Origin of the sequence: Alloacidobacterium sp., from assembly GCF_035631355.1 — a bacterium.
In the GTDB taxonomy this organism is placed as follows: Bacteria; Acidobacteriota; Terriglobia; order Terriglobales; family Acidobacteriaceae; genus Alloacidobacterium.
The window spans coordinates 57,672-105,441 of record NZ_DASQIX010000071.1 but is presented as its reverse complement, the minus strand read 5'-3'; the positions used below and the strand labels follow the sequence as shown (position 1 = coordinate 105,441).

The window sequence follows — 47,770 nt, the reverse complement described above, 5'->3', positions numbered from 1 at the left end:
CTGCTTAAGTTGCAGCGAGTCAAAGCTTCCGGACATTCACGTAGTACAGGTCTGTAGCCACATCGAACTGTTTACTGTCGAGCGAAGTACTCATGGTTTGCCAGCGAGTGGTGACTGGTGTGATCAGCTGCCAATGTTTCTTGTCTCCCACCCTAATTGGCATGGCAAATGCCGGTTCGTCGGCCTGCCAGCGATACGCGACGGTGTGAGCCTGCCGATCAAAGCGCAGCTCCAGTGTTGGAATGGCAGCATAACGGAGATACTCGTTGAAGATGGGGGTCAGATCGCGCCCACTGTGCTTGCTGAAGTAGGCTGCGACGTCCGTCGTCATGATGGTCTGGTATTTGAAGTGCTGATAGTAGTCATGCAGCAGGGCAAACCATTCATGGTCATTATCGATAACGCTGCGGACGGTGTTAAGGAATAGACCGCCTTTCTTGTACTGGTCAGCTGGCGGGGTGCAGGCTGTGCCTTCTTCACAAATCACCGGCTCGACGTTCTTCACATTTTCCTTGCCTGTATTGATGTAAGTGATGGCGTCGCCCTTGCCCCACATATATTCGACAAATACGGATTCGCAGTAATTCGCCCAGCCTTCATGAATCCACATGTCGGACCGGTCGCGTGCTGTGATGCTGTTGCCGAACCACTCGTGCGCGCTTTCGTGCACGATGATGAAATCAAACCATGTGCCAATACCGGTTTTAGGCCGGCCGAGATATCCGTTCTCGAAATGATTCCCGTAGGTGATTGCCGTCTGGTTCTCAACGCCTGAATAAAGTGCTTCGATGAGCTTATAGCCATCTCTGTAGAAGGGATACTCGCCGAATGCATGCTCGAAAGCCTTAAGCATGTTCTTGACCTGAAGAAACTGCCGCTTTGCTTTGTCCAGATCTTCAGGAAAGACATAGTAGTCAAGGGTTAGCGATCCATACTGGTCGCTGTACACATCGCTGAAGTGCTCATATTTGCCGATGTTCAGCGAAACGTCGTAGTTGTTAATCGGATAGCTGACGGCCCAGTCCCAACGCGTGAAGCCGTCTCCGAGATCGGTCTTATGCTGAAGGCGTCCATTGGAGACTTCAACAAGGTCGCTGGGCGCCTCGACGCTGATGTCCATGTTCTCAACTTCGTCTCGCCACTGGTCCTTATTGGGCCACCACACACTGGCGCCCTCCTCCTCGCATGCGGTATTCACAAGGGGACGCCCTATTGGGTCGGTGCGGAAAACGAAACCTCCGAAACGTCCCATCTCGACAGGATGGCAGGAGTAGTAGAACTCAATGGTGTACGTGTTGCCCTTTTTCAGCGTCTCCGGAAAGTCGACATAAACAGTTCTGCCAGCCGCTCGTTCATACTTAAGCGCACGTGTTGTGCCGCCTGCTTCATCGAGGACAATTAGGTGAAGAGGGGCTGGAGTTTCGGCTCCTCTTTTATTTGCGGGAAGCTTCATTTACTCTGTTCACAGCCCACCCAAGGCCGGGATGGCGGAACTGGCAGACGCAGCGGACTAAAAATCGGCTCATTTCAAATCGACTCCCTAATAAGCAAATGAAAGTAAATGACTTGTGCTGATGCTGTTCGCGGCGCAGCACTTGCGCAACTCTTGCACACTTTTGTGATTCTTATAGAGAAGCAGGATGTGCAGCCGCATGGCAGACATCACGCCATTCTCGGTGGCAAAGTTCACGTCTACAAGCGTCCGAATAGTTCCAGCGGCAATGCGCGGCCTATCTGGCAGGAAAGAACCGGCGCACCATCACCAAAGAAGACAGCCTCTCGAAAGCAAAGGAATTCGCGGAAGACTGGTATTTGCAATTGCGCGGCAAGCTCCGAGACGGTCAGTTGAAGAGTGGCAAGCTGTTCCGCGAAGCTGCGAAGTTGTACCTGCGCGAGTTTGACATCATGACGCAGGGACAGCGCAGCGCGAAATATGCGAGCGGACAGCACGCGCGTGCCTGGCTATCTGATCCCGTTCTTCGGCAGCATGGTGTTACCTGAGATCACGGCGGGTAAGGTCAACGAATATCGCGTCCATCGTCTTGAAGAGTGCAAGGGTTTGCGCGGCAAGCCCCCAGCGCGTAACACTATGCACCAAGAAATCGTGACGCTACGGCAGATTTTCAAAACGGCTTTACGGTACGGATGGATCGATCATCTCCCGGATTTTTCAGTGCCATGCAGCGCGTCTGCCAAGATTTCCCATCGAGCATGGTTCTCACCGGAAGAGTACAGACAGCTTATGAGGCAACGCGGAAACGCGCCCAGGATCCAAAGCAGCCTCGTTTTCGTTGGGAAGCGGAACAACTTCACGATTATGTTCTGTTCTCTGCCAACACTGGACTCCGCCCCGACGAGGCGAGGCGTCTTCAGTTCCGCGACGTTACGGTGACAGAAGACGAGGGGAGCGGCCAAACCATCCTTGAGATCGAAGTACGTGGAAAGCGCGGAGTTGGTTATTGCAAGAGCACAACAGGTGCCGTGCATCCGTTTGAGCGGCTCAAAGCCCGCCCACGTCCAGAGGGAAGGCCGGGAAGATCGGGGAGCCGTTCCGCATCGATGGCCAATGGTGAGTGGCACGCTCCTGGACCCACTGATCTTCTATTCCCGAAATGGCCGCGCGAGTTGTTCAACGCAATTCTTGAGGAAGAAAAGCTTCGCACCATCCGTGATGGCAGGCCGCGAACGGCGTATAGCCTGCGCCACACCTACATCTGTCTGCGCCTGCTTGAAGGTGCCGACATCTATCAGATCGCCAAGAACTGCCGGACAAGCGTGGAGATGATTGAGAAATACTATGCGGCGCATTTGAAGACGCAGCTCGATGCTTCCGCTATCAACATCATGAGGCCACGTCGAAGAAAAGGACGGGCTCCGAGGAAAGGCCCCGGACGAACCGAGGCTATCCGTTTGATTGAGGAAGGGTAGACTGGCACTGCTTACTTTCTGATTACCTTCCAGCGAACCAGGATGGAACCATCTTGGCATGTTTTGGGCCGGAACCGGCCCAATCTAGCCCGGCACCGGGTGAGGCACCGCGATGCTTATCTTGCTCTCAGATACCTCCGAGGGTGTGACAATGCGCGTTCCCTTGTACGTGCCGAGAGTCAGTAAGTCCTTGTCCTCTGCAACCAGCAAATCCGCTTTCGTTAGGATCACGGCATACCTTTACTGTGCCTCGAATCTTCACACGGATACCAGGCGCCAAAATCGCTTGCAGCGCCGACGTTGCCCGGTGTTGTTCCCAGGAGAACTTTTCCGTCAGGACGCGCACGATCTCCGCGTCAATCTCATCACAAGTAGCAATCACCTCTTCGCTCATCGCTTTTTCGAGCGCCAGAGCCGACGTGCCGCGACGTTTTCGCAAACTGAAGCGCAGAAATCCAGACGTTGCGTCTATGATGACAATCACCCGTTAGACTAGACTTGGCGACGGCGCAGCTTCTCTGCACGCATCTGTTGGATGAGGGGCACATTGGCGTCGGTGTAGCCTTTTGGGTTGCGTCCTGCGACATATTCGCCCAGTTCATCCAGTGTCCTTCGCACCTGCTGTACAGAGTGCCTGCGGAAGGCTTCGCGGAATAATGCGCTCATGGGTGCGGCTGTTTCTCTGAGCCAGCGCCTCGGCTCTTTGTGCGAGTTCGGACGGCAGGCTAATCGTGTAGGCATTAAATTTTCCTTGCAGTAGCAGTACCCATACCAGATTATTACACTGTAATTGATTCCATTACTCCCAATAGGGAGGCGCTGCGTCCAGTTACCCCTTTCGACGCTGGTAGTTACTCCGGATGTTCTCAAGCTCATCGCCGGTAGTTCTCGAGAGCAAGGGTATGTACAAAGAACTCCTTCCAACTGACGAAACGGTTCCCCACGCAGGTGGGCATCCGGTGGTCACGGATGCTTGGGTGTTCTTCACTCGTCCGACTGCAATGAACTATCTCTTTGAGAATCTCGAGCACTTCGAGACAAGCTCAATGAGGGCTGCGCCTTTCCAGGAGGCCCACTGGTTTTGTATCGCATCTAATGAACCGCTGACATTCCAGGCGGTCCAGTTTTCGCGGTCTCTCCAGCCGTGGCGATTCCAGTCGCGCTCATAGATCTTGTCCAAGGCAAATAGCTGATATGCTAACAATCACGGCACTCTTCGCGTCCCACAGTCCGATTCGTGGAATAGAGTCGGCCTAATTACTCAATCGAGGCGCTTACGCATGCCCATTAATTCCGGCCTTCATTTCCCCGTTACCGAATTCGTTCCCGGAAAGAAGGGGTGATTTCTTGAATGCAAATAATCACTAGTATCAGGCGCCGCCTAAAGCACAATCTCTCGCCTGCTCAACGACGTAAGCTACTGCGACTTATCAATACGCTACGAACGTTCGGTAGGACGGCAACCCGAGTTTCCTGGCTCGCGTCTACGGCACAGACAAGTGGGGAGCCCATTTTTATACAGAGCATTATCAGCGGTATTTCGAGAAGTGGCGGAGAAAGCCGCTCAAAATTCTAGAGATTGGAGTAGGCGGATATTCCGATCTCTCCAATGGCGCGGCTTCCCTGCGCATGTGGAAACGCTATTTTCCAAATTCGCGAGTTGTTGGAATCGATCTATATGACAAATCCGCTCTCTCGGAACACAACATGCAAATTCTGCAATGCGATCAAACAGATGCCGAGAAGATAGGTGAGATTTCGATGCGCTATGATCCTTTCGATATCGTGATTGACGATGGGAGCACCTGAACGAACACGTTATGAAAACTTTTCAGATAATGTTTCCGCTACTGAACACTCCGGGGTATTATGCAATTGAAGATCTACAGGCCGCTTATTGGCCCTCTTGGGGCGGGGTTAAAGGCAGGTCGAGCATGGACTATCTGAAATCGCTCATCGATGGCCTCAATCGTGTTGAGAACCCAATGTCTGGAGAACCAATCTACCTCGATACCCATATTACTGAGATCGCGTTCTTTTATAACCTTTGCGTTATCCGCAAAGGCATCAATAATGAAGCCTCAAACGTCCCGGGCTTGATAGACAAAGAGCGTTCAGAGCTTGACTCTGCCCGTACACATTGACGCATATTAGACAGCGGTCAATCGCATTCACCATCATTCATCAGCTAACTCCATGTTTTTCCGTTGAGTCCCCAACATCCGATGAGCGTCAAACGTAATACTATCTACAACCTCCTGGGCTCGATCGCGCCTTCGCTCGTAAGCCTGGTCACGGTTCCTGCATACCTGCATCTGATAGGGTACCCACGATATGGTGTCCTTGCAATCGTCTGGTTATTCCTCGGGTACTTCGGATTGTTTGATCCAGGTATTACCCGGGCTGCGGCATTCCATATTGCACGCTTGCATGAGCCGAAACAGGCGAAGGAGAGAGAGGGTGTTTTTTGGACAGCGCTGGTTGTAAATCTGGCGTTTGGAATGATCGGCGCAGTTGTGCTCTATTTCGCTGCGCGACCAGTCTTTATGTCAACTTTCAAAATGCCCGAGTCGATGCGCGGTGAAGTCATTGCTAGCCTGCCATGGTTGGCAGCATCCATTCCTCTGTCAACTGTAACGGGCGTGCTCGGTGGAGCGCTGCAGGCCCGGGAATGGTTTGGTGTCTCCAACTCACTCAACGTGGCGAATGCCGCCATTTCACAACTGATCCCCCTCGCCGTCGCATTCTGGATGGGCCCGCAGCTCAATTGGCTAATCCCCGCAACCATCATTGCTCGGAGCTTGGGAGCGGTCCCTAGCTTCGTCGTTATCGCCCGCGCGCTGCCGCTGGGGAAAGGCGGTCGTTTTGATCGGTTGCGCTTGAAGTCGCTTTTTTCTTATGGCGGCTGGATTACGCTCACGAATGTGTTGAATCCTGTGCTGAGTACGATGGACCGTATTTTGATTGGTAGCTTGCTCAGTGCTGAGGCGGTCGCCTTCTACACAGTGCCTTTTAATCTGGTGAGCCGTGCATCGGCTGTTCCGGGGGCACTCACAACCACTCTGTTCCCCAAATTTTCCAGAGGGAATCAGGAAGACAGCGCCCGATTGGCGTCCGATGGGCTGGCGGCCCTGGCTTCAGTCATGACACCAATGGTCGTTCTCGGCATAGCTGCTTTTCCAATCTTCATGCGTTACTGGGTCGGCCTCAGCTTTGCACAGCACGCCGCGCCCGTGGGAATTGTGCTCTTGGTCGGTATTTGGATCAATGGACTTTCCTATATACCTTATAGCCACTTGCAGGCCAGTGGTCGTCCCGACTTGGTTGCGAAATTTCACGCGATAGAATTGTTGCCATTCCTGGGCTTTCTCTGGCTGGGCGTGCACTACTTTGGGCTTCTGGGGGCAGCCTATGCTTGGACCTTTCGCGTTGGAATTGACGGTATCCTGCTGTTTGCGGCGGCGGGAAGAGTACCTCATTGGCGGAGGCTTTTCCCCGGTGGCCTTCTGGTTCTGGCGGCTGCGCTTTTGGCGCCCTCTGCGATCTTGTCGGGCAGAATGGGTTTAGAACTGCTTGTGCTGGCACCGACGATAATCTGGTCATGGAAGCTCAGTCCGAACGTCCGCGCCGCTCTTCGGATCCGCGCTGGCAAGATTCATCTTCGAGCCGCTGTGTAATGAGAACGACTCCTCGACATGACCCTCATATTTCGGTCGCAATGGCTACCTACAACGGGGAAAAGCACATTCGCGAACAGTTGGACAGTATCGCTCGCCAGACGTTGCTGCCCTGCGAACTGGTCATTACTGACGATGGTTCGGCTGACGCCACTCTGCAGATCGTTGAGGAATTCGCCCGACACGCTCCGTTTCCCATAGCAGTGATTCGAAATGAATCAAGGCTAGGTTATGCCGATAACTTTATGAAGGCGGCGTCTCTCTGCACAGGAGACTTGATTGCATTTTGCGATCAGGACGATATCTGGATGGAGCAAAAGCTTCAAGTTTGTTCAGGCTATCTTGCTGATCCGCAGGTGCTTCTCGTCATCCATACTGCACAGACGTTTACGCATGCGGGCGGCCTTGGTCATTGTTATCCCAAGTTCTCGCGGAGCGGCATTCTTCGGTGGGGGGCATGTGATCCTTTTTCTAATCATCCAGCATTCGCCATGGTTATCAAGAAGACGCTGCTGCAGTTTGTTGATAGCAGCCAACGGCCGGCGAGACTGCACTCCCACGACCATTGGCTTTGGTTCCTGGCGGCAGGCTCTGGGGGAATAGCGACGATCTCAGAGATTCTCACCCTTTATCGTCAACATGGAAGCAACGTCTACGGTGCGCCGCAACGGCTTACATTTGCGCAACGACTCCGCAGAACCGCTAGAACGATCGACTACGATGAAGTAGCCGACTCCGAACTCCAGTGTTCGAATCTTTTGGCCCATGCGGCAGAGGAGTGCCCTGAATTCGAGGCCCACCTCAAAGACTCCGCGGCAAAGCTGGAGTTCCGGTCGAAGCTGCATCTCCTCCGGACGAGAATCTATCGGCAGAGTAATCAATTCCTGCTCAGAGCTGGCATTTTCAGTCAAATTCTGCTCAGCGGAGGATATTTCCCCGACTCTTCTGGTACACGCCTCGGACCTTACTCTGGTATGAAGGACCTGTTTCTGGGGGTGACAGGGATTTACCGGTTGGTGAGATTTATCGCACGTTCGTGATGTCCAACAGTCGCTTCAACGATATGATCAGTTGTGTCGCCGCCTCGCATCGCTTTTCTAATCCTCGCACATCAAGATGCGCCGCAGCTTGAGCGTCTATGTCACGCACTCGAAGGCCAAAGCATCTTCGTGCATGTCGACGGCAGGGCCACCGAGTTTCCGCTGGGACCGGATCGCCGAAATCCCAGGAACCATCGTCCTTTCTCAGCGGACCGTGGTGCACTGGGGCGATTTCTCTATGATCGAAGCAACCCTAAGTCTATTGGAGCAGGCAAAGCTGTATGGCACATTCGATCGCTTTGTTCTCCTCTCGGCAGTCGTTATCCGGTTAAGCCGCTGGATTCTCTAGAGGCCGCCTTCACAAAGGATCCATTCAGGGAGTGGATCTCCCTCACACCGATTACCCGCCAATCTTGCCTGTACACCACGATAGGACGCCACTGGCGTATAACACCCCTGCTGGCGAACCCATTTTTCGATTCGAGACTGCGCCGCATTTTACAATTTAGTAACCAAGGCTATGGGACGGGATCTGCCGCGGGAGATTGGAATGGTGCCCTACTTTGGCAGTCAAAGGTGGGCACTTACCAATGATTGCATTACCGCCATCCTGGAGTTCGTACGTAATCATCCGGAGTTTGTTCGCAGTTATCGGAGCGTGTATGCCCCCGACGAGCACTTCTTCCAAACCATTGTGGCCAATTCACGTTTCGCATCGGTGGCTATGCATGTAGAGGACCCAGGCTCCGCAACCAACCAGCTTGGCCCCTTACATCAGATCGGGCCGGCTGCGGATCGATACTTTGGCAATGGGGATACCGACTTTCAAATCGCTGCATCGACGAGCAAGTTCTTTATTCGAAAAGTAGCTTCTTCCCGGAGCGTGCAATTGCTGGAGCGCATTGATCGTGAATTAGTGGGTATGACCTCTGCAGAGCCAACCTTGCCGTCTCAGGGAGTTCACAAGGGTTTTTCGTGAAATAGAAACGCAGCTTGGTATCCGCCATCTCCCGTCGCAATTGCTCCATCTCCGCGACTGAAATCGCAGTGCAGGGACCCTCTGGGGACCGGCAAGACCCACACAATTGTAAATAAAATTTGCCACTATCTTGCTCTTGGCAAGCGTGTTCTCGTCACGTCTCGCGGTAACGCGAGGTTGAGCGTACTGCAAGAGAAGATATCCGATGAAGCTCGCTCACCGTGGCTCTTCTTGCCAGCGACTGCGAGGGGATCCGACAGTTTCAGGCTTTCAATCGAGACAATTCAGCATCGTGTCTCTCAATTGAATCCTGAGAGAGATCGAATGTGCCCAAAGTGTCATTGATCGAGCGCATTCCGAACTTTCGTCTATTGACAAAAAAAATCGACGAAATAGCCCTGCATCAGCTTTCCGAAATCGAAGTTGACGGCATTCCAATGCGAGCGCAGAAGCTCGCGGAATGGTCCTCAGCAGTCCGAACTGGCCGTGAACTTGCAGGCGATGCGGGCGGCGTCGCCGGAAGTTCCTTGAACGGGTGGGGACAAGCGGACGCGACAGCATCTACCACACCAACGGCTGGGGCTTTCCTAGCTGGACTTTCGGGAGCGCATTCGGGGAATCGCGGGGACGTTCGGGATCCACGTGGCGAAGATCGCCGCGTTCAAGCTGGACGTGGGGGACTTGGCTGGCCTCCATGCTGCCTTCAAATGCAGATGCCGACACCGGCGATGATGACCGCCTGTTTCGCAAGCTGTACCTCTGAACTTCGCCGGGGGCAGATCGACTATCAGGGAGCTCCGTGCAAGCTGAGTGTTCCAAGACCGGAGGCGCTGCCTTCGGCATCGGTAGGAGTTGTGACACTTCACCCCAGAATGGGAGCTGTGCAGTAACTTGAAGTTACCGTCCGGGAACTTGTTGAAGGCAGGTGGCTAAGAGAAAAAACGCGGGAGTTGGGTTACCATAACGGCAAGCGAAAGTTGTTGTGGGGTAACTCGATGCTGCTGATCCCCTTAGCTCGAAATCGCTCCGTTCCTCTTCCTGCGGCCCTTCCAGCAAGCCAGCCCGCAACACGCGCCCAGCGTGTGGTTCCGATACCGAGTCCAGCCCAGGCGGTGTCCTCAGAAGCCGCCGCTCCGCACTAAATCCGTAGGCACGAAGGTGAGCGAGGAAGAGTTCGCGGCGCTGGAGGCGCGCGCAAGCGGCGGGACGGACGCTCTCGGAATGGATGCGGGATGTACGGCTGGCCGCGACGACGACCGAGGGCGAGCTTATCCGGGAGGTGATGCTGGCCGAGTTGCTGGCGTTGCGCACGCTGCTGTTGAACCTGTTCTTCCGGGCGGCGAAGGGTGAGGCGATCCCGGAAGCGGAGGTGCGGGCACTGATCGAGCGGGCCGACGCGGTGAAGGGAGAGCGGGTGCGGAAGCGGATAGAGGCGGTGCGGAACCAGGCGAGGAAGCAGGCCGGTGTCTCGGCTGAGAAGCCGGAGGCTGAAGAGCCACAGGCAGAGGAGGTCTGAGGATATGGCGGAGTGGGGCCGGAAACAGTACGCGAAGCCATGGCCAAGCCGAACGCGATGGTGGACGCTGGGAGCGGTAGTGCTTGCGGTTGCGTTCTTCGTCTTCGCGGTGTGGTTCGATGGGTACGAGAACTGGACGGCGGCGCAGCGGTTGTATCTCTCGCACTACCTAAAGAGCGGCGCGAGAGCGCAGGCCGGGCCGAGGATGGGATGCGACGTTCAGCGTGCCCAAGAGTGTATCTCTGACCGCGTTAGTCGGCGGGATGATCGAGTGCGTGAGGCCCATCGGGAGAGCGTGCGCACGGCGCTTGACGAGATCGGGCAGCCGGAGATCAAGGGCTACACGCGCGAGTATTTGGAGGCTTCGAGTCCGCGGCGGCGGCAGATCGAAGAGTATATGGAAAAGGCAGGAGTGCGCGGGCTGGCGCCGCGCAGATCGCCGCGCATCAGACGCGCGACGCCAAACAGCCCTCATCGCATGAAGGGGTGCGAGCGCAGCACCAGCGACTCGCAGCCGAACACGGCCAGCAGCCGCAGCACGTTGTCAAAGAGGCGGCGCAGCGGCCCGGTGTGGACCTGAAGCCGGAGCACGCGGGAGTTGCCGCGCACGAGGGCGTGAGCTACGCACGCGAGCGCGGCATGGAGCGCGAGGCCGTAGCCGATGAAAGAATGCTAATGCGCGGTGCCCTCAAGCACACTATGGGCGAGGCTAGGTTGCCGGAGATTCGCGCCGAGTTCGAGCGGCGTGTGGAACGCCAGGAGCTGATCGAAGTGGCGCTCAGACCGGGACTCGCAGGCCGCGCGTTCACGACCGGCGAAATGCAGAATTTCGAGCGCGAACTAATCGAGCGGATGAAGCTGGGCTAGGGCACGCGCGAGGTGTTGGCAGACGGCCACGTACGGCAGCAGACGATGGAGCAGCATCGGCACTTGAGCGTGAGCCAGCGGAACGCGGTCGAGGATGTGCTGACGAGCCGCGACCGCATGATGGCACTTGAAGGTGTAGCCGGAGGCGGAAAGACGACTTCCTTAACCGCTGTCCGTGAAGGGGCGGAGCGCGCGGGCTATCAGGTGGAAGGACTCGCACCGACATCGAGGGCCGCGCAGAAACTCGCTGAAGCAGGCATCGAGACGCAAACATTGCAAAGGCATCTTGCACGGGGCGAGCAGCAAGGCGACGGACAGAAACGGCTCTACGTGGTCGATGAATCGAGCATGGCGAGCACGAAGCAGATACACACGTTCGTCGAGCGACTGAAAGAGAACGACCGCGTGTTGTTCGTGGGCGACGTGCGCCAGCATGAGGCAGTCGAAGCGGGACGACCCTATGCGCAGTTGCAGGAAGCGGGAATGCGCACAGCCAGACTGGATGAAATCATTCGGCAGAAAGACCCGGCGCTCAAAGAGGCGGTGAAGCAGCTTGCACGTGGCGAAGTGCGCGAAGTCATAGGCAATCTAAACAGCCAGTGCCGTGTGCACGAAATCGGCGACCTGCAGGAACGTATCAGCGAAATTGCCCGCGAGTACGTGCGCTCGCCGGAGCGGACATTGGTTGTATCGCCGGATAACGCTTCGCGCCACGAGATCAATGAGGCCATCCATCGCACGATGCAGAGCGAGCGCAAAGTCTCGACCGACGAACAGCGCGTACACGTGCTCTATGCGCGGCAGGGTGTGACCGGCGCAGACCGACAGCATGCACGGAACTACGAGAAGGGCGACGTACTGCGCTGCTCGAAAGGCTCGAAGCCTCTCGGAATAGAGCCGGGAGAATATGCGCGAGTGTCGCACGTAGGCCGCGAAAGCAACACGCTCACAGTGAAGCGGCACGGCGGCAAAGAACTGAGCTACGATCCGCGTCGCTTGCAGGGTGTAACGGTCTACCGCGACAGCGAGCGCAAGTTTGCCGAGGGCGACCGTGTGCAACTCACGGCACCGTACCATGAACAGAGACTCGCTAGCCGCGAACTGGCGACCATCGAGCGAATCGAGAGCGACGGCAATCTGAAACTCCGCATGGACTCGGGAGCGAGGTCGAGTTCAAGACGAAACAGCATCCGCATCTCGAGTACGGTTATGCTGTGACGAGTCACAGCAGTCAGGGCCAGACAGCAGAGCGCGTGCTGATCCACGTGGACACGGAACAAGCTCCCGGCGAACTCGTCAACAGCCGCATGGCCTATGTGGCGGTATCGCGCGCGCAATTCGACGTGCGGATGTACACCAACGATGCGAAGGCGCTGGGATACGAGTTGAACCGCGACGTGTCGCATCCGACTGCGATCCAGCAAGAGCCAGCGGCAACACAGAAAATTGAGCCGCAAGCCGAAAGCATACAAGTCGCGCAAGGTTTGATCGTGAGCTAAAGAATGGCTGTCTTCGGACCAGCTTTTGTATGGTCTAATAGAGATGTTGGCGGGTTGGCGGAACTGGCAGACGCAGGGGTCTCAAAAACCCCCGAGAGCAATCTCATATCGGTTCGATTCCGATACCCGCCACCATTCTGGCGTCTTCTTCAAAAACCAGCACAGAAGGCTTCCCAAGGGTGATCGGTCAGGGCCGAGGCTGATTTAGGAAAAAACCGAAATTTACACATTTTCTTCCACAGTTTTCAGCGTCTCATAGCTATCATGTTGATGGATAAGTATTTGCTGGCAGACGCAGCGGACTCAAAAATCCGCCGGGCTTCGGCCCGTGGGGGTTCGACTCCCCTCCCCGAGGAAAGTCTCCGCACCGTATGCCTGGAAAGTTCGGCAAAAAGAACTGCGACGTATTTAAGGCACTCATCATGTCATACGGATCGCAGTACTCGCACGGCGAACTGTCCCAAGAATGCGGCATTCCAAGTCCGTGGCCAACCTCATGGGCCGCAAAAGCAGTCCACATGCTGTTCGAGTCAAACACGACGCACGCGAGATTGTAAAACTTACCTTGAATTTGCATCGGCTGCTGTCCGTCATAGCAAGCACCACCGTCCTGTGGCTTGTTGGTCACCATGATGATTCCCCAGAACCTGCTCGGGTCGAGGCCGCCCGTTCCGAGTCCCGCACCGGGCGCATTTGCGCACTGCTGAACACGGGACTGCCGGTCCAGCGTATTGTTGCTCGCAAACGGTGCAGGAACCCACCCTACAACAACGCTAGAGTTAAACGAGATCAATCCATAGCTCACGTCGTGATAATAGTCATAGACGTTTCCCGCACCCACGCCGCCGATCGTCAGGAAGAGGTTGATATAGGTATCTAGATCGGTGATCGCTGGATTGAGCCCACTGGGCAAGGTACGCGTCGTGGGTTCATCGGAGAAGGCACATTTTAGGATCAGCCATGGTCTGACGATCGTATTGGACTGCAGCGTGGGCTAGCCAGGCCAAGGCTGCAACGCGTTGTCGGCCTTGGCCAGACATGTTAACGCCAGGACAAAGCTCGTAAGGATTGTGCAGAATTTCATAGTGTGTCGCATGGATCGTTCCTCGCTTGTGCAAGCGCGAAGATCGAGAGACTGCGTGCATTGGAGCGGCTTAGGAAAACGATATGGCAGACGCTGGATTCATCGATTCGGGTTCAACATATAATCATTTCAATTTCGAGTTCGACAACACCCTTGACGGCCCTTCGGCGATAGCTCTTTCTGTGAATTTGTTAGAAACCTGTGAGCAGGACTACGACACCATCGCTTCGTGGTTCGACGGCCTGACTCCGGGAGGCGCTCCTTTCACCGTCCAAATCGGCCCGACGCGAGCGGATCGTAGCGGGAGCAATTACGGCGGCAAGAACATCACAATCGACCTCGGAGCGACCAGCGACTTCTCTTCGGCGCGGTCTGTGCTGGTTGCAGAGTTGATTGAGATCTTCATGACTGCGCAGAATAAGGGTTGGGCCGCAAACAAAAGCAATGGGGAAGGGCTCTCGCAGGCGGCGAGCTTTTTCCTCTATCCGCAAGAGGCAACCGGGCTAGATGGAATTAAGGCATGGTTGTTTGCGCTTCCTCTCTTTCCTCTGCAGAGGAGACCCGACTTTGTCACGAAAACGGACCAGACGGACACGAACAAATTTTCCTACAGGTGCGCTTTGTTGTTCATTTACTACCTCCAGTCACAGCTTGGATTCAATATGCGAGCCATTGTTCAAGCGGCCTCCGACACACTTGAAGGCGTCTACAACAACCTGACACAGGATCATAACGGCTTTTCCACATTTTCGGCTTTGTTGCTGGCAAGGTTTCCTTTGGACCAGGCTACCGGAGAGCAGGGGAGCGAGAACCCTTTCCCTTACCTTCCGCCGCTGTTCTGAGCGCCAGAAATTTCCTGCGACGGCACCCGCTGGGAGGAACAACGTTCCGGAAACTGATTGCCTCCCGAAACATCGGAAATTTTCGAGCCCTTCTCAACAGTGACCGGCCAGTCTCACTCCTCGCATAACGACATTTTGGGTTGATCATGTTCCAGAAAAGGTCGGCGATGTCGCGAACAGCCGAGAGTGTCGTATAGTCATGGTGTCTCCAAGTTCAAAAAGGAAATTCCAGATTAGAAGACTTCTCCACGTTCTCCCGGAGCCGCGATAACAGGAGGGTGCCCGAATTCGGAAACGAACTCATCGTATGCACCCTTATACTCCCAATCCATCTGCGCGATGCTAAACGGTGAAACTGGGCCACCACCTAGTTGGAATGTTATGCCCAAGCCCTTCAGCAGGTTGTACCAATAAATCTTGTTAATAGCGACCTCATATCCGCTGCTCATGACCTGGTAACGTGCACCAAGATAGTTCGCTGCATTTGCCAAGTTAGTATCGTAATAATTTGTGGGTTCCTGTCGTAAGTCGAGTAGGTTGTACCAAGCTTTTGTTATGTTGTTTTTGCTGCGGCTCATTGCGTCCGCTATGTACTTTTGAACGTCTGTGTCGTTCTCTTCTGTCCAAGTTGGTGGAGCGGATGATGCCTGTAAACCGGTAGGAGGGGCGGGGCGCGAGAGTACCTGCGGCACGACTCCAGCCGAGAGCCAATCCAAATTCTCGTTCTCCTCAGCCTGTACCAAAGGCGGGGACGACAGTTCGCGTCTGCCATATACGAAAGTCTCATATACGTATGGGTCCCTTGGCGCACCAGACCCATACGGATACGGTTTCCATTCTGAAGGAAGGCTTTTCGCTTCTCCGGATAAATCAGCCCCCGGATTATCCGGCGCATTCACCAGGGGCGGTGGAGAAATAGTTCCATTATCGTCGGTAGTTGCGCTGGGCACCGTGCTGCTGGCATTTGGGGTTGTTGGAACGATAATGAACTCTTCCCCCATCTGGCAATTGCTACATTCAGCAGAAGTCCCTGGGTAAGGTTCCCACTCATCAGCGTTGCCATCCGCCGACTGGCTCTGAAAGCCAGATGGATCGATCCACTTTAACGGATTGTTCAATGCGTAGCTGTACGGATTCAGGGATTCGCTCCGCATCGGACGCTGAACTATTGGATCCGGCGTAAGAAAGCGGCCCAGCCTGGGATCATAGATGCGGCCGTTCATGTCGAGCAGCTCTAATGGGGCGTCCAACGTTTGTTCCGTGAAATCTTTTCTTATGCTGCCTAATCCCCTCGATGAGGACAGCGCTGGATTCGATGGATCACCATGCATACCAAGAGGCTCGTAATCGACCTCGGCTGTAATAGCAGACGCGTTATTGTCGGTAGCGGCTTGGACCGAACTCAAGTGATCATGATAGAAATAACGAATTGTTTGGCCTACGTCGGCGCGTCGCTCGACCTGACCTATTAAGTGGCCAAAGCCAGGTATGTAATATATGTCCGTAAGTTCACCCTTTTGGCTTCGTTGCTCGTACAGGCCATTCATGTAGATGATCTTGTCACCATTCGACGCTCGCTGCAAGACTCGTTGGTGCATCGCATCGTATTTAAAGACAAAATGTGTGCGCCCGTTCTTCAGCTGGGAGGGCAGATTGAATGATGTATATCGCATATGACGTGCCGGACCGGATATTTGATTGCCCGCTAAGTCGTAACCATATGTTTGGGAATTGACTTGCGTAGCTGCGTGGGGGCCGGCGTTTCTGCCATATTGATAGGTCTGCCTTTCGCCAGGTCCGAATGTTATAGCTCGTTCGAGAAGATTCCCTAGCTCATCGTAAGAAAACGTTTGATCCAATGATTGTGCAGAATTGTTCGGTGCGGTATTTGGGGCTGAGCTTGCGGTCCATTCTCGCAATCTGTCGAGCGCGTCATATTTGAAGTTCTCAGCGACTGTGGAAAGCTGCAGTTGCGCAGTGCGGGACTGCAGTGAGCCGGTTGGAAAGTAGGTATAGGCCAGTTGTTGTACAAGGGTTCCGCCCGCAGATGTCGAGATAGTGCGAAGAAATCCCCGTATGTCGAACCCGCGTTGAGTGTCCGCGCCACTACCGAGCACTTCGTCCGTGATTTGTCCGCGCTCGTTTTCCTTATTTGCTTTCCAAAAGAGCATGCCGGAGTTAGCGTCAACGATTTGCTGCAAGTAGCCGTATGGATTGAATACCTGCCGGATGCCGAAGCGAGGTCCGGATTGCGTATGAGGATATGTGATAGAGGCAACGCGGCCTATGGAATCAAAGCTGATGCCGATTTCATAGCTCTTTCCTGCAATGCGCGAGTCGATCGCGACGGGCCTGCTTATTGTGTCGTAACTGTAAGTCCCTTTTATGCCGCTGTTACTTCTCGCTTGTCCAATCATTCCGAAGCCGTGAGGAGAAATATCCCAACAAAAATCTGTTAAGCCGTCCTTGTCTCTTATCGCTGTTATTCTGCCGAGAGGATCTCGCTTATATCGGGTGAGATGTCCATTCCCATCACGTTCCTCTCGCAAATCGCCGAACGGATTCCAGCTAAATGTGTGCTTTCCGCTGTCGGGATGATCCAGAGTGCTAGGCCGACCCCTAATGTCGTAAGTCGTGTGAATGATATTCCCCCTCGGATCAAGAATGGTCTCGAGAAGATTAAACGGTCCGTAACCGTAGCTGACGGGGATTTCCACATCCGAGTCAGATATGGCCACGCTTTTTGTTACGCGTCCGAGCTGATCCTGTAGGGTGTAGCGTTGATTTTGCAATTCATCGAAGTAAGCAGTCTTCAGATTGATGTGGGTCGTTTTACGACTGCTTCCGTCGGCGTGGGCTAGTCCAATCGGGCGTCCTAATTCGTCGTATGTATACTGCTCTGAACTCGATGCCGAGCACGGCGTGTCCGAGTCTAGGCAAGGTCCATCCTGCTCGCTTACTAAGCCTTGTGCATCATAAGAAGTAAGCAGAATAGTGGTTTGCCCGTCAAAGCCGGTCCAGTCCCGTTCAACCTCATTCATGTATGCATCCGAATAAACACTAATGAGGTAGCCGTCTGCCCGCTTAATGTCCATTTCAGGAAACAAGCCAGACGGATATGTGACACTTACGTTCGCCCCGTCAGCCGGAAGGACAGATCGCGGCCTGCCGAAGCCATCATATTGACGTTTCTGCGTGACCTGATTGATGTCCTCGTAGAGAGCCGTGGAACCAAATGCCGGGTGGATAGCGAATCTTTCGACATGGCCTAACGCGTTTGCCGTAAATGATGGAAACAGGTCTTCCGAGTCAAAACCTAACCGCCAAACACGGGAATGTTTACCTGATTGATCACGGGCGGAAATGCTGGTGGGAATCCCATGGGAATCCACTTCGTATGTTGTCTGGCGATAAGTATCTTGGTTTCCGTTGGGTTCGACGGTCTCGCTCAAGGGCGCACCGGTATTCGGATCCGGAACGAATCCCGTGGTTCTCGTAGTCATAGCGCCGGTAGGAGTAGTGCTGGAATCGACAGCGCCTGTCTGTGCGGAAATCAGCCATAAGGCCGGGTCTTCTTGATATGTTGCGGTCGAGGAGTTGATATAGCCGTCGCCTGTCTTTCGCAAAACTTGCGTCGGATTTGCAAAATTGTCATAACCCATTGTGGTATCGAGGCTGCGAATCAAGGCTTTTGAACCTTGAGAAGCACCTTCGAATTCCTGCCTTAATGTTTCGACCGGAAAGACTGCTACGTAGGAGCCGTCTGCTTTACCACTCGTTTTGTACGTAGTAGTAGTTATTCGCTCATTGAAGCGTCCGCTGTCTGTCAGAGTTACAACCGTGTCAATAACATGAGGACGATACGCCAGCGGATAAGCAGCGAGATTTGCAGTTGGTGGCCCCTGCGTGCTGGCGACCATTGTGGTGTTGTCATAGGTTGTAGTAGTTTGGGCATGGGTCTGCTGGTCGGTCATGGTAATACGCCCGAACCCGAGCCATCCTCGGCCGTGCAAGTCGGTTCGGCCGTCCGCGTAAGAGAAGGTATAGCTGTTGACAGGATCAGAAGGCTCGAGCGAGCCTGCGCGGGGGACACTATACTGGGTCACAACCCAGCCGCCGCGATTCACAACATATGTGTTACCCGGAGAAAACGGTGTTGGAGTACCTGCCGACGAGGCCACTCCGGGCGGAACGGTTGTGGTATAAGCGTCGTGGCTTGACAGCGGAGCGTAGCTAGCCGTTATCAGAGCTCCTCTATCCACGACTTCGGTGAGTAGATCGCGTTTGATACCGTCCCGGACATAGACATGGATGTCGCCATCCAAGATTTGCACGAGATCCATCAAGCCATCGCCGTTCGCGTCAAATACTCGAAGATTTGAACCGGAACGTATTGGGTTTCCCATTTGATCAAGGAGCGGTGTCGATTGATAGTGACCATTGTCTCCAGTAAGAAGGGCATAGAGGTACGAGCCCATGTCACTCGAGCCCCAAGCCTGTGAATAACTATCGTCGAAGTGCGGCACCCAAACGATCATTCCCAGCTTGTGAACGTTTAGCGCAGGATTGCTGTTCCAGAGCTGAACAATACGAGTTTGGTTGCCTCGAATCAGGTCTGCTGTCACCCACTCGCCGCCGGATCCCTGACCCATATTTATGGATTGCCAACCTATAGAAAAACTGTTGTTCGCATCGGGTACCCATACGTTCATTCCGAGCTGGTTCTGGTTCTGGTTGTCCCACACTTGGGTGATGGCATTTTTACGACCTGGCATGTGTACCGGGAGCCAGCGCATCGTGGGAACGAAGTCCTGATTCGTATCACCGCCGCCGATTCGCGAGTATGTGTTGTTACTATTCGGCCTCCAAACGATAACGGAGATTTTGTTGTGATTAGGCCAGAACTGAGCAATCTCGGTCTTGCCATCACCGAACATGTCGATTGGAACCCAAACGACCTCCCCGGAGCCCGGGCCCATATCGCTCGATGTCGACGCAAGTGAATAACTGTAATTTGCATTCGGGGCCCAAACATTCATGCCGACTGTATTGTTGTTGTCCCAAAGCTCCACTATCTCGGTCTTGCCGTCCCCGTGCATGTCCACGGGTAGCCAGACGGCCTTGGATTCGAGCGAATGGCCGGTGTCTCCCGCGCAACACACTTGCGAGTAGCTGCCATCAGCATTCGGACGCCAGACGATAAAGCCCAGATTCCCGTGACTATTCCACAACTGCGCAATTTCGGTCCGGCCGTCTCCCTGCATGTCCACGGGTAGCCATTTCTCCGCGCCCGATCCCTGGCCCATAGTTGCTCCCCAAAGCTGGGAGAAACGGCCATCCGGATTCGGACCCCATACAATCATGGCGAGTCTGTGGTCGTGATTGGAGTTGTCTTCCCAGAGCTGTACGATCTGCGTCTTGCCATCACCGAACATGTGTACCGGCAACCACTGCAAAGCGCCCGATCCCTGGCCCATATCGCTCTTGGACCATAACTGCGAATAACTATCGTTCGCATTCGGAGCCCAGACGGTCATGCCGAGCCTATTGTAGTTGTCCCATAACTGGACTATTTCTGTGAGACCGTTCCCCTGCATGTCAACGGGTAACCAAGCTGACGCCTGCGGTCTTTGCTCAACACTGGTGTAAATTAAATCCTGCGTTCCGTTGCCGTCGTAGTCGAACGTAGCCGGATTCATACTCCGAGGAAGAGCACCTTGAGTGATCTGAACTGGAGTGTCGAATCCGTTTCCCGTGTTGACGGCTATATAAGGATGTTGATCGGCAAAAGGAAGTGCTGGGGGAAGCGACGGCGCGGATGGAACAGACACAGAATCGGGGAGACCGTCTCCGGTGACGTCGATGAAGTAGTCGTTTCGCGGCGGTGTGTACGCGTCACCTGCGACTAAAGCGAGGTTCGGCGGCGGGAGAACCGGGCAGAACTGTATACCTGGTAGGCAATTCCGTGGACTTAGCCGGTAGGCGGCATACCAATTCGTACCTCCAAGATCGCGTAAAAGGAGGTCGGTTGTTCCTTCCCTGAAGATATCCGACATGAAGACGTTCGTTAGTCCCGAGACTGGAGTACTTCCTGGAAAGAACATTAGTTGTGGCCCAAGGCTGAGACACGGGTTTCCGGGTGTACCACATTTCTGCTGAAGAAGAGGCGGCAGCAAGGCTCTTCCTTGATTCAGTTGAGAGGACCACAGCGCCCCCTTTTCCCCCGGAGTTGTGATCAAGTGAACCAGGTCAGGAAATCCATCACCGTTGATATCACCAACGTAGGTCGAGATGTCTGGAGGGTTTGCCGTCCCAAGTATCGGCATCGGCGTCGGAGTTGTTGTGAGGACAAGGTTTTGGGTATCCCCTCCAAAAAGACCACTAAATGGATTCCACTGGGCAGGTGGAACGGACGATGCAAGGTAAATGGATGTCAAGAAATTTTGGTTCCATGTCGTGCTGACGCTACACGTGTGTGGAGTAGGATGGTCGCAATCTTGGGTGACAAAGTAAGAGAACAAATCTGCCCGACCGTCAAGATCGAAATCCAACGCAGTGAGTTGGTTGAAGCAGCCAACAGTTATACCTGAAGTGGCACAGGTCGCGGGATTAAAGATCGAGTACGTGAGCGGGTTATTGAAAGTAAAAGGAGGGACCCCGGAGTCCGGAGCCCCGGCGGTTTGGGGACTAAGTAGGAATAGATCGTCCGGGTTAGGCGCGGGGAAGACGGACTGTCCGTGCGAGATTGCGTCGTAACAAGAACTGAGACGGTAAGCGGCTTGACTTAGGTTTGCTTTGTTATCTTGGGCAGAGTAGATGATGTCGTCACAACCGTCTCCATTGATATCCCCAGTAAGGACCTGTCGAAAAACCGAACCTACCGAAGTTGTATTTTCCCCAACCGCAGTGTCGTCATGAATACCGGTATCGATGTCCGTGAATCTATCGGGGACTTCAACCGTGTATCCAAATTTTGAAGGGGCCAAACATATCTGATTGGCATCACATTCGGAGACACTAGACAATAGACTTCGCCCGCTCCCACTCGAGACGTTGTATTTCAAAAGGTACGATTTCACAAGAGAGGTTTCGACCGGGTTTGGTGCAGATAGGTTGATTTGTGACACGCGGTGGCGCAGTTGCAGCCTGAAACCTGATATAAAGGTCGTTTGGGTATCGGGGCGTTCTTCATATATGAAATTCACGGAACGCCGAGGAGCAAGGCTTTGATCTAAAGTTCCTGTGTATCTGATGGCCTGCGGCAGCTGTTCATAACCTTGCAGGTTCGCTGGATCACCTGTAGTCGCATACGTAACCGTCATGTTGTTTCCGAAGCGGTCTTGTACTTCAGAGAGTGACCACGTCAAGCGAACCGTTTGCGTAAAGTCTTTATTAATTTTCTGGCCGGCAAGCGAGGCGGGAGTGCTCTTGAATCGCTGACCTTCGAGGCGAGAATCTTTTGTTGTTCCGTAGAAAAATATACGGCCGTCTTTTAAACGCACTTCGAAAGAGAGCGGTCCCATGTCGTCTGTGGGTCCGTTGATAACGCGTGAAAACTGCTCGTCCTCCGTTCGGTATTCGGTTCCGGCGGCTCCGAAAACGCCAGTAACACCATCGTTCACACCTGGAAACGCGACAAGCCTCTGCCCGTCCAAACAGAGCGCATCCGTCTTGTCGAATTGAATGGCGGCATTGAAACCATCGCGCGCAATGTCACGCTTACACCGGGTGATACTGGAGAGGCCTTGCAGGACCCAACCCACTCCAAGTGCTCCATTCTCCTTAGTGCTGCTATACTCTATCGCCAGCGTCGGCTGTATTGCTCTTCTGCCTTTGGGGACCCAGATGGGGTACGAGTATGTAGCAGCCCCATCCGAGTTAACGGAAAACCGGCCAGTGGCCGCTGCGCCCGTCGAATTTGAATCCGTTGGAACAATGCTGTCTGAAGGAACAGGGAGCGGTGGAGGTGGAACAAATGACTTCGCTAGCGGAGCTTTGCATCCGCAAGCCGTAAGCATGAAAGCAATGAACACAACCGTTGTGTGAATCACGAGGGCACGTAAACATTGAGATTGCGAAGAGCTACCGTATGAAACGGTCAATGAGTACCAACGCGGAAGCAACATGGCACCTCCACTCCACGGTCAAGGGTTCATCAAATCTGCTCCCTGGTTCAGCTGTTGGACGCGGAGTATAGCACCAAATCAAGGCACTTGTACGAACCGCAGTGTGATGATGCTGAAGGTCGGCCTCCAAAATGGGTCGCAACCGCTGCGCTCGTCATCGTTGAGATAGAAGAACAGATTGTAGTCTGATGAGTCTCCGTATGAGAGCAAATATATCGGCAGTCACGAAATAGGGTTTTGGCAATTGTTTGGGGCCCTACCGATCTACCTTGTTCTCGATTGTCGTTGGAAGGTCACCCAGCTGCTTTTGAAATGTTGAGAAATCAGTCGTTCTCGTCGTCATCGCAACTTGAGATGGCACCCGGATAACCCATCGAGCCGTGGAGAGCAGTTGTGGAAATCGCGGCATACAGTCAGTCCCTCCGTCTTGGGTGAATGTTCGCCATGGATTCCCACTGCGGCATTAAGTTTTAGGAATCATCAAGTCGAGATGTTACCGATTCGTTCACATACCCCACAAGTACACCCTATTTCCCTTCCAGCTTGGGCCGTTGTTCGAGCAACCACACAGTCAGGTCGTTGGCCAGCCGTTCATCCTCGCCGCCGTGATGTTTGTCCGGATGGACGAGCCGCAGCAACTGGCGCCAGATGGTTGCCGACATCCTGATGCCCGTACGAGAAGGAGTTGTGGGGGCTGAGTAGGTTGCTTTTGTCCGCCAAAGGGATTCGGAGTGCGTCGCTTTCGTCCCCCAATGGGATAGCAGTACGAGTAGTGCGTTTCCATCAGCCCCGGCATTCCTTTCTCCTCCGGTTCGAGCGGGATGAATTGTCCGTTGTCGAGAGTGGCCCAGACGATCGCGAGACCGCAATATTTGCAGGTACCGTCGCTCACGCGGGTGCAGGGTCTGAAGGATCCACGGAATTTAACTTGCATGGCTCTCGCTCCTCCTCGAACTCTCTGGACGAAACTGCGTCGATATCGTTCCAATGTTCCTATCGTTCCCGGTGTCTCCGGTTCAAGGTTCGGAACGATGGAACAATCGGAACAATATCTAACCCGCGCCAGCAAAAACAACGAACCTCCGAGACTTTCTGGAGTTTGGGTTTCCTTTGATGACGAATCGTCGTTCGCCTAGTACCCTGCGGTCATAACGGGCGAGCAGTCTGCCGAACGAAGTGCGTTGTGCTGGACTCTGTTCCATGGACCCATCGCCGGTCAGCTGTGGGAAGAGGTCAAGGTCGCGGCACTTCGTTACTAGTTGAGTGTAGGTGTACTCAAGGTCAACCTGCATCTCCCTCACCAACTCGCTCATTTCAGCCCCGTCTTCATCGACGACGATAGTGCCTTCGAGCGGATCGAGCGGGCAGCCGAATCCTGCCGACTCGACGATCCCGCCGATAATGTCCGACCACTCGGGGAAAGCACTATTAACGCGGCTGGGCCCTGGAAATAACTTCTGGTCCCAATGCCGCACCAGAGCCCAGTGGGCCGCCAGCAATTCGGCGCGGCGTTTGTGGAGAATGACCGCGTCGAGTTGCTTCTTATAAACGCGATCTCCGGGATGTTCCCAACTCTGATGGAGTTCGATCACTAATGAGCGTCGAGCCAGGTCCGGCGAGATAGTCAGCGCCATTTCCGGTGACAAAGGTGGTAACAATATTGGGTCCGGCAACGATTCGATTGCTGCCCAGCAGACGGTCTCCCCATAGGGTGGATGTAAGGAAGGCTTCAAGCGCGGGAGACTTAAAGTGCCCACTGACGTTGTCAAATACGAGCGACAGGTTCCCGCTGCGCACGAGGGAGGTGAGTAGCTTGCGCAGCGGAGTTCAACGTCCCGATCTTCCTCACTTACGAGTAATCTGCGGCGTACTGCGCGGGGAATTTGGGTGAAGGCGCTTCGTGTTGGAGCGCTTTCGCAGAGAGCGGCGGGTCCCCTGAAAGGAGTTACTTAGAACGCAAGTCATTCTTACGGTCGGGGAAAGCGGGTTTAGCATGCAAAGACCTTATGCCTGTTTGCGATGGACAATCCGAGACTGATCCATTAGCCTTATTGCGCCTCGGCAGGGCTCGGCCCGCGGACGACAATAGTGGAGCGCGGAGATGTATGAACCAGTCTTCCGACTATGGCATTTGGCGCGTAGGACTGGAGCAACTGCTTTTTCAGCCATTTCAATTCAAAGGTTAACGGGCCGCGGTCGGTTGGGTCTGGTTGTCGAGCGACTTCCTAGGAAGGGCACTCGCCATGTGGAACAGCAACGGAGACATTATTGGCCAGACAGTAGAAGCGGTCGATCCCGGCGACATGCACGTGACGGGGCGCATTGACGGCAATAGCCGGGTGCGGCTGCGCAGCTCGGGCGGGTCAATTACCGTCGATGGGAGGATCGATGGCTCAAGCATCGTGCACCTCGTCGCGTCGACTGGATCTATAACGATTGGGGGGAAGATTGACGGCGAGGCGATTGTGGTACTGGTGAGCCCCAAGGGAACGCTTACGATCGGCAGCAAGATTGATGGAAGCAGCACCGTCACCCTGGAGTGCGAGGGCAATATAAGCATTGGAGCCCAACCAGGCGGTGATGATCCGAAGATCGATGGTAGTAGTTCGGTCTCGTTGACTAGTAACAGCGGCACGATAACGCTGGCTGGGCGGATAGACGGGAGCAGCGGCGTAACAATCACAGCAGCTGTTGGCGCAATTAACATTGACAACCGGATTGATGGCAGTTCGACCCTTCACGCGTTTGCGGGCTCGAATGTATTGATCGGCGACAAGATCGATGGATCGAGTCGGGTCGAGATCGTAAGCAACGGTGGTTCGGTGACGATCAACGAGAAGATCGATGGCAATTCGGTGGTCACGCTGAGCGCCGGTGAAGGCATCGGGATTGGCATCGGCCAAAGTGGAGGGGACGAAGACCACAAGATCGACGGCAACTGTTCCGTTACCGCAATTGCGGGCGGACAGATCAAGTTGGGAAGCCGTATCGCCAAGGACAGGACAACGGTTGACTTCGCAGCTGGCGGGCCCATCATGATCATGGGAGATATTGGCTTTGACTCCAAGGTGCGATTACTGTCCGTTGCCGGAAATATCACGGTCGTGGGGGGCATCACCGGCGTCGGGACACGGCTGATCACGTGGCCGAAGGGTGCGGCGAGTCCGCAGGTAACAGCGGGAGCGACTTGGATAGAGCAAGAATGGGCAGTTCCCGAGGCGCTGACACCAGGCCCCAGGCAGGAGGGGTACTGGTGGGAGAACTGGCCACAATCATTCGGGTACGTCGCCCCCTTCCGGGTGGTACCCCGCACCGTCGATGACCTCGTAAACGCGGTCATAGGGACCGGAACCTCTGACAACCCGGACCTCACGCCGGTCAAGGCGGTCGGAGGCGGGTGGTCCTTTACCGACGCTTCGTTGCCCTTCATCACGCCGGGAGAGGTAGAGAGGGCCTCCCTCATCAAGCGGGGGACGTGGCAGCGCCAAGACTTTCGCGGAGTCCTGCAGGGGCTAAACGACAGCTACCCGACACCATTCGATCCATGGCCAGAAGCGGTTACCCGGAGCGCCGCGACATTCACAAAGTATCAGCAAAATGCCTTCTTGCAGGTAACGCAAAGTGGCGCCCAGCTTCCCTCTTCGCCCAAAGTCAGGCTCATCGACACGCGCACGCTGGCGTCGAGCCTTCAGAGCGAATTCCCGTCTATTCGCGCCGCGCACCCAACGCAGGAGATCCTGTTTCACGTTGAGGCTGGAATAACTATGGCGGATCTGCAACAGGTCCTCGACCACCAGCATCCGCGATTGGCGCTTCGAGCAACGGGTGCATCGTCGGGGGCCACCTTGGCGGGCGCGCTTTCAACGGCGACCCACGGCGGCGAGTTCAATGCGCCCTTGCTGGTGGACTATGTCCGGGCAGTGCACATCGTCGGGCCTGGTGGGGAACAGTGGTGGATTGAGGGAGACGTGCCGGTGGCCGATCAGGCCAATCTGCAGAATCGGTACCCAGCAATCGACCCGGCGCACTTCATCGCCGCAGGTTGGAACGGGATTCCCGGCCTTAGCTCCCAAGACGTGCTGGATGCGGTCATCGTCTCGATGGGAACGATGGGCGTGATCTACTCCATGGTGATATCCGTCGTTCCGCAATTCGGAGTTCATCAGGTCGTGCATCCGACGAGTTGGCCCGAATTGCTGGCTGCGGCAGGGACGACGGTGACCGCCCTTAGAGCGGGAGACCCTGCGGCAAATGAGGCCGTGCTCAATGCGCTGATGGATGGGAACCTCAACGGTACCGGCATCTCCAGGGATAAGAACGAGTACATCGACCTGGCGATCAATCCGTTGAATCTTGATTGTTGGGTCGTCAACCGCGAAATAACGGCGAGCCCACAAGACCCGAACAACGCGTCGGCGAGCATCGGAGACTACTTGACCGCGTTCACACGCGCTCTTCAGCAGCACTCGACAGACGGCATTCAAACCGTCTCCTCGGGCGGCACTCGAACCCTTCAGGACACTATGTGGGCGGGGCGGGTATTCGACTTCCTATCCTGGGGAACAGACCTTCATAACCTCCTTTTTAACGACCCCGGTAACATCACTGGGCTGCTTGGGATCCTTACAGCTTCGGGAAACCCTTTGGGGACGGCGATGGGCATAATTAGCGCTCAGGCGGTCCTCAACAAGGTTAACCAGTCTGGTAACCCGGACCGCGGCCATCAATTTTTGGCAGACGTGCTGAGCGGACTGTTTCACGCTATGGAGGGGACAGAGCCTGGGAAGAACTCCGATTCCACCGCTGTCTCTCACGAGGTCGGCGCAACTGGCTGGCCGGCAAATGGTCTGCCTGGTCGGGGCCTCGAGATCGCCTTAGGACCGCAGAACGCCTTTACGTTCCTCCAGACTGTTCTTTTTGATGACGTACTGCCCAATACGATAGCTGCGGCGAATCAGCCTCTCTTGGGCTACATTTCGATTCGTGTATGCCCGAAGACCAACTCGCTGATGGGCATGCAACAGTATGCGCCTTCCGTGATGATAGAGGTCGTTGCCTATCGATCCCCAGAATCCAATAACGTCATGGACACCATCCAACAGAAAGCGGTGACATGGGCTGCTATCGGGCCGAGGCCGTTGCTGCACTGGGGACTTGAAAACGATCAAGTCGACCATGCGTTCCTAGTTCAAACGCCTCTGGGTGCGACGTACAAAGCGGGGATGACACGTCTGGAAGCTTTTAAAGCAGTCCGCGAGGCTCTTCGGCACGGGCACGCCCCGGTATTTGACAACGCCTTTAGCAACCGAATCGGCGTGTAATCTTGGTAATGTGTGGCTGGCGGTGCCGCATCCGAGGGATAGGTGTCGATGACGCCGTCGAGGTGGAAAGAGAAACATATCATGCTCATGAACGATACAGGCCAAGGGCCTCCTGAACGTATTCCACGTCTGCGTAACGGCGTTCCACCATTGAGTAGATGCGGGGCATGATCACAGGCGCTGAATCTTCTAATTCGTCGAGGCGTTGTTGAATCTGGGTAATCTGGTCTTCGGTCGGAGCGCCACCGGCAGCAAGGGTGGCCAATGAGTGTTCCAGGCTCCGGATAACTGCCTTGTACTTCACTCCCGCGGCACGATGGCGCTCGGCTCGAGCTGGGAAGTCAAGGAAAGTCTGTAGAGCCGACAGGACCGCTGCTGCAACGCTGAGCAGACCCACCCAGAGCGACACCGTCGATTTGGCTGCCAGCTCCTGAAATACTGACGTACCGACTATAGTGGACAAGATTATCGCAGCGGTGCCGAAGACATACTTTGACCACTCATAGATCCGAGCAGCGGTGTCGTGGCGGTCGCGTCCTTTGTGAGCGTGAATTAGCCAGCCTCGCAAAAGTTCGCGCTGGGATCCCGGCTCGAAGAATCGTTGAGTACTTGGCATGCGCCGCCCGGCTCCCTAGGATTTCTGCCCGAGTCGGAGAGCAGGACACGAGTAGAGCGCCGGTTTGCAGTAATGTCAAGGTTATTTCTTAACTTTGGGATGCGAATCTTAGGAATACCAATGGCAAGCTATCCTTGATTAGGATTTTGACAACGGTGAGCCAACCGTCTCAATTATGGGAGCCCCTGTGTGAACGATTATGATTCGAGGTTCTTCTGTTAGCCTCCGCAAGAGCGGCCATCAGGTACCAGCGGGTGTACCACCAGGTAGTCGCTAGGTCGATTTTCAATGCTCGTTGTTGGTCGCCTGCGGAAATGATGGCGTTCGTGATTCCGGTTTCACCGGAGGTATCGTCTGCGACCTCAGCGTTCGCAGATGCCCGAAGCAAGAATTAGCTCGTCGATGAATCCCGCCAGAAGCAAGATGCTGGGAACCAGTTTCGCGGGGCAGGCTTCTCAGGCCAACTAAGTATGGCCTCCTGCAGAATTAAATTGCCATTAATCCTCGCACTTATGGGAAACTTAGAGGCTTTAATTTACGAGAACCAAGACGCAATCTACCCAGGAGAGTACGTGCATGCCTGCTAAAACAAACCTTCTTGGACCAAGCGGTCAACTCTATGCTGACCCCAAACCCACTCCCGATGAAAACGCATTTCAGGTTAACAACACCAGCGATGCCTACTACAACTCGCCGTACTATCTGAAGCATAAGAATGAAGTACAGGCTATCCCGCCAAGTCGCACCGGCGCACTACCCTATCTAAATCTCGCCAACTTCGTGCCCCAGGATTTGATGGCAGCTATCACAACGTCGGAGAAAATTACATTCCATGCGGTTGGAGACACCGGGGCTGCCAAAGTGGACAAACACCAGACCGCGCCCACCGCAATTGCTGATGAAGCAGCCGTGGCCGATGCTATGGACGCCGATGTACAGACCTCCGGGGTCGATGGTCCGGCGTTCTTTTTCCACTTGGGAGACGTCGTTTACAACTTCGGCGAAGCGCAATATTATTACGACCAGTTTTACGAACCCTTCCGTGAATATGATCGTCCGATTTTTGCAATCCTAGGCAATCACGATGGCATGGTATTTGGTTCATCATCGAGCGCCCCTCAGGTCCCTACGCTGGCTGCCTTCCTGTCGAACTTCTGCGCCGCAGCTCCTGATCCGTCACCCGATGCGATGAGCATTACTCGCACCGTGATGACACAACCGGGAGTGTATTTCACTCTCGACGCTCCGTATGTTTCGATCATTGGGCTGTACAGTAACGTTCTGGACACGGGCGGAGGCATTATTTCTTCGCGAGGCGGACACTTCCCTCTAGTGGATGATCAACTGTCGTTCCTCACGGGAGAATTGCAGCGCCTAAAAGCGGACAGGCAAGCAGGGAAGCGCGCTATTATCATTGCCGTCCATCATCCGCCGCTGTCGATAGATGCCAAGACCGGCGGGAGCGGCGGCCTGATGAAAGATATTGATTCCTGTTGCGAGAAGGCACAGCTATGGCCAGATGCAGTGCTTTCCGGACACGCGCACCTCTATCAGCGCTTCACGAGAACTGTAAATGGAAGACAAGTGCCCTACATTGTCTCCGGATCGGGCGGATTCGCAGCGACGGCCCCACCGGAAGCCGTCCCGCCGGCCGGTACGGTAATCGGCGATTACAAGCTTGAGGTGGATCCAATCGTTAAGTTTGGGTATCTGACGCTGACAACAGACGCCAGATCGCTGACGATAACCTTTAAGGCGGCGCTGCGTGGCAAGCCGGTGACTCAAGAGGATTCCGTTACGTTGGATTTGACGCAAGGAAAAATTCTAGCCAGCGGAGCGAACCGGGCCGCCCAAAAAGGAACGAATAAACGCCCCACCAAAAAGACAGCTACGCCTGCGAAAGGCACCAAGAAGAAAGTGTGATTTTGAGCTCTCACATCGCACCTTCGCATAAGACGCACGAGACCTACGAAGGGGTCGTTAAATCGGTGGATAATCAAATGACTCACTTCGATATGTCTGCGCTTAAGCTCGTCAAACAGCGCAATGAAAACGCAGTGACTCTAAACGTCCCGTCTCGATTAATCGGACCAGGGGATTATAGCGTTGCTTTGTATAGGGTAGACGGCGATCAAGACAAGGAGCTTATTGCAATTCTCCAGTTAGCTATGAAACACGAATCATCTGCTCATCGACGATTGTCATTCGGCTAGTGGAAAATCATACCTGAATCACGGCCGTTCTTGGGTACATGTTCGGGTACAGACACCAGTTTGGCCAATTTACGTTCAATTTCGCTAAACCACTGATACGACATCACTTGGTTTGGTGAAAGCCAACGGTTAATTACACTTATTTATCATAGACTTACGGTATTCTTGGGAAACTCAAAATCCGCCGGGCTTCGGCCCATGGGGGTTCGACCCCCCTCCCGGCACCATAATCCACGGGATTCAAGACTTAAAGCCACCTACATCGGCCCACCTTCCCCCGCGTCTATGTATTCTCAATGAGATTCTCTTTGAACACAGACATGAGCTTGGCGAGGGCTCGTTCTGCCTGACGCTGGTTGTATGCGGAGTTATCAGGCATAGTCCAGCCGTGATGCGCCCCTTCATAGACCTCGCTCTCGTACCGCCCACGCCACGCCTGCAATGCTTTTTCGAGTTCGGCGATGGCTTCGGCATTCATGCTGTTGTCTTCAACGGCATGACCGAAGTAAAGTCTCGCCTTGATCTTCGGCAGGCCGAGATGGGCGCTCTTCGGATCGTTTGCCTTGTAGAGACCGCCACCATGAAATGAGACGGCCACCGCGGCCTTATCGGGACGCGACGCGGCTGCGCGGAACGCCAGCAGGCCGCCGATGCAAAAACCGACAACGCCTATTCCGCCTGGCTTAGTGGTGGGCTGTGAGGTCAGAAAGTCGATGTAGGCTGCGGCATCGGCATCAATGGCATCAGGAGTAAGCGGGCCTAGCAGTTCACCCATCCGCTGCCGCGTTGCATTATCCCCCGGCTTGCGCGGGAACTTGAAGACCGGAGGCTTGCTGGTCCGGTAGAACGGATTGGGGATGAGCACCGTATGGCCCTCATTGACGATCCTCTCGGCCATCTGGCTTATGACATCTCTGGGGCCGCCAATGTCGGGGATAAGAAGCACGCCTGGTTGTGGTCTGCTGTCATCGACTGTGTAAAGCACGGCATCCGTTGTCCCGTCGGGCATGGTCAGCTTAAGTTCCCGCTTTTTCATGGATGGATTCTCCCGATATTCACCATAGGTCAAACTCCAAAGTCAGACCCTTAGCGAGCCACGAAATCCTCTGCCGCCAAAGTACGATTCCGCGCCGTTGTGATACAGGAAAACAGTGTCGTAGCGGCGATCACAAAAGACAGCGCCGCCGAGTTTTCTGTAGCAGGCGGTGTCTTCACCCAGCTTGACGTCTTCGTGTCGAAATTTCCAAGTTTCTGTAGCTCTCGATACTGTTCTTCAGTTAATAGCTCAATGCCCATGACAGCCGCCAGATCAACAGCATTATTTTCTGGTTTGTATTCTTTCCTTGACTCCAGCGCTTCACGGTCGTAGCAAACATTTCTGCGGCCTTTAGGGCTCTCCGCCGAGCAATCATAAAAAATGAATTCGCCTGTCTTTTTATCCTGACCGACAACGTCCGGTTCACCGCCGGTTCTTTCCATTTCATTCAGCAGCCACAGTTTTTCGGCATCCGCTTCCAGTCTTGCCTGCACTTTAACCCATGCCAGACCTTTATGGCGGTTCATATTTTTCTCAAAGCGGGCTTTCAACGCTTTGAGGAGTTCTTCACGCTGTTTTTCGGAAAGGGTCATGTTGAGAATGCTCAGAAAAGGTCGCTGTTTCGTAAGGGCCATGCCGTAAGGAGCACAGAATCCAATGCGGCTTCAGCCGCTGAGGTAATGGGGTCTCTCAAAATAGGACTTTTTCCGCCGCCTCTATGTTAGCCATAGTTTTTATGTTGAGCCGGCACGTCGCTGGCTGCGCCACTTAACGGCATAGGGCAGCACGAACAAGTACAGACCGGTGAAAAAGAGCAAGGCGAGCACGGCCACCGCCATAAGACCTAATCGATTGGTGTATTTTCCCCGCACCACGGCGATGCCGGTGACAATGATGGCAAGGGTAAATGCCATGGACAGCCAGCGATGGGTCTGCCGAATCCATCGGTTCCAGTTCAATGGGACCTCCCTACAACTTCTTAGCCACCTTAGGCCAGTTGTTTTCAACACCGAACAGCTCGGCGTACTCCGCGTTCAGCCGCTGCCAGCCGACGAACTTCGCTGCGTCGGGGCCGACCATGCGTCCGATGGGAGTTCCGTTGAGGAGGTGATCCAGCACATCAATACAAATGTGCCACCCGGCAGCCCCCATGGAGATGAAGTGGCGAGCAATATTAGTCCACAGTGTCAGGCGAGTGCCTCCATCCAGGGCTTTGAGTTCCCACCGCATATTGAAGCCGCCCCAGTTGTACTCAAGCGCCTCGGGAGCGTCGGCTCGCGTCACGGTCGTTTCGGTAACGTGCAGCGTAGGCGCTCCCACTGTGGTGAGTTTCACCGTGTTTCCAGCCGTACCGAGGTTTCCATCGGCGTCAAAAGGGGCCCACTCGCGCAGATGCCTCGGATCGGTGAGCGCCTGCCAGACTTTTTCCGGCGGGTGGCGGAGCTCCCTGACAAGAATAAGCGTCCACTTCTCTCCGTCCTTTTGTACCTGTGCTCCGTAGGCCGGGCGCGGCGTGTACTGTTCGAGATTGCCCATCGCATTTCTCCTTTGTCTTACCAGCGCTTCAGTTGCGTGATCTGAATGAGATTACCGCAGGTGTCGTTCAGCATGGCGATTTTAGAGGCCGTCACGTCCGTTGGCGTCATGGTGAACTCGGCGCCCTGCGCTTTCATGCGTTCGTAATCGGCCTGGATGTCGTCGGTAAAGAACATGGCTGCGGGCTGGCTTTGCTGGAACAAGGCCTGCTGGTACGCTTTGGCCGCAGGGTTGTTGTTGAGCGCCAGCTGCAGCTCGGTGCCGTCCGGCTCCTCCGGCGAAGCCACGGTGAGCCAGCGATAAGGCCCCTGGCTGAAGTCGGTCTTCTTCACGAAACCAAGCACTTCTGTATAGAAGCGCAGGGCCTTGTCCTGATCGTCCACGTGTACGCTGGTCACTTTGATTTTCATTTCGTTTCTCCTCTATCACGTTTGCGGTTGGACTGCGTTGGCTTCTGCTTGTTTTCTTTTTTCTTTGGGGTTGATGGACTCATGCGGTCGAGGTGGCGTTCGAGAGCATCGACGTGAGTGGACCAGAAATTGCGGAACTGAGCCAGCCACATATCCACCTCCTGAAATGGTTCTGGCTTCAGCCGATAGAGACGGCGCTGTGCATCCACTGTGGATTCTACGAAACCTGCCTCGCGCAGCACGCGCAGGTGCTTTGAGACGGCCGGCTGCGGCATTCGAAGTTGGCGCTCGATCTCTCCCACAGACTGCTGCGATGAGGTCAGCAGGCTCAATATAGCGCGGCGGTTCGGCTCCGCAATGATTTCGAATACAGATTCCACCCACCCTATATACCTCATCGGGTATATGCATGTCAAGGCATATAACGCATACAAAGTTCCTATATGTTTTTAATCAGCTCGATCCAGGCCTCTGTCGGTATACACGAAATGAAGCTAACGTGTTTCCATCTCGACAACTCCTTGTGACAGCGGTAGTCTTGTTCCCCATCCGGGTGGGCCACGCCGCCACTCCGCTGGAAGACCTCCCAACTGCTCCCTTCCTCTCAGTACGACGTCTACTGATCTGAATCAGCTCCCAGCCCCCCAACTCCACGTCTGTGCGGGCCCCTAAAACAATCTGAATCATGCAAGGAGTTACAGCCATGAAGCGAGCTTTCCTTTGGACCGCTCTCCGAGCCGGAGTACTCTTGTGCCCGGCGTTGCTTGCATCCACCGCTGCTTTTGCGCAATCGACCGATGCAATTGCGCAATCAGACAAACGCATCATCTCGCTCGACCCCAGTCAAACATCGAATGCGACGAGCACCATACGTGTGAAAGGCGAGGCCTCGTTTTTTGGGCAGTCGAACGATGTAATTGCACAATCAGCCAAGCCCGTCATCTCTCTCGATCCGGGTCAAATCTCGAATGCGACGAGCGCCATACGTGTGAAAGGTGAGGCCTCGTTTGCCAATGCACCAGCGAACTTCCACAGCTTTCCCTCTGCGCGGGTGGGAGAAAGCACTTATGTGGAAACCCTGACGCTGCGTTTTGCAGCGTCAACGAAACTGACCAAAATCGAATCCAGCAAAGACTTCCAGATAGAGCAGGGCGGCAGTTGCGCTGCCGAGAGCTTCTTCGCGGCCGGAGACAGCTGCACCTTGCTGGTTCGCTTTACGCCGCAGGGAGCAGGCCCGCGGATGGGTAAAGTAACGATTACGCACACCACATCAGCACAGGCCTTCAATATCGGCCTGGGCGGCTTCGGATATGCGCCTGTTGTCAGCTTCACTCCGGCAGTGATCACAACTGTGCCCGGCACCTTTCCTTCGGGTGCAGGCCTGCTGAATGGCGCAAAGAATCTTACCGTGGATGGCGGCGATTCGCTGTATATCGCCGACACGGGCAACAATCTTATACGCTACCTCGATTCGAGCGGAACTTTCAAAACACTGGCATCGGGCTATACAGCCCCACGCGGGATAGCGGTGGACACTTTTGGTGAAGTGTACTTCGACCTGCCGACAGCCAACATGTATGAAATTTATGATTATGGCCCGGTGGTCCAGGTCAATGGCGCAGTGTCGCAGACCTGCACGGCTGCATCCCCCTGCAACCTCAGCGGCGAGGCGTTGAGCAATCCGGGGACGATGAGCATCGATCCCTACAATCATTTATTCTTCGTCGACGGCCACATGGGAGCCGCGATGGCGACCGTGCAGCCTCTTCCGGCAAAGCTAGTCTTGCTCTACGATCCGTTCCCGTATCAGACCAACCCAACGAGTCCTATCACCGTGGATGGCTCAGACAACATCTACAGCTTCTGGTCCAATGGAGGAACGTGCTCCATCATCCAAAGTTCACTCTATAATGCGGAAAATTCCAACGTAGCATTTACCAAAATCGCGGGCGGACACACCTGCGGGTTCAGCGGAGACGGCGGGGAGGCCGGCAATGCTGAGATAGGGGCGACCATGGGCCAGATGGCCTTTGATATTGCTGGAAATCTTTATTTCAGTGATACGGCCAACCAGCGCGTTCGCCGCATCGATGCCACCACCGGAATCATCAACACCATCGCCGGATCTGGAGTAGCCGGTTATGGCGGTGATGGCAGCCAGGCCAATACTGCGACACTAAGCTCTCCCACTGGAATGGCAGTCGATTCACAGGGGCAGGTGTACATCATCAGCGGCGCAGCGGCTACTGGATCGGCTCAAGTCATACGCAAACTCGGGCCGGACGGGCGGCTGACTTTTTTTGGGCAGCCAAAAGGGACAACCAGCTCGGTCAACAAAGTCACAGTGTCCAACACCGGTAACTCGACGCTGACGCTTACCAATGTTGCTATAGTTGGCACCAATGCCGCGGATTTCAAAATCGACCCTACCACCACAAGCTGCCTGCTCACCCCTGGCTCGACTCTGAACGCCGGACAGAGTTGTAAAGTGGGCATACTATTCACGCCGTCCGCGGCAGGCGGGCGTTCGGCGACGCTCGTATTCCTCGACAATACCGTGAACAACCAGAACAATGTAGAACTTTTCGGCACGGGCACGCTGCCTCTGCCAACATTCACTATCACCTCGCCTACAACCGGAACCTCGGTCACGGCTGGAACGGCGGTTACGTTCTCCGTGAGCGTGACCTCCGCATCGTCACCCGCGCCGACAGGTAAGGTGACCATGCTGCTGGACGGAGCGACCATCGGCGGCAGCCCGGCAACGCTGAACTCCTCCGGCGTGGCTTCGCTGAGTGTGGTAACCTCCGTCACCGGCACGCACACGCTCTCGGCGACTTACAACGGCGACGCGAATTATGGGGCAACCGGCCCCATTACCCGAACCTATACTGTGACCGCAGCGGCTGCGGTACCTCCGACTGTCACGCTCACATCGTCAGCCAATCCCGCGATGAGTTGCAAAGCGGTCGTCTTTTCTGTCACAGTCACAGGAACAAATGGTGGCACACCAACCGGCAAGGTGGAGCTGAACCGAGGCGCTACCGTGCTGGGCACTGCTACCTTGAACGATGGTGAGGCAAGACTCTCTACCTCTGCGCTTTTTGCCGGAACGAATGTACTAACCGCGAGTTACGAAGGTGACGCCAGGAATGGTGCAGCCACGTCGGCAGCATTCAGGCAAATGATTTCGTCGCGCCATTTGTGTAAGATCATCGCGCCTCCTCGGCACCGGATAACACTCGGTTCGTTGTCCTATCAGCCATAAAACTACCTCGCGCGGGTGAGAGGTTTAATCTCTCGCCCGTGCCCGGCGCCAAAGTCGATTACATGCCCAGAACTTGGCTAGAAGCTTGTACAAAATGACGTTCTGCATCTCAACATTGCAAAGTTCGCCCCAACCCCAAATATGCTCTGGAGCAAGTACAGACTTGCTCCAGAGCAGCGACAGAATTGGAACGATAGAGGAGCATGAATTCAGCGAAGGTTCACCGGATTCGCCAGAGCAGTGTGGCGCATTTTTGAGCTAACTCGGTCAGCACCCTTTCTTAAGCACCGAATTGTTGTAGCGGGACAGATACCTCGCACTCCAAGAACTTATGCGTTCGAGCGGAGTTCAACTCCGCTCCTTTTTGCTCGCCGCTCTAAAGGAAATTTCCGTGCCTACTGCGCTTCAGACTATTGAGAGGGCTTCAATTTCTGGCCCTGTCATTGGCAGCCAAGCGAACCATCCTCGCCTCGATCCTCACGGTCTTCGACCTGATAGTTACTATCGTCGTGGTCAACCATATGCGGTATTTGTACAGACCGCCATTTTCGACTCTTCAAACGACTGTACTGCTTATTAGCGGCTTTGCGCTCCTGTACTGCACACTGGCCCACATCTGGTACAAGGTCTACCAGATCTACCAGAGGCGAGGTCTGTTCCAATCCAAATCCAAGTGATTTGTGAAAGTTTCTTTTTAGCAGGCTGTTTCCCCGAAAGATATGCTAGACATGGTTTACGCGAACACTCGGCAGCGACTGAATCCTGTCAACTCTGACAGTTGCGGCACCTCATTATCAGGATCATGCTGAATTTGGGGATTTTGAACCGATCATAGGGCGTAAGAGAGCATTCCTACAGTGGATTTTGTGGCGTATGACCAGGCAGGAAAAGTTAAGCACCATGGTTACAACGTGCTAATTGAATACTATCGCTCTTAGTATCAGGCACTATCCTGGTGCATCAGGTCGTGACTTATCCCTAAAACTATAGATGCGCTGGTAATCAGGAAACTCTTTCAGGGGACCGTCCTCTTCGCCCTTACTTTTCCCTGCGCCTTAGCAGCCCAGAACGATACCAGCGATGCCGGTAAAAAATCCGGGACGGTCAACATTGGCATTGATTACCTGCTGAATTACCTCAACATGGCCGGAACGAAAAAGGCGGCCGACTTCCAGCCGTTGACGCAGCACGAGAGAAACCAGCTTTACTTCAAGACTATGGCCAACCCACTGGGCTATATAAAGGCCGGGTTTTCAGCGGGAATTGACCAATGGAACGACAAACCTGAGGAATGGGAACAAGGGGCATCCGGTTACGGTAAGCGCTTTGCGAACATCGTCGGACAATATTCAATCCAGCGCACGGTTACATTTGGCGTGTCCAGCGCTTTGCATGAAGACAATCGCTATTTCAACTCTGGCAGGAAAGGCGTGTGGCCGCGCACAGAATATGCGCTCCTCAGCGGCATGTTGGCGCGACATGACAACGGAAGACTGCATGTTTCCGTGTCTCAATTAGGAGGGGTAGCAGCAGGCGCTTTTCTGTCGCGACTATGGCAGCCTCCCAGCCAGAGTTCCGCGGAGGATGGAGCCGTAAGTTTCGGGATCACAATGGGTAGCAATATAGCCTTCGGCGTGCTGAAGGAATTCCTTCCTGATTTAGGCCGCGCGCTCGCAAAGAAACATCAAGCATCACCTACACCATAATGCGATGCCCCGCGCCTTACATCACAAATTTGAGTAACAGTTTCATGACATCTTTCAGCGGCATTACGGTAAGCAGCAAGGGCGCCATTGGAAGCAGGCTTGTTATAACCAGATGAATCAACGTGCGCGGATCGACAGGCAATGGCTTCATCTTCTCAACAAACTCATAACTATTGCCCAGATCCGCAAGTGACTGGATATCACCTGTGCCCAGCAATGGCTCGTCATCCGGATTCTTGTGCTGTATCCACTTCTTGTGGAACTGTCCCGTATATGTGGTTGCCAGTGTCCCATATTGATGGAGTCCGACGCGCTTTGTCCTGAGAAGTGTTCCCGTGAAGAGAATCAGCGGACCCACAACAATGAGGAGAGCAATGACAACGTAGGCAGCAATTGCAGGAGCGAAATGCTTCAGCGGAATCTTGTCATACAGAATATTGTTCGCCATCACCCCGGCGCTTCCAACTGAAAATGCGAACAGCAGAATCCCGAAAAAGCGCTGCGCTTCGCCAACAAAGCCCAATCCCGCAGCCTGGTCCGGATGGGGCGGAAAGAGTTGCAGATCGAGTCTGCGGACCCTAGCGAGAAACTGGAACCAGAGAAAGAGTCTCCATAACCACCGGAGCATGAGGAACTGGAACAGCGGCGTGCAAAACCCCAGAAGCCACCATCCGGCCCATGTGAGCGATAACCCATTGTCAGTATGGGTCGAATACCAGGTAGTAACATGGACCGCGGTCTGCGTGAATGCAAAAATTGCGATGCTATAGGCGAGAACCGCGATAATTATTTCTGCAAGGATTGAATCACGCGCGCGCAGACCGCGCTCCACTAAGCCGTCGAACCGCTGATAGTCTTTTTCAATGACCACGCCCGAAGTAACAAAATGCTCGGCTGCCCCTGCTATCCGTGGCCCAAGTATGTTTTCCGCCAGCAGGAGCAATGGAATGGCAAGCAGGAAACGAGTATAGGCGCTCAAATCACGTATAAAGGGTACCGGCACATTTCCAAAAGCCCGTCCCTGGATTGCCGACAGGATCAACAGCGGAAACCATGTAAGCAGCGCGGCGACGAGGGCCCTCCTTTTGGTGAAGGGGACGTCCTTCTTGATGACTCCAAGGCGTTTCTGAATGTTAAAGAGAGGGCCGCCCTCCATGAGTAAAAAAGGGCGAATAGTGAGATTCTCGGTCTCGTTCACGATTTCCTCCAGTGCAACTACATCTTGGTCCAGCCTCAATGCATACATGGCTGGGAGAGGTAAGGCCCAGCTAAAGCCGGAATCCCGTGTCGAATGTCGCTGGATCAAATAAGTGAATCAATACTTCGCGCCGGGCGCATTGAGAAGACAAAAGCATTGACCACTTTTTATAGAGTGAGCATATATATGAATACTGAGATACTTATCTACTCTGGCGGCACAAGGTTTTCTCGAATAGCAAGCTTTAGCAGTTCCACGTTGCTGCGCAGATTAAAGTCCTGCATGATTTTGTATTTATGAAATGCCACTGTTCTAGGTGTAAGGCTCAAAGTTTCAGCGGCCGCTTTCATTGTCAGGCCCTCAGCCAATAACTGAAGTACCTCTCGTTGCCGCGCTGTAAGCAGCTTTTCGCCAGAAGGAGCGGAAGCGTTCTGGAAAAGCTCCCGTCTCTGCTTATGGTTTGCCACTCGTGGTGTTATATATGGTTTGGCGCCGATCAACTCGCGAAGAGCGTAAGTTAGCTCAGGGCCTGCTGAGTTCTTGAGCAGGAAACCTGCCGCCCACTCGCGGAGAGCTTCGACCGCTATGCCGACGCCTTCATTCATAGTCACCATGAGAAGTCTCGTTCTTGGCACCAGATCCTTGAGTTTTCTGCCGATCTCCGGGCCGTTCAGCAATGGCATGCCAACATCGATGACGATCAGGTCCGGTAACAGGTGCGATGCCACATGCAGGAGTGCGCGACCGTCAGAAACGGTCCCGACGATTTCGAACTCAGGTTCCAGAAGTTTTCGGAACGCATCCATTCGCAATATACGATCATCAACCAGAAGAATTCGGGGTCGCCTCATGTTCTACCTCCTCAACAGCTTGTGGGGCCCACCTGCTAATCAGAGGAACAAGTAGTCATGCACATAAACTTCGGCAACAAATGAATAGGTCTTCGAAATATCGAAACCTTCAGGCTTTCTGGAATGTGACCTTAGCGCACTGACAAAAGATGAAAGTACTGAAAATCTTACAGCGTCATTTTGGCAACTCAGGATAGGTTGTTTTTTACCTGGGGGTCAAGTTCTTCAATGGATATGAGTGCTGAAAGTTATCGTCCCCGTAACCTGTAAGAAATACCAGCAACGCACCGCCTTCTATTTGTGCAACAGGTTGGTGCATAATCCGGGCGATAAATCTTCGATATGTGTCCTCCTGTGCCAAAAAAACAAATGCGTTCTCATTAACCATGGTTCTGGGAAACCGTTCTTGACACGTCCGGAAGTTGTCTGAAATCGCGAAGAGCCGTCAGGATGAGCGGAAGCATTTCAAGAAATCGGATGCTGAAGCAGCCCATTATCGAGAAGACGCCACCGAACTGGAAAAACGGTTGTCGTCCCAAATTTAGGAAACGTACGAAAAGCGCTGTCCTCAACCGCCCGAATGAATTACGATTTATGCAACTGATTACATATTCGGGATTGTGCGTGCTGCCGGTGTTTTTTGGTGCTGTTTCATCCCGGATGAATGAGGATTCATTCAAGGATGAAGAGATTTCTGGGTGCAGCACTCTTAGCGGCAGGAGTGGGTTTTCTTGTCTCCCAAGCCACGCGGACACCGATCTACGCAGCCTCTAATGGGCAACAGCCCAGCCAGCCGGCAGCGAACACCACCCCGGCGCATGAAGAGGACCTGGCGAAAGCCGGCAGCGAAGTCTTTGGCCAGAACTGCGCCTTCTGCCATGGCCGCGACGCCATGGGTGGCGAGACTGGCCCCGATCTGACCCGCTCCAAGCTGGTGCTCTCCGATTCGGGCGGCGACAAGATATCGAAGGTGGTGCGCGATGGACGGCCAACAAAGGGCATGCCCTCGTTCACCTTCTCCAGCCAGGAGATGGACGGGCTTGTAGCCTTCATCCATTCGCAGGCAGCGAAGGCCGCAGCGCAGGCTGGCGGACGCCGCGGCGTCGATGTCTCCGACCTGCAAACCGGCAATGTCGAGAAGGGCAAGGAATACTTCAACGGGGCCGGGGGATGCTCCAAGTGTCACTCGCCCACAGGCGACCTAGCCGGCATTGCCTCGAAATATGAGGGACTTCATCTCGAAGAGCAAATGCTCTATCCGCGCGAAGCCAAGAGCAAGGTGACGGTCACTCTGCCTTCCGGAGAAAAAATTTCCGGAACGCTAGCCTATCTTGATGAGTTTGTCGTCGGTCTGCGCGACGCGAACGACACTTATCACTCCTGGCCCACGTCAAAGGTGAAATACGTCGTGGATTCGCCGGTGGAAGCGCATGTCGAACAGTTCCCGAAATACACCGACGACGACATCCACAACCTGATGGCTTACCTGCAAACGCTGCGCTGATCTCATTCGCACTGAGGGGTTCTCTGCCGAAATGAAGTTGCTGAAACACGCCTGGTTTCTTACCGCGCTTGCGCCGCTGGTAGCGTTGCCATCTCTCGTGACCGCGCAGAACCTTGATTCAGCGGAGTTGCTGAAACCTCCGGCGGATAGCTGGCCCGGATATCATGGCGACTACTCCGGCAGACGCCACAGCAGCCTGACGCAGATTACGCCGCAGAACGTAAAGAACCTCACGCTGGCGTGGGCATTCCAGACTGATCAGACGATGGAGATCAAGTCATCGCCGCTACTGGTCGACGGAATACTGTACTTCACCGTGCCGGACAATATCTGGGCCGTCGATGCCCGTTCAGGGAATGAAGTCTGGCATTTCAGCCATCCGACCAAACAGGGTTTGCACATCGGCCACCGTGGCGTGGCCATGTACAAGGGCTGGCTCTATTTCGTTACGCCCGACGACCACTTGATCTCGCTGAACGCGAAAGATGGAACCGTGCGCTGGGATGTCGAGATTGCCGATGTGAAGAAAGGCTACTGGACAACGCTCGCGCCTCTCGTCGTCGGCAACCATGTGATTGTCGGCGTCTCCGGCGACTTCGACAACCTGGCTGGTTATCTGCGGGCCATCGATCCGGAAACCGGCGCAGAACAGTGGCAGTGGAACTCGACTCCACCTGCGGGCGCTCCGAACAGTACTACTGGCGGCATGACATGGATGACCGGCACCTATGATCCATCGCTCAATCTGATCTATTGGGGAACAGGGAATCCGACGCCGGTCCTGAACGGATCATCGCGTCCGGGCGACAACCTCTATACATGCAGCATCGTTGCGATTAACCCGGACACGGGAAAGCTGGCCTGGGGCTTCTCGATTTCACCGCACGATACACATGATTGGGACGCGGTCGAGACCCCCGTGCTGGTGGATGGAATGTTCCACGGCAAGCCGCGAAAGATGCTTATGCAGAGTTCGCGCAACGGCTATTTCTTCGTTCTCGACCGTACCAATGGCGAGAGCCTCCTGACCGTCCCCTACGGCCCGACTAACTGGACTTTGGGCATCGACAAGCAGGGGCATCCAATTCCGAATCCGGCAAAGGAACCCGCGCCCGACGGACGCCTGATCGCACCCGACGAAGGCGGCATGACGAACTATCGCTCGCCTAGCTTCGATCCTAAAACCGGCTTATTTATCGTGGATGCTCACCCAAGCTGGAGCATTTACTTCGCCAAGCCCGCGGACGGCAATTACGGATGGGCCGGCGCTGACTATGGACTGTGGGGCAAAGGCGTCATCAAAGCCATCGACTACCAGACAGGAAAAATCCGCTGGAGCCATGATGTGGGCGAGGGTGGATCAGGAGCAGGCGTCTTGACCACGGATTCCGGCCTGACCTTCACCGGCGATGCTTATGGAAATGTCCTGGCGCTGGAAACGAGTAATGGCAAAACTCTATGGCATGCGGGAACAGGAGCGTCCATGCAGAGTTCGCCCATTACCTATGAGTTGGATGGCCGCCAGTACATGGTCACCAGCAGCGGTGGAGTGTTGTTCGCCTGGGCGCTGCCGCAAGGCGCGGACGAGTCGTCGCACTAGATTGACAAGTTGTTTGATGTTTTTAGAGAAGGTCCTAAATCAATATGAAGCTTTTGAAAATCGCATCGGTTGTTGCATTGAGCGCGCTTGCATGGGGTTCTTCCTGCCTGCTGCAAGCACAGAACGTTGATTCTGCCATGCTGCTCAAGCCGCCGGCCAACAGTTGGCCCAGCTATCACGGCGATTACACCGGTCAGCGCCACAGCAAATTGACGCAGATCACGCCACAGAATGTTAAAAACCTGACCTTGGCCTGGGCATTCCAGACGCAGCATAACGACACCGTCAAGTCCACGCCAATCCTTGTAGACGGAGTGCTGTACTTCACCATCCCGGACAACGTCTGGGCCGTGGACGCCCGCTCCGGCCACATGCTTTGGCACTATACCTATCCGCCGAACAAGGGCGACCACATCGGTCAGCGCGGCGTGGCAATCTATAAGGACTCGGTCTTCTTCACTTCTCCGGATGCGCACCTGATTTCCCTGAACGCAAAGGACGGCAAGGTGCGCTGGATTGTTGAAGTCGCCGATGTCAACAAAGGGTATTGGGACACACTGGCCCCGCAAATTGTGGGGAACCACGTCATCGTTGGCGTCGGCGGCGACCTGGACAACCTTCCAACATTTATCCGGTCTTACGATCCTGAAACCGGCAAGGAGCAATGGCAATGGGACGCAACTCCGCCCGCGGGCACTCCCGGCGGTTCTACCGGTGGCACCACCTGGATGTCAGGCACTTATGATCCGGAGCTGAACCTGATCTATTGGGGCACAGGAAATCCCACTCCGGTTCTCAGCGGCGCCACGCGTCCTGGCGACGACCTCTACACCTGCAGCATCGTCGCGCTGAACGCCGACACGGGAAAGATGGCGTGGGGATTCTCGGCATCGCCGCATGACACCCATGACTGGGACGCCGTAGAAATTCCTGTGCTGGTGGATGGAATGTTTCATGGCAAGCCGCGCAAGATGCTGATGCAGGCATCGCGCAACGGCTATTTCTTTGTCCTTGACCGCACCAACGGAAAGAGCCTGCTGACTGTGCCCTTCGGCCCGGTGAACTGGACCCTCGGCGTCGATAAAGAGGGCCGTCCGATTCCCAATCCGGCAAAGGAACCCGCTCCCGATGGCCGGATTATCGCGCCCGACGAAGGCGGACTGACGAATTTCCGTTCGCCCAGCTTTGATCCGAAGACTGGCCTGTTCATCGTCGATGCCCACCCCAGCTGGAGCATTTACTTCTCCAAAGCAGCCGATGGCCAATACGGATGGGCTGGCGCTGATTATGGCGTGTGGGGCAAAGGAGTCATCGAGGCCATCGATTATCAGACAGGGAAAATTCGCTGGAGCCATGAACTCGGCCCCGAAGGGTCAGGTGCCGGCGTGATGACGACAGACTCGGGGCTGACCTTTACCGGCGACGCTCACGGCAACTTCCTGGCGCTGGATACTGCCACCGGAAAAACATTATGGCATGCTGGCGCAGGAGGCGGCATCTCCAGCTCTCCCATTACCTACGAACTCGATGGCCATCAGTACCTTCTGACCAGCGGCGGCAGCGTATTGTTTGCCTGGAAACTTCCCGATACAGCCGCTGCTCATTGATCTGACACTCTGCCTACTGCACGCGGATCGTACTCGTCAGCTTGATGTCGGATGACGAGCTTCCGATCATGACACTCACCGGTTCAGTTTCGACCCTGAAGCCGGGCAGCGTCTCGTCCCAGTAGGCAAGAGCGGAGGCCTTCAGCGGGATCTGCACAGTCTTCGTCTCATTTGGCTGGAGCGTCACACGCTGGAAGCCTTTCAATTCTTCACGCGGACGCTCGACCTTCGATTGCAGGTGCTTCACATAGAGCTGGACCACCTCATCGCCCGCGCGGCTTCCCGTGTTCGTCACATCCACGCTGACCGTCATGGTTCCGTCTTTAGCCATCTGTGCCGAACTGGTTCGCAGGTTGGAGTAGCGGAAGGTCGTATAGCTTAACCCGTAACCGAACGGATAAAGCGGATCGCCTTTGAAATACATGTAAGTGCGGCCGTGGCGAATATCGTAATCCATCATGGGCGGCAACTGATCGAGCGATCGCGGCCACGTCGTCACCAGACGACCAGCGGGGTTGTAATCACCGAACAGGACTTTCGCCAGAGCGGTTCCTTCGTCCTGCGAGGAATGGGCCATGTGCAGGATTGCGGGAACATGGGCCTGCGACCAGTTGATGGCAAACGGGAAACTGGAGACCAGAATGACGATGGTCTTCGAGTTTGCGGCATATACCTGCTTCACCAGTTGCTCCTGTGCAAGGTCGATGCTCTCGCGGTCGCGCCCTTCGCGCCCGTCGCTGGGCACGGTGCAGGGAAGCGTGCCGCCTCCGTCGTAGTCAGTGCTGTGCCAGTCGTGCGCCATATCCGGCCCGCAGGTCGGATCATTGCCTACCACGACCACTGCTACATCCGAAGATTTCGCCGCGTTGTACGCAGCATCTCCTATCTCATCGGCGGCATAGTTGACCTTCACGCCGGGTCCAACTTCATCCTTGATGCCTTGCAGCGGCGTGATGGCGTAAGGCGGCGTGCCGCCGTACCAGTCCCAGTGAACCGAATCGGCAAGCGGCCCGATAACGGCAATCGACTTGATCGAATCTTTGTTCAATGGCAGAAGCGAATCCGCATTCTTCAGCAGCACCACCGATTCAAGCGCCATTTGCTTCGATACCGCCCGGTCCTTTTCCGTGTTCCATGGCTCCGGCGAGTCTTTGATCTTCGAATAGGGAACCATCTCCGGCGGGTCCAGCAAGCCAAGCCGCAGAGTGATGCGGAACTTGGGCCGGAGCAGGTCGTCAATTTCCGCCTCGGTGACCGAGCCGTCTTTCAGCGCAGCCTTCGTTTCATCCTGATACGTATCGAGAAACTGATTGATGCCGGCTGTGAGACAGGCAACCACGGCCTCTTTTTTATTTGCAAAGCGCTTGTGCGCCGTGACAAGAAGCCTGACCGCTCCGCCATCGCTCGAAAGTACATCCACGCCCCACTGCTTTTGCACGATGCTCTTCAGAATCGGATTGATGGCCATGGGCGTGCCATTCCAGGCGTTATACGAGGCCATTACCCCCTTCGCTCCGCCGTCAACGAAGCCCATGCGGAAAGGAACTGAATAGTACTCCCAGAACAGGCGCTGATCGAAGTTGGAAGACGAGCTTGTGCGGTAGTCTTCATTACTGTTCGCCAGAAAATGCTTGAGCAGTGCGGCCGCCTGCCAATACTTTGGATCGTCGCCCTGCAGTCCTTTGATGAAAGCAACCGCCATGGTTCCATTGAAGAATGGGTCTTCTCCATACACCTCTTCGCTGCGGCCCCAGCGCGGATCGCGCGCCAGGTCAGACTGCGGTCCCCAGAGCATTAGAATCTGGCGATCGTACTTTTCCGTTTGCGTGATAAAGCGCGCCTCATAACCCTCGACGCCGCCAGCTTCGCGCACCAGCGCCGGGTCCCACGACTCGCCCATGCCCGGCGGCTGCGGAAACTGCGTCGTAGTGATGGCTGCGCGATTGGCCCTTCCGCCGCCGCGCTGGACCACTCCGTGGATGCCTTCCGAAGCGCCGAAATTCGGCACGCCGAGCCGTGGCACCGCGGTATTTGTCCCCAGACAATGGATCTTCTCGTCAATGGTCATCAGCGAGAGAAGGTTATCGATCCTCTTCTCTGCGGGAAGAGTTGGGTCATTAAACGGATACGCAGATTTTTGCGCAAGGACTGGAACGAAGCTGAGAACAAAAAGGCCGAGTGTGCTCGCAAGTCGCATTTTCATAAGCAGGGGATGTTTTGCAAACGCACTAAGCCTACCATGCTCGCAGCGACACACGTGGGACCCTGCAGCCGAGACTACGGGATTGTCGCGGCGACCGTGTTGGATGGTGTGCTTTCCACTCCCGAGCCATCGACGCTGGTTAC

At 54.8% G+C, this 47,770-nt stretch carries 35 protein-coding genes, 1 tRNA gene and 1 pseudogene; 21 read left to right on the top strand and 16 right to left on the bottom strand.

Features of this window, described 5'->3' with window-relative positions; translation table 11 throughout:
- Positions 1 to 19: 19 nt before the first annotated feature.
- Positions 20 to 1,453: a M1 family metallopeptidase gene (locus VEV40_RS13480; RefSeq protein ID WP_324833016.1), complete on the bottom strand. Its 1,434-nt coding sequence runs from the start codon at positions 1,451 to 1,453 to the stop codon at positions 20 to 22.
- A 365-nt stretch (positions 1,454 to 1,818) separates the two neighbouring features.
- Here VEV40_RS13480 and VEV40_RS13475 point away from each other — a divergent pair, with 365 nt between their 5' ends.
- A complete protein-coding gene (locus VEV40_RS13475) occupies positions 1,819 to 2,001 on the top strand; it encodes a hypothetical protein (protein WP_324833014.1) in 183 nt (60 codons plus the stop codon).
- A gap of 177 nt (positions 2,002 to 2,178) precedes the next feature.
- Positions 2,179 to 2,928 carry a hypothetical protein gene (locus tag VEV40_RS13470; RefSeq protein ID WP_324833013.1) on the top strand — a complete coding sequence of 250 codons (750 nt, stop codon included), beginning with the start codon at positions 2,179 to 2,181 and terminating at the stop codon, positions 2,926 to 2,928.
- A 492-nt stretch (positions 2,929 to 3,420) separates the two neighbouring features.
- Here VEV40_RS13470 and VEV40_RS13465 read toward each other — a convergent pair whose 3' ends face one another.
- The gene (locus VEV40_RS13465; RefSeq protein WP_324833011.1) at positions 3,421 to 3,669 is read right to left on the bottom strand and encodes a hypothetical protein; all 249 of its coding nucleotides are present in this window, start codon (positions 3,667 to 3,669) and stop codon (positions 3,421 to 3,423) included.
- Between the two features lie 1,193 nt (positions 3,670 to 4,862).
- Between VEV40_RS13465 and VEV40_RS13460 the strand changes: the two genes are divergently transcribed.
- The 11 genes from VEV40_RS13460 (at position 4,863) to VEV40_RS13410 (ending at position 12,641) form a co-directional block, all read left to right on the top strand.
- Positions 4,863 to 5,072, top strand: coding sequence for a hypothetical protein (locus tag VEV40_RS13460; protein WP_324833010.1), 210 nt, complete (start codon positions 4,863 to 4,865; stop codon positions 5,070 to 5,072).
- Between the two features lie 81 nt (positions 5,073 to 5,153).
- Positions 5,154 to 6,605 carry a flippase gene (locus tag VEV40_RS13455; RefSeq protein ID WP_324833009.1) on the top strand — a complete coding sequence of 484 codons (1,452 nt, stop codon included), beginning with the start codon at positions 5,154 to 5,156 and terminating at the stop codon, positions 6,603 to 6,605.
- Positions 6,530 to 7,645, top strand: a complete 1,116-nt coding sequence (locus tag VEV40_RS13450) for a glycosyltransferase family 2 protein (RefSeq protein ID WP_324833007.1) — start codon at positions 6,530 to 6,532, stop codon at positions 7,643 to 7,645. Before VEV40_RS13455 ends, VEV40_RS13450 begins: the two co-directional genes overlap by 76 nt.
- A 76-nt stretch (positions 7,646 to 7,721) precedes the next feature.
- On the top strand, positions 7,722 to 7,994 hold the full coding sequence (locus VEV40_RS13445) for a beta-1,6-N-acetylglucosaminyltransferase (RefSeq protein WP_324833005.1): 273 nt from the start codon (positions 7,722 to 7,724) through the stop codon (positions 7,992 to 7,994).
- 201 nt (positions 7,995 to 8,195) lie between these two features.
- Positions 8,196 to 8,624, top strand: a complete 429-nt coding sequence (locus VEV40_RS13440) for a hypothetical protein (protein WP_324833004.1) — start codon at positions 8,196 to 8,198, stop codon at positions 8,622 to 8,624.
- Positions 8,625 to 9,849: 1,225 nt separating this feature from the next.
- On the top strand, positions 9,850 to 10,140 hold the full coding sequence (locus VEV40_RS13435) for a hypothetical protein (RefSeq protein WP_324833002.1): 291 nt from the start codon (positions 9,850 to 9,852) through the stop codon (positions 10,138 to 10,140).
- Between the two features lie 4 nt (positions 10,141 to 10,144).
- Positions 10,145 to 10,720: a hypothetical protein gene (locus VEV40_RS20780; protein WP_349255861.1), complete on the top strand. Its 576-nt coding sequence runs from the start codon at positions 10,145 to 10,147 to the stop codon at positions 10,718 to 10,720.
- The gene (locus VEV40_RS13425) at positions 10,711 to 11,007 is read left to right on the top strand and encodes a hypothetical protein (RefSeq protein ID WP_349255860.1); all 297 of its coding nucleotides are present in this window, start codon (positions 10,711 to 10,713) and stop codon (positions 11,005 to 11,007) included. The genes VEV40_RS20780 and VEV40_RS13425 overlap by 10 nt, the downstream gene beginning before the upstream one ends.
- Positions 11,008 to 11,052: 45 nt before the next feature.
- The gene (locus tag VEV40_RS13420; protein ID WP_324832997.1) at positions 11,053 to 12,225 is read left to right on the top strand and encodes an AAA family ATPase; all 1,173 of its coding nucleotides are present in this window, start codon (positions 11,053 to 11,055) and stop codon (positions 12,223 to 12,225) included.
- Complete coding sequence (locus VEV40_RS13415; RefSeq protein ID WP_324832996.1) at positions 12,222 to 12,506, top strand: helicase C-terminal domain-containing protein; 285 nt, start codon at positions 12,222 to 12,224, stop codon at positions 12,504 to 12,506. Before VEV40_RS13420 ends, VEV40_RS13415 begins: the two co-directional genes overlap by 4 nt.
- Positions 12,507 to 12,554: 48 nt before the next feature.
- Positions 12,555 to 12,641 (top strand) — tRNA-Leu (locus VEV40_RS13410).
- Between the two features lie 127 nt (positions 12,642 to 12,768).
- On the opposite strand, the gene VEV40_RS13405 is transcribed toward VEV40_RS13410, so the two are convergent.
- On the bottom strand, positions 12,769 to 13,419 hold the full coding sequence (locus tag VEV40_RS13405) for a hypothetical protein (RefSeq protein ID WP_324832995.1): 651 nt from the start codon (positions 13,417 to 13,419) through the stop codon (positions 12,769 to 12,771).
- A 254-nt stretch (positions 13,420 to 13,673) separates the two neighbouring features.
- Here VEV40_RS13405 and VEV40_RS13400 point away from each other — a divergent pair, with 254 nt between their 5' ends.
- Positions 13,674 to 14,432, top strand: a complete 759-nt coding sequence (locus tag VEV40_RS13400) for a hypothetical protein (RefSeq protein ID WP_324832994.1) — start codon at positions 13,674 to 13,676, stop codon at positions 14,430 to 14,432.
- Positions 14,433 to 14,665: 233 nt separating this feature from the next.
- Here VEV40_RS13400 and VEV40_RS13395 read toward each other — a convergent pair whose 3' ends face one another.
- The 3 genes from VEV40_RS13395 to VEV40_RS13385 form a co-directional block, all read right to left on the bottom strand.
- On the bottom strand, positions 14,666 to 22,450 hold the full coding sequence (locus VEV40_RS13395; protein WP_324833019.1) for an RHS repeat-associated core domain-containing protein: 7,785 nt from the start codon (positions 22,448 to 22,450) through the stop codon (positions 14,666 to 14,668).
- Between the two features lie 635 nt (positions 22,451 to 23,085).
- Positions 23,086 to 23,220: a hypothetical protein gene (locus VEV40_RS13390; protein ID WP_324832992.1), complete on the bottom strand. Its 135-nt coding sequence runs from the start codon at positions 23,218 to 23,220 to the stop codon at positions 23,086 to 23,088.
- A 390-nt stretch (positions 23,221 to 23,610) separates the two neighbouring features.
- A complete protein-coding gene (locus tag VEV40_RS13385; RefSeq protein ID WP_324832991.1) occupies positions 23,611 to 24,231 on the bottom strand; it encodes a hypothetical protein in 621 nt (206 codons plus the stop codon).
- Between the two features lie 570 nt (positions 24,232 to 24,801).
- Here VEV40_RS13385 and VEV40_RS13380 point away from each other — a divergent pair.
- Entirely contained in the window at positions 24,802 to 27,879 is a 3,078-nt protein-coding gene (locus VEV40_RS13380) for a hypothetical protein (RefSeq protein ID WP_324832990.1), read from the top strand.
- 85 nt (positions 27,880 to 27,964) lie between these two features.
- Here the strand turns inward: VEV40_RS13380 and VEV40_RS13375 are convergent, their stop codons facing one another.
- Positions 27,965 to 28,495, bottom strand: coding sequence for an SLATT domain-containing protein (locus VEV40_RS13375; RefSeq protein WP_324832989.1), 531 nt, complete (start codon positions 28,493 to 28,495; stop codon positions 27,965 to 27,967).
- Positions 28,496 to 29,071: 576 nt separating this feature from the next.
- Between VEV40_RS13375 and VEV40_RS13370 the strand changes: the two genes are divergently transcribed.
- The gene (locus VEV40_RS13370; protein ID WP_324832987.1) at positions 29,072 to 30,418 is read left to right on the top strand and encodes a metallophosphoesterase family protein; all 1,347 of its coding nucleotides are present in this window, start codon (positions 29,072 to 29,074) and stop codon (positions 30,416 to 30,418) included.
- Positions 30,419 to 30,991: 573 nt separating this feature from the next.
- Here the strand turns inward: VEV40_RS13370 and VEV40_RS13365 are convergent.
- The 6 genes and pseudogenes from VEV40_RS13365 to VEV40_RS13340 form a co-directional block, all read right to left on the bottom strand.
- Positions 30,992 to 31,744 (bottom strand): dienelactone hydrolase family protein, encoded by a 753-nt coding sequence (locus VEV40_RS13365; protein ID WP_324832986.1) that lies wholly within the window; start codon positions 31,742 to 31,744, stop codon positions 30,992 to 30,994.
- A 42-nt stretch (positions 31,745 to 31,786) separates the two neighbouring features.
- Positions 31,787 to 32,271 (bottom strand): annotated as a pseudogene (locus VEV40_RS13360) (DUF4256 domain-containing protein).
- Positions 32,272 to 32,478: 207 nt separating this feature from the next.
- Positions 32,479 to 32,703 (bottom strand): hypothetical protein, encoded by a 225-nt coding sequence (locus VEV40_RS13355; RefSeq protein ID WP_324832984.1) that lies wholly within the window; start codon positions 32,701 to 32,703, stop codon positions 32,479 to 32,481.
- Between the two features lie 10 nt (positions 32,704 to 32,713).
- On the bottom strand, positions 32,714 to 33,280 hold the full coding sequence (locus VEV40_RS13350; RefSeq protein WP_324832983.1) for an SRPBCC family protein: 567 nt from the start codon (positions 33,278 to 33,280) through the stop codon (positions 32,714 to 32,716).
- Between the two features lie 17 nt (positions 33,281 to 33,297).
- Positions 33,298 to 33,690: a VOC family protein gene (locus tag VEV40_RS13345; RefSeq protein WP_324832982.1), complete on the bottom strand. Its 393-nt coding sequence runs from the start codon at positions 33,688 to 33,690 to the stop codon at positions 33,298 to 33,300.
- Entirely contained in the window at positions 33,687 to 34,070 is a 384-nt protein-coding gene (locus VEV40_RS13340; RefSeq protein ID WP_324832980.1) for a metalloregulator ArsR/SmtB family transcription factor, read from the bottom strand. Before VEV40_RS13340 ends, VEV40_RS13345 begins: the two co-directional genes overlap by 4 nt.
- A gap of 323 nt (positions 34,071 to 34,393) precedes the next feature.
- On the opposite strand from VEV40_RS13340, the gene VEV40_RS13335 reads away from it, so the two are divergent.
- Both VEV40_RS13335 and VEV40_RS13330 read left to right on the top strand, forming a co-directional pair.
- The gene (locus VEV40_RS13335) at positions 34,394 to 36,958 is read left to right on the top strand and encodes an Ig-like domain repeat protein (protein WP_324832979.1); all 2,565 of its coding nucleotides are present in this window, start codon (positions 34,394 to 34,396) and stop codon (positions 36,956 to 36,958) included.
- A 1,142-nt stretch (positions 36,959 to 38,100) separates the two neighbouring features.
- A complete protein-coding gene (locus tag VEV40_RS13330) occupies positions 38,101 to 38,664 on the top strand; it encodes a hypothetical protein (protein ID WP_324832978.1) in 564 nt (187 codons plus the stop codon).
- 16 nt (positions 38,665 to 38,680) lie between these two features.
- Here the strand turns inward: VEV40_RS13330 and VEV40_RS13325 are convergent, their stop codons facing one another.
- Positions 38,681 to 39,862, bottom strand: a complete 1,182-nt coding sequence (locus VEV40_RS13325) for a hypothetical protein (RefSeq protein WP_324832977.1) — start codon at positions 39,860 to 39,862, stop codon at positions 38,681 to 38,683.
- Positions 39,863 to 40,068: 206 nt separating this feature from the next.
- Positions 40,069 to 40,713 carry a response regulator transcription factor gene (locus VEV40_RS13320; protein WP_324832976.1) on the bottom strand — a complete coding sequence of 215 codons (645 nt, stop codon included), beginning with the start codon at positions 40,711 to 40,713 and terminating at the stop codon, positions 40,069 to 40,071.
- Positions 40,714 to 41,395: 682 nt separating this feature from the next.
- Between VEV40_RS13320 and VEV40_RS13315 the strand changes: the two genes are divergently transcribed.
- The 3 genes from VEV40_RS13315 to VEV40_RS13305 are packed head-to-tail and all read left to right on the top strand — an operon-like array spanning position 41,396 to position 45,424.
- Entirely contained in the window at positions 41,396 to 42,217 is an 822-nt protein-coding gene (locus VEV40_RS13315) for a cytochrome c (protein WP_324832975.1), read from the top strand.
- Positions 42,218 to 42,248: 31 nt separating this feature from the next.
- Positions 42,249 to 43,817, top strand: a complete 1,569-nt coding sequence (locus VEV40_RS13310; protein ID WP_324832974.1) for an acido-empty-quinoprotein group A — start codon at positions 42,249 to 42,251, stop codon at positions 43,815 to 43,817.
- 44 nt (positions 43,818 to 43,861) lie between these two features.
- The gene (locus VEV40_RS13305) at positions 43,862 to 45,424 is read left to right on the top strand and encodes an acido-empty-quinoprotein group A (protein ID WP_324832972.1); all 1,563 of its coding nucleotides are present in this window, start codon (positions 43,862 to 43,864) and stop codon (positions 45,422 to 45,424) included.
- A gap of 13 nt (positions 45,425 to 45,437) precedes the next feature.
- On the opposite strand, the gene VEV40_RS13300 is transcribed toward VEV40_RS13305, so the two are convergent.
- Positions 45,438 to 47,627 (bottom strand): glycoside hydrolase family 3 C-terminal domain-containing protein, encoded by a 2,190-nt coding sequence (locus tag VEV40_RS13300; RefSeq protein WP_324832971.1) that lies wholly within the window; start codon positions 47,625 to 47,627, stop codon positions 45,438 to 45,440.
- Positions 47,628 to 47,770: the final 143 nt, after the last annotated feature.

What these genes read in the sequence shown, in the direction of transcription:
- VEV40_RS13480 (WP_324833016.1), bottom strand. Translation starts at nt 1,453, where the DNA reads ATGAAGCTTCCCGCAAATAAAAGAGGAGCCGAAACTCCAGCCCCTCTT.
- VEV40_RS13470 (WP_324833013.1), top strand. Translation starts at nt 2,179, where the DNA reads ATGCAGCGCGTCTGCCAAGATTTCCCATCGAGCATGGTTCTCACCGGA.
- VEV40_RS13465 (WP_324833011.1), bottom strand. Translation starts at nt 3,669, where the DNA reads ATGCCTACACGATTAGCCTGCCGTCCGAACTCGCACAAAGAGCCGAGG.
- VEV40_RS13460 (WP_324833010.1), top strand. Translation starts at nt 4,863, where the DNA reads ATGGACTATCTGAAATCGCTCATCGATGGCCTCAATCGTGTTGAGAAC.
- VEV40_RS13455 (WP_324833009.1), top strand. Translation starts at nt 5,154, where the DNA reads ATGAGCGTCAAACGTAATACTATCTACAACCTCCTGGGCTCGATCGCG.
- VEV40_RS13450 (WP_324833007.1), top strand. Translation starts at nt 6,530, where the DNA reads ATGGAAGCTCAGTCCGAACGTCCGCGCCGCTCTTCGGATCCGCGCTGG.
- VEV40_RS13445 (WP_324833005.1), top strand. Translation starts at nt 7,722, where the DNA reads ATGCGCCGCAGCTTGAGCGTCTATGTCACGCACTCGAAGGCCAAAGCA.
- VEV40_RS13440 (WP_324833004.1), top strand. Translation starts at nt 8,196, where the DNA reads ATGGTGCCCTACTTTGGCAGTCAAAGGTGGGCACTTACCAATGATTGC.
- VEV40_RS13435 (WP_324833002.1), top strand. Translation starts at nt 9,850, where the DNA reads ATGCGGGATGTACGGCTGGCCGCGACGACGACCGAGGGCGAGCTTATC.
- VEV40_RS20780 (WP_349255861.1), top strand. Translation starts at nt 10,145, where the DNA reads ATGGCGGAGTGGGGCCGGAAACAGTACGCGAAGCCATGGCCAAGCCGA.
- VEV40_RS13420 (WP_324832997.1), top strand. Translation starts at nt 11,053, where the DNA reads ATGGAGCAGCATCGGCACTTGAGCGTGAGCCAGCGGAACGCGGTCGAG.
- VEV40_RS13400 (WP_324832994.1), top strand. Translation starts at nt 13,674, where the DNA reads ATGGCAGACGCTGGATTCATCGATTCGGGTTCAACATATAATCATTTC.
- VEV40_RS13395 (WP_324833019.1), bottom strand. Translation starts at nt 22,450, where the DNA reads ATGCTTACGGCTTGCGGATGCAAAGCTCCGCTAGCGAAGTCATTTGTT.
- VEV40_RS13390 (WP_324832992.1), bottom strand. Translation starts at nt 23,220, where the DNA reads ATGTCGGCAACCATCTGGCGCCAGTTGCTGCGGCTCGTCCATCCGGAC.
- VEV40_RS13380 (WP_324832990.1), top strand. Translation starts at nt 24,802, where the DNA reads ATGTGGAACAGCAACGGAGACATTATTGGCCAGACAGTAGAAGCGGTC.
- VEV40_RS13375 (WP_324832989.1), bottom strand. Translation starts at nt 28,495, where the DNA reads ATGCCAAGTACTCAACGATTCTTCGAGCCGGGATCCCAGCGCGAACTT.
- VEV40_RS13370 (WP_324832987.1), top strand. Translation starts at nt 29,072, where the DNA reads ATGCCTGCTAAAACAAACCTTCTTGGACCAAGCGGTCAACTCTATGCT.
- VEV40_RS13365 (WP_324832986.1), bottom strand. Translation starts at nt 31,744, where the DNA reads ATGAAAAAGCGGGAACTTAAGCTGACCATGCCCGACGGGACAACGGAT.
- VEV40_RS13350 (WP_324832983.1), bottom strand. Translation starts at nt 33,280, where the DNA reads ATGGGCAATCTCGAACAGTACACGCCGCGCCCGGCCTACGGAGCACAG.
- VEV40_RS13345 (WP_324832982.1), bottom strand. Translation starts at nt 33,690, where the DNA reads ATGAAAATCAAAGTGACCAGCGTACACGTGGACGATCAGGACAAGGCC.
- VEV40_RS13335 (WP_324832979.1), top strand. Translation starts at nt 34,394, where the DNA reads ATGAAGCGAGCTTTCCTTTGGACCGCTCTCCGAGCCGGAGTACTCTTG.
- VEV40_RS13330 (WP_324832978.1), top strand. Translation starts at nt 38,101, where the DNA reads ATGGCCGGAACGAAAAAGGCGGCCGACTTCCAGCCGTTGACGCAGCAC.
- VEV40_RS13320 (WP_324832976.1), bottom strand. Translation starts at nt 40,713, where the DNA reads ATGAGGCGACCCCGAATTCTTCTGGTTGATGATCGTATATTGCGAATG.
- VEV40_RS13315 (WP_324832975.1), top strand. Translation starts at nt 41,396, where the DNA reads ATGAAGAGATTTCTGGGTGCAGCACTCTTAGCGGCAGGAGTGGGTTTT.
- VEV40_RS13310 (WP_324832974.1), top strand. Translation starts at nt 42,249, where the DNA reads ATGAAGTTGCTGAAACACGCCTGGTTTCTTACCGCGCTTGCGCCGCTG.
- VEV40_RS13305 (WP_324832972.1), top strand. Translation starts at nt 43,862, where the DNA reads ATGAAGCTTTTGAAAATCGCATCGGTTGTTGCATTGAGCGCGCTTGCA.
- VEV40_RS13300 (WP_324832971.1), bottom strand. Translation starts at nt 47,627, where the DNA reads ATGAAAATGCGACTTGCGAGCACACTCGGCCTTTTTGTTCTCAGCTTC.